The organism is Pseudonocardia yunnanensis (assembly GCF_039534065.1).
GTDB lineage: Bacteria > Actinomycetota > Actinomycetes > Mycobacteriales > Pseudonocardiaceae > Pseudonocardia > Pseudonocardia yunnanensis.
Window position 1 is genome coordinate 1 of the sequence record NZ_BAAAUS010000068.1, and the last position, 55821, is coordinate 55821.

A 55821-nucleotide genomic window follows, 5' to 3' on the forward strand; every position below is an offset into this window, starting at 1 on the left:
TCCCATTGATCACCCGACGGTCATCCACCCGCGGCCGACCCCTCGCCCCCGAGACCGGAAGCTACGGCTCGATCACCTGCCACTGCTCATCAGTGAGCTCGTGCCTACGCACCACAAGCCCAAGATCAAACCAGACCAGCCGCACCAACTTTGAGGACAGGCTCTAGGCCGCGTCACTCTCCACTCGGGGGAAGCGGGCCCGACCGGGCCACGCGAATCGGACACCAGTACCGGGGAAGAGAACGACCCCCGGTACCGTTCAGACCGGTAGTTGCAGAATCAACTTCCGGAGGCCCCACATGCCCGCCGTCACCGTCGCCGATGTCACGTTGCTCCCCCGTGTCCCCGAACCGGGGGCGGCTGCCCAGGACCGGCCCGTCCGCTCCGTCACCACCGCGCCGTCCGGGTTCGAGGGCGAGGGCTTCCCGGTGCGCCGCGCCTTCGCCGGGATCGACCTGCGCGACCTCGACCCGTTCCTGATGATGGACCAGATGGGCGAGGTCGAGTACGCGCCCGGCGAGCCGAAGGGCACGTCCTGGCACCCGCACCGGGGCTTCGAGACCGTCACCTACATCATGGACGGCACATTCGAGCACGCCGACTCGCACGGCGGCGGCGGAGTGATCACCAACGGCGACACCCAGTGGATGACCGCGGGCGGGGGGCTGCTGCACATCGAGCGCCCGCCGGAGTCGCTCGTCATGAGCGGCGGGCTCTTCCACGGCCTGCAGCTGTGGGTGAACCTGCCGAAGGCCGACAAGTGGCTCGAGCCGAAGTACCAGGACCTGCGGGCCGGCGAGTCGGCTCTGGTCACCACTCCGGACGGCGGGGCGCTGATCCGGGTGATCGCCGGTGAGCTCGCCGGGCACACCGGCCCGGGATCGACCCACACCCCGATGGCGATGATGCACGTCACCGTCGCGCCCGGCGCGACCGTCCGGCTGCCGTGGCGCCGCGACTTCAACGCGCTCGTCTACGTCCTCTCCGGGGCCGGATCGGTGGGCGCCGAGAAGCGCCCGGTGCGCACCGGACAGGCCGCCCTCTTCGGACCGGGCGACACGATCACCGTCTCGGGCAACGAGAAGCAGGAGTCGCGTCTCGCAGGGCTGGATGTGATCATCCTCGGGGGACAGCCGATCCAGGAGCCCGTCGCCTGGGCCGGTCCGTTCGTGATGAACACCCGGGCGGAGGTGCGGCAGGCGTTCGACGACTACCAGAAGGGCAAGCTGGGCGTCGTACCCGCCACGTACATCCCGCACGGGTCCGCAGGAGGAAACGCATGACCGAGCCGCAGGTTCTCGACGCCGCCGAGTCGTCCCGTTTCGAGATCCACGTCGACGGCAAGCTCGCAGGCTTCGCCGTCTACCGGCTCGGGCACGGTCGCATCAGCTTCATCCACACCGAGATCGACGACGCGTTCGCGGGACAGGGCCTGGGCGGCAAGCTCGTCCGGGCGGCGCTCGACGCCGCCCGGACCCGAGGCCTCGCGGTCATCCCCCTCTGCCCGTTCGTGCGGGGCTGGATCCAGAAGCACGAGGACTACCTGGATCTGGTGCCGGAGGCGGAGCGCTCGCACATCGGACTCTGATGAGCTGCCTGCGGGTCGGAGTCGCGCTGTCGGTCACCGGCCGGTTCGCACGCTTCGGCACGCAGGCCGCTGAAGGTCTCCGCTGCTGGCGTGAGCTGACCGACGGCGTCGACGTCGTCGTCGAGGACGACGAGAGCGATCCGCGGACAGTACGTGCTCGACTGCACGGGCTCGCCGCCCGATGCGATCTCCTGCTCGGGCCCTACTCCACACTGCTCGCACGCACCGCGGCAGAGGTGGCGTCCGCCGAGGACCTGCTGGTCTGGAACCACGGCGGCTCCGGCGACGACGTGCAGGCGGCGGCACCCGGCCACGTCGTCTCCGTCCTGTCGCCCACGAGCCGTTACGCCGAGCCGTTCGTCCGGCATCTCGCCGGCCACGAGGAGAAGGTTCCGCTGGTCCTGGCCCAGGGGCGCGGTCGCTTCGCGCGCCAGGTCATCGCCGGGGCGGAGCGGCACGCCGAGCGCATGGGCATCACGACCGTCCGCGCCGACGCACCGTTCACGCGCGACCAGCCGTGGGACCTCTTCACGGCAGGCACCTTCGAGGAAGACGTGGACACCGTCACGGCCGCCCGCACCGCGCCCGGCGGGCCGAGGATCATCGGGTCGGTCGCCGCCGGCGTACGGGAGTTCGCCGACGTGGTGCCGGACAGCAACGGAGTTCTGGGGGTCGCCCAGTGGTTCCCGGGCGGGCACCATCGGGCCGAGATCGGCCCGTCCGAGAACGACTTCCTGGCCACGTTCACCCGCCGGACCGGCACAACCCCCGACTACCCAGCCGTTCAGGCCGCCGCCGCAGCGGCCCTGGCCGTGCAGTGCGCGGAGACCGCCGGTGGTCGCGACCGACAGGGTTTGTGGGCAGCGGCCACCCACCTGCGGACCTCGACGATGTTCGGTGACTTCGCCGTCGCCGCCGAGAACGGCAGCCAGGTGGGCCACCGAATGACGCTGGTGCGCTGGGACGAGGGCCGCCTGGCCGCGCTGGAGAACCAACCCCCGGAACCCTGAGACCGAGCCGGAGCCGAACCGCGAGCTTGCACGACCGGCACGCTCACCCCGACCTAACGAACGAACGCGCCGCTCGCAGCCCCAAGGCCTGCGCTGCGACTCCCCGAACCCGGCAAGCCGAGACCCCAACACCCGCACGACCGGCACATTCATCCCGACCTATCGAACGAACGCGCCACTCGTAGCCCCGAGGCCTGCGCTGCGACTCCCCGAACCCGGCAAGCCGAGACCCCAACACCCGCACGACCGGCACATTCATCCCGACCTATCGGACGAACGCGCCACTCGTAGCCCGAAACCGGTGCCGAGGCCCCCCGAACCCGGCAAGCCCAGGCCCCCACTCCCGCACGATCGGCACATTCATCCTGATCTATCGGACGAACGCGCCGCTCGTTGCCCGAGCCCGCGGGGCCCCGAACCTGGCGAGCCCAAGCCCGACACCCGCACGACTGGCACGTTCATCCCGACCTAACGGACGAGAGCGCCGTTCGTTCACCTGGCCCGATCGACGGGCTCCCCGAACGCCCCGAGCCCTGGCCTCAACTCCCGAACGGCCGGCACGTTCATCCCGACCTGGCGGACGGGAGTGCCGTTCGTACGCCTGAGCCCGTTGGCTCGGCGTTCCCCGGGGCGCAGCCGCGGGTCGGGGTGTCGGGGGGCCTCCGTAGCCTTGACCTGTGCTTGCCGTCCACGCCGTCTGGTCGCCCGGCCGCGGTGTGCTGCTCTGGGCCGAGGACGGCGAGCGGCCCGCCACCTCCTCGAGCCGCTCGCTGCGGTCGGCCCGCCCCCACCCGTTCGCGGCCCCCGCGTCGACGCTCGTGGCGCTGCACCCCGGGAAGCCCGCCACTCTCACGCTGCTGCTGCCGTCCCGGCCGGGCGGCCCGCTCGCCTCACCGGAGCTGGTACGGGGCGGCGGGCGCGCCGCGCCGCCCCGGGGCGGGCCCACGCTGCGGCCGTGGTCGGTGCCGGCGCTGCTGGTCGACGTCGCCGAGCTCGACGACCCCGTCGACGAAGTGCGCTACGGCGCTTCGGTGGCCCACCTGCGCGCCGTGGCCGAGCTGGCGGCCGATCTCGCCGCCCGCGGCCGCGTGCTGCCCACCCTGGTCCGCAACGGTCCACTCGCATCCGCGCGGTGGCGCCCGATCGTCCAGGGCCTCGACGCCGTCACGTTCGACGCGCTGGTGGCCGCACTTCCGCCGGTCGGGCGGGCGGAGGCCGTGGGGCCCGCGCGTGGCCCGCAGGCCGGCGGCGACGCCCAGGAGCTGGTCACCGACGCGCTCGCCTGCCTCGCCGACGCCGCCGTCCGTGACCTGCTCGCCCGCGCGCCCGAGCCGGTCACCGTGCTCCCGCCGCGCACGGGCACGCCCCACAGGCTTGCGGCCACGGAGGCGTGGCTCGCCGCTCTGCTCACGCCCGACGGACGGATCGGGGGCGACTCCTCCGAACTGCCGGCCACCGAGCTGGCGGCTCTCGCCGACGCGGTGGCGCAGTGGGACGAGTTCGGCACGGCCCCCACCGGCGCGGGCCGTGCCTGCTTCCGGCTCTCCGAGATCAGCACCCTGCACGACCCCGCCGACCCGACCCCTGACGCTCTCGACCAGACCGGCGACGGCACGCGCTGGGTGCTGGAGTTCCTCCTGCAGTCCACCGCCGACCCGAGCCTGCTCGTCCCGGCGGAGCAGGTCTGGTCCGGCGGGGCGGCCCGGCTGATCGCGGAGCCGCAGGAGCTGCTGCTCGCCGAGCTCGGCCGCGCGTCGCTGGTGCTCCCGGCGCTCGCCCCGGCGCTGCGGCAGGCCCGCCCGTCCACGCTCGATCTCGACCTCGACGGCGCCCACCATTTCCTCACGGCGGGCGCGGCGCTGCTCGTCGAGGCCGGGTTCGGCGTGCAGTTGCCGTCCGGGTGGGACGGCGCGCGCCGCGTCGGGCTCGCCCTGAGCGCGCGCAGCACTCCGGCCGACCGCGTGCTCACCCGCAGTGGACTGGGCCGCGAGGAGCTGGCCGATTTCCGCTGGTCCATCGCGGTGGGCGACGAGGAGCTCTCCGAGGAGGAGCTCACCGACCTGGTCGCCACCAAGGCACCGCTGGTCCGGCTGCGGGGCCGGTGGGTCAGCGTCGACGCCGAGCGGTTGCAGAAAGGTCTGGAGTTCCTGCGCCGCGCCCGGCAGCGGCGTGCCGCGGGCGCCCCGACCGCCGCCGAGGTGCTCGCACTGGCCCACCGCCATCCCGACGACTGGGCGGCCGGCGGCGAGGAGGACGGTGTCCCGCTCCCCGTCACCGCGATCCACGCCGAGGGCTGGATCGGCCAGCTGCTCTCCGGCGAGGCCGAGCGCGCGATCACGCCGATCCCCCCGCCGCCGGGCTTCCAGGCGCAGCTTCGCCCCTACCAGGAGCGCGGCGTCTCATGGCTCGCTTTCCTCTCGGCGCTCGGGCTCGGCGCCTGCCTCGCCGACGACATGGGGCTGGGCAAGACGGTGCAGATGCTGGCCCTGGAGACACACGAGCGGGCCCAGCAGGAACAGGGCCCCACGCTGCTGATCTGCCCCATGTCGCTCGTGGGCACCTGGCAGCGGGAGGCCGCCCGCTTCGCTCCGCATCTGAAGGTGCTCGCGCACCACGGCCCCGGGCGGCTGCACGACGAGGAGCTCGCGGAGCGGGTCCGCGAGTCCGACCTCGTCGTCACCACCTACGCCACGGCCACGCGCGACGGCGACGAGCTGGCCCGGTTCGCGTGGCGCCGGCTCGTGCTCGACGAGGCACAGGCCGTGAAGAACAGCCGCGCCTCGCACGCGCGCGCCGTGCGCCGGTTCGACGCCGAGCACCGCGTGGCGCTCACCGGCACGCCCGTGGAGAACCGGCTCGCCGAGCTGTGGTCGATCATGGACGTGCTCAACCCCGGGCTGCTCGGCTCCGCCGACAGGTTCCGCGCCCGCTACGCCATCCCGGTTGAGCGGCACGGCAACACCGAGGCCGCCGCGCTGCTGCGCCGCGTCACGCGTCCGTACCTGCTGCGGCGGGTGAAGACGGATCCCACGATCATCGACGACCTGCCCGACAAGATCGAGATCACGCAGCACTACCGGCTCACCCGCGAGCAGGCCTCGCTCTACCGCACGGTCGTCGACGACATGATGGAGAAGATCGCCGACTCCCAGGGCATCGAGCGCCGCGGCAATGTGCTGGCCGCGATGGCCAAGCTCAAGCAGATCTGCAACCACCCGGCCCAGCTCCTGCACGACGGCTCACCGGTCGGCCGCCGCTCCGGCAAGATCCTCCGGCTCGAGGAGATCCTCGCCGAGATCCTCGACGAGGGCGACCGCGTGCTGTGCTTCACCCAGTTCGCCGAGTTCGGCCACATGCTCGTGCCGCACCTCTCGGCGCGCTTCGACACCGACGTCGCGTTCCTCCACGGGGGCACGCCCAAGAAACGCCGCGACGAGATGGTCACGCGCTTCCAGGCCGGTGAGGGGCCGCCGATCATGCTGCTCTCGCTCAAGGCGGGTGGCACCGGCCTCACGCTCACCGCCGCCAACCACGTGGTGCATCTCGACCGGTGGTGGAACCCCGCCGTCGAGAACCAGGCCACCGACCGGGCGTTCCGCATCGGGCAGCGGCGCAACGTCCAGGTGCGCAAGTTCGTGTGCCCGGGCACCGTCGAGGAGCGCATCGACGAGATGATCACCAAGAAGCGTGCGCTGTCGGAGATGGTGGTGGGCGACGGCGAGGGCTGGCTCACCGAACTGTCCACCGACTCCTTGCGCGAGCTGTTCACCCTGAGCTCGGAGGCCCTGGAGGAGACGGTCGAGGGGGGCGAGAATGCCTGATCCCGATCCCTTCTGGTGGCGCGACGCCGAGCCCGCGAAGGCGCGCAAGGTCGAGGGCGGCATCCAGATCAACAGCACCCGCGGCCCGGTGGCGCGGTCGTGGTGGTCACAGCGGTTCCTCTCGGTTCTGGAGTCGCTCGGCGTCGGCGGCCGGCTCTCGCGGGGGCGCAGCTACGCGCGTGCGGGCCAGATCGTCTCCCTCGATGTCGACGCCGGCGGCGCCGTCGCGCAGGTGCAGGGCTCGCGGCCGCAGCCGTACAAGGTGCGGATCGGCGTTCCGGCGTTCGGCAAGGCGGAGTGGGCCGCGGTAGCGCAGGCGCTGGTCGACGACGCCTCCTACGCCGCTGTGCTGCTCGGTGGCGAGATGCCGCGCGACATCGAGCGTGTCTTCGAGGCGGTCGGTCTGTCGCTCTTCCCGGCGAGCAACCGCGACCTCTCGATGGACTGCACCTGCCCCGACTTCGCCGTCCCGTGCAAGCACCTCGCCGCGGTGTTCTACGTGCTCGCCGAGTGGTTCGACGCCGATCCCTTCCAGATCCTCGCCCTGCGCGGCCGCGACCGCGAGACGCTCCTCGAGGACCTGCGCGCCCGCCGCACCGCGGCACTCCCGATCGACCCGACCCCGAGCAGCGGCGCCCTCGCCGACGTCATGGACACCTACTGGCACGCCGGCCCCGGTCTCCCCGAACGGCTGGCCGGCGCCCACACGCCGCCCGACGCGCTGCTCGACCAGGTGCCGCGCTTCGCGATCGACGTGCGGGGCGAGCAGGTCACCGACCTGCTGCGACCCGCCTACCGCGCCATGGCCGGAGAGGACACCGAGCTCGTCACCGGGCCCTGAGCTTCTCCAGCTGCCCGGCAAGGGCGAGCAACCGCGGCTCGCCACCGGGCGGAGCCACCAGCTGCACGCCGATCGGCACCCCCGAGGGATGCCGGCCGGCAGGCACGGAGAGAGCCGGATAGCCCGCGAGGTTCCACGGCGTGAGAAACCCGTTGGCTGGGGCCTGCGGCAGGTTGGCGAGCCACGACTTCCGGCTCCACAGCTGCGCCTTCGCCGGCAGCGCCGCTTGCGCGGGCGTGAGGAGCACGTCGTGTTCCGCGAAGAACTCGCCTGCGCGCGCGATCCACTCCCGCCGGGGGCCTTCACGCACCAGCCCGGCCCTGTTCACGAAACGCCCGATCCGCACATGGGTGCGCGTCCGCGGCTGGAGCCGGTCCGGGTCGAACTCCGCGGCGTGCTCCGCGGGCCCGGCGAACCAGCGCGCCGCGGCTCCGGTCAGAACGGCCGTTCCGTACCGGGGCGCGGCCACCGTGATGCTGTGCCCGGCGGCGCGAAGCTGCTTCGCGACCTGCGTGACCGCCGCCGTCATCGGCTTCGGCACCGATGCCCCCGTGACCGGCATACGAGTGGACACGGCCACCCGCAGCGGGCCCGGCTCGGTGATCCGGCCCAGGTCGGGCCGCTCGGCGAGCACAGCGAGCAGCAGGGCCGCGTCGGCTGCGGTCGTCGCGAGTGCACCGTGCCGGTAGAGCCCGCAGAACAGCCCGGAGTCGGACGCGGGGACGACGCCCGCGCCCGGCATGATGCCGAGCACCCCGCAGATCGCGGCGGGACCCCGGATCGAGCCGAGAGCGTCCGTGCCGTGGGCGAGCGGCACCATGCCCGCCGCCACCGCCGCCGCGCTCCCCCCGGACGATCCACCGGCCACGTACTCCGGCGCCGCCGGGTTGCGGGCGATCCCCTCGGCCGTGTCGGTCGACGGCCAGGCGCACAGCTCGGGCACCCGGCTCAGCCCGACCACCACGGCACCCGCCGCGCGCAGCCGGGCGACGATCTCGCCGTCGGCGCGGGCGACCTGCCGGGACCCCGCGCGCGATCCCCACTCCGCGAACTCTCCGGCGACCGCGACGACGTCCTTGACGGCGATCGGCACGCCGGCGAGCGGGAGATCAGCGAGGTCGGGCCGCGCGCCGATCGCTCGGGCCTCGGCCGGCGCCTCCTGCGCGCGGACCCGCCGGAACGCCCCGATCGTGTCGTCACGGGCCGAGATCCGGTCCAACGCCTCCTCGGTGATCCGCACCGGGTCCAGCGTTCCCGCCCGCACTCCCCCGGCCACCTCATCCGCCGTACGGATCATGAGTCGAAACGGTACGCGTGGGCGACCGGCCGCCGCCGCGTGGACGTCGACACGACAGGCTGATCCGCACCGCCCGTGGGGCCAGGTCTCCCCCGGACGTTCAGGGCGGGTACGAAGACGGGGTGCCCGACATCCCTCATCTCGCCACGCTCGCCGTTCACGCCGGCAACGCCGTCGACACGGGCAGCGGAGCGATCCGCCGCCCGCTCGTCATGGCGAACTCCTACGCGCTGCCCGACGACCCGTCCGAGCTCTCCTGGTCGGGCACCGACACCCCGCTCTACACCCGCAACGGCGGCGCCAACCAGGGATGGCTGGAGGACAAGCTCGCCGCGCTCGACGGGGGTACTGCGGCGGTGGCCCTCGCGAGCGGGATGGCCGCGCAGCACGCGGTGTTCTTCGCCGCTCTGCGCTCCGGCGACCACGTGGTCTGCTCCGACACCACCTACGTCGGCACCTATCGACTGCTCCACGACCTGCTCCCGGCGAAGTACGGGATCACCGCCACCCTCGTCGACTCCTCCGACCTCGACACCGTGGCCGCCGCCGTGCGCCCCGAGACCCGGCTGGTGCACATCGAGACGCCGGCCAACCCCACCACCCGGATCACCGACGTCGCCGCGGTCGCGGACATCGCGCACGGCGCAGGCGCGCTGCTGTCGGTCGATGCCACGTTCGCCACGCCCGTGCTGCAGCGCCCGCTCGACCTGGGCGCCGACGTCGTCGTGCACTCGCTCACGAAGTACATCAACGGCCACGGCGACGCGATGGGCGGCGCCGTGATCGGCGGCGGGGAGGCCGGCAGCGCACTCGTGGCCGACATCCGGCGCGAGGCGATGGTCAACGTGGGCGGCGTGATCAGCCCGTTCAACGCCTGGTTGATCATGCGCGGTTCGGTGACCCTGCCGATGCGGATGCGCGCCCACTGCGCCGGGGCGATGGCCGTGGCCCAGTTCCTCGAGGAGCACCCGCGGGTCGCCTACGTCGCCTACCCGGGCCTGCCCTCCCACCCGCAGCACGCGCTCGCCGGCCGCACGCTCGACGGCGGGTTCGGCGGGATGCTTGCGTTCGCCGTGGACGGCGACTCCGCTGCGCAGAACCGGTTCGTGGCAGCGCTGCGGCTGATCACCTCGGCGGTCTCGCTCGGGCACGACGAGTCGCTGATCGTGCACGTCTCCGGCGACGACGAGCGGGCCCGGTACTACCCCGAGAAGTTCCGCCGCTACGGCCACCTGCGGTTCTCCGTGGGCCTCGAGGACCCCCGAGATCTGATCGCCGACCTCTCCCGCGCCCTCGACGCCGTCGGTTCCTGAGGCCACACATCGGCAGCCGGACGAGCGGCCCACGGGGGTAGCGTCGAGGCGTGAAGGTTCGTATCGGTATCGGGTCAGTGCCTCTCGCCTCCGGTCCGGGCCCCGGGCCCGAGCTCGCAGAACTGATCGACGAACTCGAGGCCCGCCACATCGACTCGCTCTGGCTGGCCGACACGGCGTCGGCCCCGTCGATCGACCCCGTCGTCGGGATGGCGTTCGCCGCGGGCCGTACCCGTGAGCTGAAGCTCGGCACGGGCGTTCTGGTGCTCCCCGGCCGCAACCCCGCGCTCGTCGCCGCGCAGCTGGCGTCGCTGGCGGCGCTGGCTCCCCGGCGGATCCTGCCCGCGTTCGGGGTGCGGTCGGTCACGCCCGCCGAGCGCGATCTGTTCCCGGCACCCGACGGCGCGCGGGCCGCCCTGTTCGACGAGTCCCTCGTCGTGGTGCGTCGGTTGCTGTCCGAGCCGAGCGTCACCCACCACGGCCGGTTCTTCCACCTCGACGACGCATCGGTGGCGCCGCTACCTGCGCGGCCGCTCGATCTCTGGCTCGGTGGCCGCGCCCCGGCCGGGCTGCGGCGGATCGGGCGGCTGGCCGACGGCTGGCTCGGCAGTGCCGTCACCCCGGAGGAGGCCGGCGTGGCCAGGTCGCTCATCGAGGAGACGGCCAAGGACGCCGGCCGTGAGATCGAGCCCGACCACTACGGCACGAACATCGCCGTGATCCCGCCCGGCGCCACCATCACCGACGCCGCGATCGCCCGCATCGCGCGGCGCCGCCCGGATCTCGACCCGAAGCTGCTGGTGGCCCACGGATGGGACGCCGCGCGCGAGCAGGTGCGCCGCTTCGTCGACGTCGGGCTGACGAAGTTCGTCGTCCGCCCCGCCGGAACGGTCGCGTCGTGGCGCGGGTTCCTCGACCAGTTCACGGCCGAGATCGCCGGGCTGGAGGCCGAGCTCAGCAGCTGACCACGCCGTTCACGCCGCCTGATCGGCCGCCGCGGGAACACCGGAGAACAACCCGGTGCGCCGGGCACGGCGCTCGAACCACAACGTGGCGAGCGGCGGGATGCTGGCCACGAGTGCCACCACGGTCGTTCCGACGCTCCACCGGAAATCGCGCGCCACCAGCAGCGTGACGACGACGTAGATGATGAAGAGCACCCCGTGGATCGGCCCGAACACGGTGACGCCGATGTCGTTGCGCACCACGACGTACTTGAAGAACATCCCGATCAGCAGGCCGGCCCAGGAGCAGGCCTCAGCGATCGCGATGGTGCGGAACACCAGAGCACCCGTGGTCGGGGAGGGGAAGGCAGCCATGTGCGCCACTCTGCCCGACCATGGTTCCGTAGCTTCTACCGGGTGTCGAAAGTAACCGTCCTACGACAGCCGGCCCCGGAGATACCGGGGTGATGGCGGGGCCAGTGGCACCACCGGGGCGTCCCCGAGGATGTCGTTGGCCGCCTTGTAGAACGTTCGCGCCGGCGCCCCACCACCGAAGAGCGTTCCGCTCGAGCAGGTGCTGGGCGGCGACCCATCGCAGATCGGCCGCGGGTTCCGGGAGTCGTCGAACACGATCGCCGCTCCGGCGAGCTGCGGCGTGGCGCCCACGAAGGCCGCGGACTGGAAGATCTGCGTGGTTCCGGTCTTGGCCGAGGCGGGTCGTGACCAGCCCTGAGCGGCCGCCGCCGCCGCCGACGTACCACCCGGCTGGTCGTCCTCACTGAGGCCGTTGACCAAGCTGTCCGCCAGCGCGGGAGCGACCGCCTGCCGGCACGGGGTCTGGTTCACGGGCACCGGTTTGCCGGCCTGGTCGGTCACCGAGAGGATCGGCGTGGGCGGGCACCACATGCCGTGGCTCTGCAGCGTCGCGTCGACGTTGGCCAGCTCGAGGTCGCTCGTCGGGGTCACGCCGAGGGTGAAGGACGCCTGCCTCTCCGCCTTCACCGTGTCGGCGATCGACATGGCTCCCGGCTTGTCACTCACCGGGTTGGAGAGCGAGGTCATGCCGAGCCGCTGCGCCATGTCCACGATGGGCGGGATCCCGGTGCTCTCCTCGAGCTTCACGAAGGCGGTGTTCGGCGACTCGGCGAGCGCCTCGGTGAGGGTCAGCTGTGGCGCGAGGGTCTCCTCGGCGTTGTGCACCGGGATGTCGTGGCCCGAAGCGTCCTTGTAGATCGGGCTCAGGTACCCGCTCGGCGGCACGTCGATCACCGAGTCGATACCGATCAGGCCCTGCTCCATGGCCGTGGCGGCGGTGAAGATCTTGTACACCGAACCGGCACCGAGGTTCTCCGGCTGATAGGGCAGTCCGTAGCTGGACTGGCCCGGCTTGTTGCCGTACGTGCGGTTGGCCACCATCGCCGTGATCGGGTGCACGGTCTGGCCGGGCTGCACGAACGAGAGCACGTCAGCGACGTGCGGCGTCCTCGGGGGCACCTGACTGTCCACTGCGGACTTGGCCTTCTCCTGTGCGTCCGGGTCGAGCGTGGTACGGATCGTGTAGCCACCCGACAAGAGCTGCTCGCCGGTGAAGCCGGCCTGCTCCAGGTAGCGCACCACGTAGGCACAGAAGTAGCCGTCGTCCCCCGCACCCGTGCAGCCCTCGGGCGGTACGGACGTCTCGTCCACCACGCCCAGCGGCGCGGAGGTGGCGGTTGCGGCATCGTCGGGGTTGATCGAGCCGAGTTGGCGCAGCTGCGCGATCACCACGTCGCGGCGCGCCTTGGCGGCCTCGGGATGCTCGATCGGGTCGAACTGGGTGGGGCTCTGCACCATTCCGGCGAGCAGTGCCGCCTGCGGGACGGTCAGCGCGGAGGCGGTGGTGTTGAAGTAGACCCGCGCCGCGGCTGCCACGCCGTAGGCGCCGTGCCCGAAATAGACGATGTTGAGATAGCGGGTGAGGATGTCCTCCTTGCTGAGGTTGTGGTCGACCGTGACCGCCAGCTCGGCCTCGTGGATCTTGCGGGCGAGACTGGGCGCCACGGCCGCCTGGCGCTGCGCGTCGTTGGTGGCCGCCACATAGAGCTCGTAGTTCTTCACGTACTGCTGGGTCAGGGTCGAACCACCCTGCTGAGCGCCGCCGCCGGCGTCGTTGACCAGGGCGCGAATGGTGCCGACCGGGTCGACACCTCCGTGCTCGAAGAAGCGCCGGTCCTCGATGGCGACGATCGCCGCCTTCATCGCCGCCGAGATCTGACTGCTCGGGACGGGCGTCCGGAACTGGTCGTAGAGGAAGGCGATCGGTTTCCCGGTGGAGTCCGTCACAGTGGTGACGTCGGGGGTGTTCCCCGCGAGCAGGGAGGCCGGCGCGACATTGACCGCCCCGTTGCTGACCTGCCCGGCCAACGCTCCGATGCCACCGACCACCGGAAAGCTCATCACGGCCAGCACCACGGCTGCCACCAGCCCCAGCACCGCCAGACGCGCGCACTTACGGAGAACCACCACGCACCACATCTACCAGTGCGCCCATCCCCACGCAGAATCCGGATGATCTGTACACATATCGGAGAAAAGCGACCAGCCGGACGCACAGGATGGTTCGACAAAAGGGTGTGTAGAACATTCCCTGACTTCCCGACAGGGGCACACTCGAGAGGTCCCTCCAGTGCACCACAGGACGGCACTGCGGAAACAGCGTTGCGGAAAGGTGGAGAAATGGGCGAGCTCAGCCCCTGGCACTGGCTCATCGTGATCGGCGTGGTGGTTCTCCTGTTCGGAGCCAAGAAGCTCCCCGACGCGGCGCGCGGTCTCGGCCGGTCCGCCCGGATCCTGCAGGCGGAACTGCGGGCAGGCACCGCACCTGCGACGACCGACCCTGAGCCCGGTCGCCCGGCCGCCGACGAGGACAAGGCCTGAACGAGAAAGTAGCCTGACACTTACGTAAGTGATGGTCTACACTCCTCGAATGCAGGCCGTCCTCGAAGCCCTCGTCGAACCGCGACGGCGCGAGATCCTCCGGCTCGTGCGCGACGGGGAACTCCCGGCGGGCGCGATCGCCGAGCAGTTTCCCGACGTAGCCCGGCCCACCGTCTCGCAGCACCTGCGGGTGCTGCGCGGTGCCGGGCTGCTCGTCGAACGACGCGAAGGCACCCGGCGGTTCTACCGCGCCCGCCCGGATGCGCTCGCCGAGCTGCGCGCATTCGTCGAGGACTTCTGGGACGCCCGGCTGGCCGACATCCAGGCGATCGCCGAGGAGGATCAGTGATGTCGAACAACACGGCGACGTCGGGCACCCCCGCACCGTGGTGGACCGAGCTCAAGAGCATCACCTTGCACGTCGAGGGCGAGGCGCCCGGGCTCTGGCCCGCCGGCGCGAGCGAGGAGTACCGCCTGGCCCGCTCGGAGCTGCGCCGGGCCGAGGCCGAGCTGCGCGACCGGATCGAGACCGTGGCCGCGATGCGCCGCGCGCTGCCACTCGGGGCCACTGTGCAGAACCACCGGTTCGTCGAGGGCCCGGCCGACCTCGCCGCCGAGGGACCCGAGCGCCCCGTCACGCTCGAGGAGCTCTTCGGCGACCACGACGAGCTGGTCATCTATCACCTGATGCTGCATCCCGAGGACAACGCCGCCTGCGCGGCGTGCTCGATGTTCGTCGACGGCCTCAACGGGGTGGAGCGCCACATCGCCCAGCGCACCGCCTTCGCCGTGATGGCTCCCGCCCCACTCCCCGCCCTTCGCGGCTGGGCGCGCGTCCGGGGCTGGTCACGGGTGCGGCTGGTCTCCGCTGCCGGCACCACGTTCCTCGACGATCTCGGGGTGGCCGGCTCGCGTGGGGCACTGTTCCCGGCGTTCAGCGTGCATGTCCGCGACCGCGAGGCCGGTGCGGTGCGTCATGTCCTCACCCAGCCCGCCGATTTCCCCGACGGCACCCCGCGTGGCATGGACCTGCTCACGCCCGTGTGGAACCTGTTCGACCTGCTGCCGTCCGGCCGAGGCGACCGTGAGCCGGACAACACCTATCCCCTCGCACGAGCATCAGGTGGAGTATCTGCGTCATGACCCGGTGGTTTCCTGTGGTACTCGGCGCGCTCGGCGTGCTCCTGTTCGTCATCGGTGGGGTGTGGACTCTCCAGGGGGCCGACCTGCTGGGCGGCAGCTTCATGAGCGGGTCCCGCACCTGGCTCGTGATCGGGCTGCTGGTGCTGATCGGCGGGATCGCGCTCATCTCGAGCTCGGTGCGCAGCCGCGCCCGTCACTGAGTCTCCCGGCGAGGCGTTGCACCGTAGCTACGACGCCGCTCTGAGGACACTGCACCGTTCGGAGCACGCCGGGCGAGATCGACTCGCGAGCGTGTCCGGGTCGTCGCACCATTTCGTCATGAACAGGGTATGGCGCGAATCTCACGGGCCTCTGGACGCCGTGCACCGCGTCGGCGCGGTGCTGTTCGCTCTCGGGCTGTGGGTGTTCGGCATCCTCGGCCTCGTCAACCGGCTGGAACCGTTCACCACCAACGGCACCCCGGTGCTCGGGCTCTCGTCCAACGGTCTGCTCTCGGTGATCTCGCTGGTCGTGGGCGCGATCCTGATCGCGGCGGCCATGCGCGGCGGCCGCACGGCCTCCACGGTGACCGTCATCGTGGGGGTGGCGTTCATCCTCTCGGGCCTGGCCAACGTGCTCGTGCTGAACACCCCGATGAACCTGCTCGCGTTCCGGATGCCGAACGTGATCTTCAGCCTGATCGCAGGCGCGCTCCTGCTGTTCCTCGGCGCATACGGGAGGTACACGGGTGGGCTGCCCGACGACAACCCGTACCGCGTGGAACGCCATCCCGGCGGTGAGCCGGAGGTGCCCCTGCCCACCGTCTTCCGGGACGCGGCGGACGTGATCGCCGCCCGGGAACTCGCCGAGGCCGAGCGCGCCGTCGCCCAGCACGCCGCCTCACCGGAGCAGGCCGACCGTGTCGCTGCGGCGCGGGGTGCACGGCGCGCCGAGGACCGGGTGCGCTCCTGGCGTGCGGGCGCGTCCTGACCTCGACCGCCAGGCGGACCAGCGCCGACGGCTCCTGATCACCGGATCCACCGCCCGTACACCCTTCGGCCATCGCGCGGCCCACTGACCATCGGCTCTAGAGCACCGCTCCAAAACAGTTCTATCGCCGGGCCGCGGCCCGGGGCACGATGGCCCGGAGGGGACGAGCCGATCCCCTGGCGACGATGCGGAGGCGCGGACGATGGCGTGGGATTTCTCGACGGAACCCGAGTTCGAGGCACAGCTCGAATGGATGCGCGGCTTCGTCCGCGAGGAGATCGTCCCGTTGGAGACCCTCGACCTGGACCGCGAGACCTATGCGCGGATCACCGCACCGCTCAAGGAGCAGGTGAAGGAGCGCGGGCTGTGGGCGGCCCACCTGCCGCCCGAGCTCGGCGGCGGCGGGTTCGGACAGGTCAGGCTCGGGCTGATGCACGAGATCCTCGGCCAATGCCGCTACGCACCGGGGATCTTCGGCAACCAGGCGCCCGACTCCGGCAATGCGGAGCTGCTCGCCATCGGTGGGAGCCCCGAGCAGAAGGAGCGCTGGATGCACCCGCTGCTGCGCGGAGAGCTGCGCAGCTGCTTCTCGATGACCGAGCCCGGGGCCGGGGCCGACCCGACGCTGCTCTCGACGCGGGCGGTGCTCGACGGCGACGACTACGTGATCAACGGGCACAAGTGGTTCTCGTCGAACGCCTCGCACGCCGACTTCCTGATCGTCATGGCAGTGACCGACCCCGACGTGTCGGCCTACCAGGGTTCGTCGATGATCGTCGTGCCGGTCGAGACGCCGGGCGTGCAGATCGTCCGCGACATCCCGGTGATGGACCACCCCGCGGTCGGCGGCGACCTCTACGGAGGGCACGCCGAGATCATCTACACGGACGTGCGCGTGCCGAAGGAGAACCTGGTCGGCAACCCCGGCGACGGCTTCCGGCTCGCTCAGCAGCGCCTCGGCCCCGGCCGCATCCACCACGCGATGCGCTGGCTCGGTCAGTCGAAGCGGGCGTTCGACATGCTGTGCGAACGGGCGGTGAGCCGGTACACCCACGGCTCCGTGCTCGCCGAGAAGCAGATGGTGCAGGACTGGGTCGCCACGTCCGCGGCGGAGATGCAGGCCGCGCGCCTGATGACCTTGCACGCCGCGTGGACGATGGACCAGGTGGGCGCATCGAACGCCCGCGTCGAGATCGCCATGATCAAGTACTGGGGCGCGAAGGTGCTCCACGACGTGATCGACCGCGCGATCCAGGTACACGGCTCGCTGGGCTTCTCCGGCGACCTGCCGCTGGAAGGGATGTATCGCGCGGCCCGCGCCGCCCGGATCTACGACGGCCCTGACGAGGTGCACAAGAGCACGGTGGCGCGCCGGATCCTGCGCGGCTACACCCCCACCGAAGTGCCCACCGAGCACGTCCCCACCCGCGCCGAAGCGGCCCGGAAGAAGTTCGCCCAGTACCTCGAGGAAGCGACTGCAAACCTGTAGCGCAACCCGGCCGCCTGCGAAGGTCGGTCCTCGTCGTCGCAGGCGGCCGCAGACATTTTCCCGTCACCGAGCCCGGGCGCCGATCTACCAGCGGTCGTGGACGTGCGGGCGGATCAGGTCGTCGTAGACCTCGCGGATCGCCGTCCGCACCGGCTCGTCCAGCGGGGCGAGGTCGGCCGCGGCGGCGTTTCCGCGCGCCTGCTCCGCGTTCCGCGCGCCCGGGATCACGACGGTCACCTGCGGGAGATCGACGATCCAGCGCAGCGCGAACTGCGCCATCGTCGCGCCCACCGGCACCAGCGGCCGCAGCCGTTCGACGGCCTCCAGCCCGACCTCGTAGGGCACCCCCGCGAACGTCTCACCCACGTCGAACGCCTCGCCGCGACGGTTGAAGGTGCGGTGGTCGTCGGGACCGAACGTGGTGGCCGCGGTGTAGCGCCCCGAGAGCAGGCCCGACGCGAGCGGCACCCGGGCGATGACCGCGACACCGGCCTCGTCCGCCGCGGGAAGCACGTGATCCAGCGGCTTCTGCCGCAGCGCGTTCAGGATGATCTGCACGCTCGCCACGCCGGGTCGCGCGATGGCCGTGAGGGCCTCGTCCACCCTCTCGACGCTCACGCCGTACGCCGCGATCCGCTTGTCGGCCACGAGCTCGTCGAGCGCGTCGAAGACCTCGTCGCGCGAGTAGACGGGCGTGGGCGGGCAGTGCAGCTGCACCAGATCCAGCGTGTCGACACCGAGATTGGCCCGCGAACGGTCGTTCCACGCCCGGAAGTTCTCGCGCGTGTAGTTCTCCGGCACCTGCTCGACGCGCCGGCCCATCTTGGTGGCCACCACGAACCGCTCGTCGTTCCGCTCCCGGAGGAACCGGCCGACCAGCGTCTCGCTGCGACCGTCCCCGTAGACGTCGGCGGTGTCGAAGAAGCTGACGCCGGTGTCGGCCGCCGCATGCAGCACCGCGAGGGCATCGGCCTCGTCCACCCGGCCCCAGTCCGCGCCGAGCTGCCAGCAACCGAGCCCGACGATGCCGACCTCACGACCGAGTCGTCGCGCGTTCCTCTTCTCCATGGTCGGAGCGTACGTCGGCAGCCGCGGCCACTCGCTCGTGCAGCCGGGACCTGATCTCCTCCGGCGAGTAGGACCGCCGGCGCCGCTCAGCCCGCACCGTGACCACCCCGGTGGCCGCAACCCCTGCGAGCCCGGCCAGGCCCAGCCACTTCCACCACCGCATCCGGATAACCTACCGGCCGTGCCGGCCAGCGTGATCACTCTCGACCAGGCGTGCGAGCTGGCACGGACCGGGGACGTCTGGATCTTCCGGGGCAGCAGTCCGGCCGACCGCGCCATCCGAGGGCTGACGAATGCGCCGGTCAACCACGTGGGCATGGCCATCGTCGTCGACGATCTGCCGCCGCTGATGTGGCACGCCGAGCTCGGCCGTTCGCTGCCGGACCTGTGGTCGGGCACGCACCAGCGCGGGGTACAGCTGCACGACCTTCGTGACGCGGTGCTGGTCTGGGGCCACCGCTACGGCCAGCGCGCCTGGTTGCGGCAGCTCGACGGCCCGCTGACCCGCGAGATGGAAGATGCGGCGCTGCGCACGGTGGCACGGCTCGACGGCACACCGTTCCCCTCGATGGCACGTCTCGCCGGCCGCTGGTTGCGGGGCCGGGCACCGGACCTGCTCCGGCGACGCAACAGCCGGGACCCGTCGCCGGGCCTGGAGACGGCCTACTGCGCGGAGGTCGTGGCCGTCACGTACGAGGAGATGGGGCTTCTGGCCGAGCCGCGCAGCCCCAGTTGGTACGACCCCGGGCGCTTCTGGAGCGGTGACGAGCTGGACCTCGCACCCGGTTTCCGGCTCGGCGGGGAGATCGCGGTGACGCTGCCGCCCGCCCCGAGCGCCCCGGCCGAGGCCACCCGGCGACCGGCCCGCCGGCTCAGGCGACGCCGCCCACGGGCCTGAGGATCCGGCACTCCTCGCAACAACCTGAGCGTTCGACCAGGTTTCTGCTAACCTGGGCGCTCGGGTTTCTCGTGGAGGTGGTGGCGGTGCCGTGGCTGTTCCTCGCCGGCGCGATCCTCACAGAGGTCGCCGCCACCACGGCGCTCAAGCTCTCAGAGGGTTTCACACGCCTTGTGCCCTCGATCGTCGTGGTGATCGGCTACATCACGGCATTCGCCATGCTGTCCCAGGCACTCACCCGCGGCATGGGGATCGGCGTGGCGTACGGCGTCTGGGCGGCCGTGGGAGTCGCGCTCGTGGCGATCATCGGCGCTGTGTTCCTCGGTGAGAGCATGACGTGGGTGCAGGTTGCAGGCATCGCGCTCGTCATCGCCGGAGTACTCGCCCTCGAGCTCGGCGCCCACCATCCGGAAGCCCGGCAATGACCGTCGCGGAGCCCTCCGACGGTCGCCGGCGCAAGGGCGAGCGCAGGCGGCGGCTGCTCATCGACGCGACGATGCGGGTGATCGAGCGCGACGGGCTGGCGGCGGCGAGCCAGCGCGTGGTGGCGCAGGAGGCCGACGTACCGCCCAGCACCGTCACCTACTACTTCCCCGCCGTCGACGATCTGCTCGTCGCGGCGCTCACCGCCTCCAACGAGGATTACATACAGCGGCTCGAGGAGTGCGCCGCGGCCGAGGATCCTCTGGCACGGCTCGCCCACCTGATCTCCGAGAGCACCGGCTCGCGCCGCGCCCATGTCGCGGCCGAGTACGAACTGTTCCTCATGGCCGGGCGACGGCCGGCCCTCCAGCCGGAGGCGGTGCGGTGGACCGAGGGTCTGGATGCATTCCTGGCTCCGCACGTGGCAGATCCGGTCGAGCGTGCGGGGGTCGCCGCGGCTGTCGACGGGCTCTTCCTGCGTTGTTTCTGCGCACCCGATCCGCCGGAGGCGGACGAGGTGCATACCGTGCTTGCCCGGCTGATCAGACGGGAATGATCGCCGGAGGAGCACCTGCCGGGGGGTTCGAGCCTCAGGCTGGCACTCGAGAACCGGAACGCCCCGGGTCGTTCTGCAGTGTCGTTCCCCATTCCGTCCGCCGATAGCGACCGGGCGACGGGCATTCCGGCTCGACCCACTGCCGTGCCCGCTCTCGCATCCTTACTGTCTCGGCCCGGTCACCGTCCCGTAACGGTGACCGGTTGCCGGGGCCGCCCGGCATCTGCTCATCCGGGTCGGGGGGTTGTGAATCTCCTGTGACAAACGAGAGCGTGGCTCCCATTGACAGCCTCTACCACCCACCCGGTCCCGGGCCGGCAACAGGCTCGACACCTCACTCCGACACCACATCTCGCGACATCAGTTCTCGCGGTCGACGCGACAGCGGAGTCCCACGCACACCGTCTTGTCGGGACCGTCATCCCGCGATGGTCATCCTCCGACGGTCCCCATGCATCGACGCTGCGCCATCATCGGGCGCACTATTTGCATCAGTCCTCTCACCGCCCGTTCCAGCGGGGCGCGCGCTTCTCACGGAACGCGGCCACCCCTTCGTCGGCATCCTGCGACATGTTCACCATGATCTGGGCCCGTTCCGTGGCGGACCATCCGCGCGATTCCTCATCGGTCACCACCTCGGAGAGTGCACCGAGAGTGGCGCGCTGGGCGACGGGGGCGTTGGCGCACACCCGCTCCGCGAGCGCCAGCGCCGCGGCCTCCGCCTCACCGGGCTCGACCAGCGCGTTGACCAGCCCGAGCGACCACGCCCGCTCCGCGTCCAGCGGCTCGCCGGTCAGCAGCATCTCGTTGGCGATGTTGCGGGGCAGGGCCCGGGGCGTCCGGAACAACGCACCGCAGTTGGCCACGAGTCCGCGTGCGGTTTCCGGCAGCGCGAATCGTGCGGTCCGCGCGGCCACCACGAGGTCGCAGGCCAGAACGATCTCGAAACCGCCGCCGTAGGCGATGCCCTCCACCGCGGCGACCAGAGGGGTCGAACGATCACGGCGGACGACGCCGTAGTTGCCGCCCCGCGCAGTTGGGCCACCCGCACCGGCCACAAGATCAGTACCTGCAGAAAAAGCTTCCGGCGATCCGGCGAGCACACCGGCCCACAGCTCTGGATCGTCGTCGAGCTCGTTGAGCGCGGCGTCGAGTGCGGCCGTCATACCCGCGTCGATCGCGTTGCGCTTGGCCGCGCGCTCCATCCGTACCAGCAGGATTCGTGCTCGTCGCTCGACCGTCACAGCCACGCCACGAGCCTAGTCACGTCGACCCGCACCTCGGCAGTAGTGGCCCTGACCGGGCCTTTTCCGGCGTCCGGCGATCCCATTCGGCCGGAATGGCCCGGCGGCCGGGGCGCGGAAGGACCCGGTCGCCAAGGAACCTTCCTACCCCGATCGACAATGGGTACCTCACTCCTTTATTATCGTGCTCGCAATTGACGCCCACCCCTGTTCGGAACCGTGGAACCCTCGTAGGACATCGAGGGCACCTCGGTGTACCCGGAGCCCCCTGAAAGGCAGCGCACATGGCCAAGCAGACGACGGTCACGCTCGTCGACGACCTCGATGGCACCGAGGCCGAGGAGCAGATCGAGTTCGCGATGGATGGAAGGTCCTACGAGATCGACCTCTCGGCGGCCAATAGCGCCAGATTGCGTGAGGCGCTGGAGCCGTTCGTTTCCGCTGCCCGCCGCACCGGTGGCCGCCGTCGTTCGGCCGGCAGTGCAGCCCCGGCCCGCCCGAGCACCGACCGTGAGCAGAACCAGGCCATTCGGGAATGGGCCCAGGCGCAGGGCATGAAGATCTCGGAGCGGGGCCGCATCCCGTCCAACGTGCTCGAGGCCTACCACCAGAGCCACTGACACAGAAGCTGAACATCTGTTAGCGCCCTTCGGGCGCCGCGGTATGCCAGGCTGGCTCGGTGATCCAACCGGCAGCCGTGCACATGGTGCTGCCGGGAAACGATCCGTCGTGGACCACTACCGGCATCCATGTACATCGCGGCGACCGCGTCACGTTGCTCGGCTCGGGTCGCATCACGTGGTCGGCGGACCACTGGGGCGGCCCCAAGTATCACCTCCGGGGCCGTGTCCCGGGTGGAGACGTTTTCGGCTGCACCCAGGACACCACCACCGTTGTGGTCGACCACTCGGGGCCGCTGCAGCTCTGCGTCTACCTCGGCGCCTGGGCCGACCGGTCCGGCACACTCACCCCGATGACGCGTGCCGACGGTTGCGGCCCTCCTGGCTATGACCCGGGGTCGTTGACGGTCACGGTGCTGCACTGGCCGCGGGGTGTCGATCCGGTCGACGGCCTCGCTGCGCTCCCGCCCGGCATCGCCGATCCGTGGCTCGCCGGTGCGGAGCGGCGGCGGCTGCTCCACCCCGTCGTGCCACCGGCCGGCTGGTCCTACCTCCTGGCCACCGGACCGGCTGACATCTACCGGCATGCCCTCGCCGAGGGCAGGCCGGTGATCGAGGTCCTCTGTGACGACGACGCCGGGGTCATCGAGAAGGACGTCGACGTCGTCCTCCGCGACGACACGATCATCGAGTGGAGCTGGCGGGTCGAGGCACTGCCCGGCAGGGTCCCGGAGAACACGGCCTGCACCCACGACCTCCTCGGCATCGGCGCGGTCTTCGCCGTGGGGCCCGACGCGAACGGCCGGCCCGAACCGGGCATCAACTGGTTCTGGAGCGCCACCCTGCAGCCCGAGGACGACGCCTTCGACTGCGCCGTCCCCGGTTGGACCGCGACACATGTTCCCGTGCGCCGCGGTCCGGCAGGCCTCGGCCGGTGGCGACGGGAGTCGCGCGCGGTGCAGGTCGACCACGAAAGGTTCGTCGGTCCGGCCCCGGCCCGCATCCGGTCGCTGCGGCTCGTCGCGGTGAGCCACTTCGGTCACGGCACCGGGCGGGCCACATTCCGCGACATCGTCGTCCGCACCGGCGGAGAGCGAATTCAGGTGCTCTGACCGCGAGCATTACCTCCGAGGTGATCGACCGGCCCACCGTGGCCGGGCGAAGGTCTCCATGTCATGTTCGACCGTGAACACCGGAGGCTCCCGATGCCCGCCACCATTACTCCCGGCACCGATCTCGTCCAGGCCTACCTGGCCGCGTGGAACGAGACCGACCCGGCGGCCCGCAAGGCCGCGATCGATGCCGCATTCACGCCTGACGCACGCTATGTCGACCCGCTCGCCGACGTCAGCGGCGCCGACGGGCTCGACGCCCTGATCGCCGGCGCACAGCAACAATTCCCCGGGATGGAATTCCGGCAGATCGGGGATGTCGACTCGCACCACGATGTGTGCCGCTTTCAGTGGGGCCTCGGTCCGGCCGGGGCCGAGCCGCTCGTGATCGGCTTCGACGTCGTGGCCGTCGCGGCTGACGGCAGGATCACCACCGTGCACGGTTTTCTGGACCGCGTGCCCGCGTGATCGACCCGGACGGGCCGGCACTCCGCACAGGATGCCGGCCCGTTCCGAACGCCGGCCCGTTCCGGCCGGCACATGTCGTCGGTAATGCCCGCCTGTGGGAACCGCTGTCAGCGCGGGCCCATCCGGATCGCGCCGTCGAGCCGGATGACCTCGCCGTTGAGCATGGGGTTGGCGACGATGTGCGCCGCGAGTGCCCCGAACTCGGCCGGGTCGCCCAACCGGGACGGGTGCGGCACCTGCGCACCGAGCGACGCCCTGGCCTCCTCGGGAAGGCCTGCCATCAACGGCGTGTCGAACAGGCCCGGCGCGATGGTGACCACCCGGATGTACATCGAGGCGAGATCACGTGCGATCGGCAGGGTCATGCCCACCACCCCGCCCTTCGACGCGGAGTAGGCCGCCTGGCCGATCTGGCCGTCGAACGCGGCCGCCGATGCCGTGTTGATGACGACGCCGCGCTCCTCCCCGACAGGATCGTGAGCCACCATGCGTTCGGCGGCGAGCCGAAGCACGTTGAACGTGCCGATCAGGTTGATCTCGATGATCCGCGTGAAGTCGGCGAGCGGGAAGACACCCTTCTTCCCGATCACCCGGATCGCGTTGGCCGTGCCGGCGCAGTTGACGGCCACCCGCAGCGCGCCCAGGGCGTCGGCGACGTCGAGCGCCGCCGCCACCTCGCTCTCGCTGCGGACATCCGCGGGCGCGAACCGCACCGCGTCTCCGAGCTCCGCGGCCCGCTCCTTCCCGGGCGAGCCCGGCAGGTCGACGATCACGACCTTCGCTCCGGCGGCCACGAGCGCCTTCGTCGTGGCGAGCCCGAGGCCGGATGCGCCCCCGGTGACGACCGCGACGCTCTCGGAGATGTCCACAGATCCTGCTCCCGTCCGAACCGTCAGAGGTGACTGTTCATACCGGGAACCGTCATACCATCGCCTGATCGGGAGGCGCACAGGCGCCACACCACGTCGACGCCCGCCTCTCCCGCCGTGCGTTCCTCCTGCGGCGCCCGGCGGTCCACCTCCCGGAATCCCAGGCGCCGCGGGATCGCACCGCTCGCGACGTTGGCGAGGTCGTGGACGATCTCGACCCGGTCCGCGCCGATGCGGAACGCCTCCGACGTGAGTGCCGCGGCGGCCGCCGTCGCGTAGCCGAGCCCGAGGTGAGCGGGATGCAGCCAGTACCCGATCTCGAAGCCCCCGGGCCCGATCCGGCTCATCATCGAGCAGCTTCCGACCAACGCCGGGCCGGGGGCGACGATCGCGTAGTCGTAGTCGGTGCCCCACACCTCCTCGGTGCGGGCGATGTAGGCCACGGCGTCCGCGGTCGAGTAGCCATGTGCCGCCCACGCCATCCACGGCGCGAGGTGCTCGATCGACTCGCTCACGGCGCGGTAGAGGTCTCCGGCGTCCACGCGTCGCCACCTCCGCAGCACGACCGGCCCCCGACTGAGCTCGTCCGACGCCGTGTACACGCCTCGATTCTGCCTGGCACAACAAGTCGTGAGATAACGCGGCTGTCGATGAGAAGCAGCGATTCGCGCTCGGGAAACGGACGACTCGCGGGGTTGTCAGTCCGGGGTCGGGGTGGTGGCGCCTGTGTCCGACCGGTTGCTGCCCCGGGCTGCGCCGTAGCGGATGCGGGCTACTCCGGCCGCCACCGCGAGTGGCACCGCCACGCAGAGGGCCACCCGGAACAGCGTCCCGAAGGCGCCGGTGTCGGCCAGTGGGCCGGCCGCGGCGGTGCCGGCCGAGCTACCCAGGAAGAGCAGTGCGGCGAAGAGCGCCACGGCGGTGGCCCGCTCCGTCGGCACCACCTCGGTGGCCCACCCCTGCAACGTCGTGTGCAGGAACGCCCAGGAACCACCGAGCAACAAGCCCGCGACCGCGACGGTCGCGACGTTGACCGTGATCGCGGGGACGGACCAGCCGACGATCAGCAGCGCCCCGCCGATGCAGGCGAGCCCGCCGGGGGACGTCCGCCCGACCAGCATGCGCACCAGGCGCGACCAGCCGAGCGCCCCGACCCCGAACGAGGCGGCCACCAGGCCGGCGAGGGCTGCCGAGGACCCCAGCGCCTGCACGGCCGGCGCCAGGTAGGTGAGCACGCCGAGCACCGTCATGCCCTCGACGAACACCAGTGCGAAGACCACCAGGGCCCACCGCTCGCGCAGCACCCGCACGACCGACCGCAGCGGGTTGCCGGTGGCGGGGCTGCGGTCCGGCTCCGGCAGCCGGGCCAGGGCGACCCAGAGCAGGGCCGCGGCCACGGCCGTCACACCGGGGACCACGCGCCAGTGGATCAGGTCGGCGAGCAGACCCGCGCCCGCTGTCGCGACCGCGATGCCGAGCGACGACGCAGCCAGTACGTCCGCCAACGGACGCTGGCGCACTGCGGCAGGCCACATGTCACCGACGTAGACGAGCGTGGACGGGATGAGCGCGGCGAAACAGCCGCCCGCCACCGTGCGGCAGATCCCGAGGGCCAGCAGGTTCGGGGCGAGCACCGACCCGATCCCGGCGACCGCTGCGCCGAGTAGCGACAGGCGCATCACGCGGACGCGGCCGATACGGTCGCTGATCATCCCCCATACCGGCTGCATCAGGCCGTAGGCCAGGAAGTACGCGCTCGCCACACCTGCGACGGCCGACAGGGGTGCGTCCATGTCGAGACCGATCACCACGAGCAGAGGGGCGATCGCGAAGCGGTCGCAGGTACTGGTCAGGGCGGCCAGCTGCAGCAGCCGCAGCCTCCCTCGCTCCCCCACACTGGGGCGCACCTCCGTGGTCACCCGACGACCATCGTCCGTCACGGCCGCTCACGCTGCATCGAACCGGGGTGAGAACGGTCACTACCGACCTTCCGGCCGAGACACACGTAGGGGTGCGAACGACACCTCCGCGCCGGTCAAGGGCCCCAAAACCGACTCACTACGGTGTGCCAATGCGACGGACGATCTTCGGGCTCATCGCGCTGCTGCTCCTGAGCGCGTGCACTGGACCGGGAGCTGACACACCGCGGGATCTCAGCGGCGACTGGCACGGCAGCATCAACACCCCGGGGATCCCCCTGCAGATCGGCGTGCGCATCGCCGGCACCACCGGCACCTTCGACCTCCCGGCCCAGGGGCTTCGTGCGCTCGCGTTGAAGGACGTGCGCCTCGACGGCGACGCCGTCACGTTCCACCTGCCCGACGTCCCGGGCGGCGCCACCTTCGACGGCACCCTGAACCAGGACGGCACGATCGCCGGGAGCTACAGCCAAGGCGGGCAGACCGCCCCGTTCACGCTGACCGCAGGCGCGCTGCCCGATGTCGGGCGACCGCAGGAGCCGCAGCCGCCCTTCCCCTACCGCAGCGAGGACGTGACGTACCCGAGCGGTCCGCTGACCATGGCCGGGACGCTGACCGTCCCCGAGGGGGACGGACCGTTCCCCGCGGTCATGCTGATCACCGGCAGCGGCGCGCAGGACCGCGACGAGACCATCGCGGGGCACAAGCCGTTCCTGGTGCTCGCCGACACGCTCACGCGCACCGGCTACGCCGTGCTCCGCGTGGACGATCGCGGCGTCGGGGGCTCGAGCGGCGATCCCCAGCAGGCGAGCTACGACGACCTCACCAGCGACACTCTGGCCGGGCTCGCGTTCCTGAAGGGCCGCACCGAGATCGACCCCGCGAAGATCGGGCTGCTCGGCCACAGCGAGGGCGGCTACCTCGCGCCGCTCGTCGCCCAGAAGGCCGGCGCGGGCGGGGTAGCGTTCGTCGTGCTCATGGCTGCCCCGGCCGTCACCGGGGAGGAGGTGCTCGTCCTGCAGAACCGGTTGCTCTTCCAACAGGCCGGCGCGCCCCCGGAGCAGGTCCAGGCCCAGATCGACTACGTGCGCAAACTCAGTGGGCTGCTGCGGGCGGAGGACTACGACGCCGCCCGGCAGCTCTCCCGCGACCGCATCGCCCAGCAGACCTCGGCGCTGCCCGAGGATCAGCGTCCGAGCGCCGAGGAGCTCGAGGCCCAGCTGCCGGCAACCCCCGCGTACCGCGCTGTGCTCACCTACGACCCCGCGCCGGCCCTGCGGGCGCTGCAGGTGCCGGTGCTCGCCATCTTCGGCGCAAAGGACCTCCAGGTGCCACCGACCCAGAGTGAACCCGCGCTGCGCACGCTGCTCGCCGGCAAACCGGACGTGACGATCCGCACCTTCGCCGAGCTCAACCATCTGATGCAGCCCGCCACCACGGGCGCCATCACCGAGTACCCGACGATCGATACGACGATCGACCCCGAGGTGCTCAACCTGGTCACCAACTGGATGAGCGAGAGGTTCTGATGCCCGACGTCGACCCTGAGGAGTTCCGCAGGCTCGGTCACGCCGTCGTCGACTGGATCGCGGACTACCGTGCCGGCGTCGCCGGCCGGCCCGTGTTGCCCGACGTCCAGCCGGGGTGGGTGCGCGAGCAGCTGACGCCCACGCTGCTGTCCGCCGGCCTGCCCGAGGAGCCGCAGCCGCTCTCCAGCCTGCTCGACGAGATCGACCGGGTGGTCGTGCCGGCCACCACCCACTGGCAGCACCCCGGCTTCTTCGGCTACTTCCCGGCCAACGCCTCGCTGCACTCGCTGCTCGGCGACATGCTCTCCACCGGCCTCGGCGTGCAGGGGATGCTCTGGGCCACCTCGCCCGCAGCCACCGAGGTGGAGCAGGTGCTGCTCGACGCCATGGCGGGAGCGCTCGGGCTGGACCCTGTCTTCACGTTCGCGGGCGGCGGGGGCGGGTCGATCCAGGACTCCGCGTCCTCGGCGGCACTGGTGGCGCTGCTCGCGGCCCTGCACCGCAGCAACCCGGACTGGCGGGAGCGCGGCGTCGACGGCACGGAGCGCGTCTACACCACCGCCGAGACGCACTCCGCGCTCGCGAAGGCCGTGCGGGTCGTCGGGCTGGGCAAACAAGCGCTGCGGATCATCGAGCCGTCGCCGGGCTCGCTCGCGATGTCACCAGACGCCCTGGCCGCCGCGCTCCGGGCCGACTCCGAGGCGGGGCTGCGGCCGGTTCTGGTCTGCGCCACCATCGGCACGACGGGCACGGGCGCGATCGACCCGGTGCGGGAGATCGCGCATGCGGCGGCCGAGCACGGGGTCTGGGTGCACGTCGACGCCGCGTGGGCGGGCGTGGCAGCGCTGTGTCCGGAACTGCGCCACCTGCTCGACGGCGTCGAACTCGTCGACTCGTTCTGCACGAACGCCCACAAATGGCTGCTCACGGCGTTCGACGCGTCGCTGTTCTGGGTGCGGGACGCCACCGCACTCCCGGCCGCGCTCTCGATCACTCCCGAGTTCCTGCGCAACGCCGCCTCGGAGTCCGGGTTCGTCGTGGACTACCGCGACTGGCAGGTGCCGCTCGGTCGCCGCTTCCGTGCATTGAAGCTGTGGGCGGTCGTGCACGGCCACGGGCTGTCCGGGCTGCGGGCGCACATCCGCTCGCACATCGCACTCGCCGAGAAGCTCGCCGGCCGGGTGCGCGAGGATCCCGCGTTCGAGCTCGCGGCCGAGCCGGCGCTGGCACTGGTGTGCCTGCGCGTCGTCACGAGCCACGGGCCGGAGGCGGACGACCGCGCCACCCGCACCGTGCTCGAGCGCGTCAACGCCTCGGGCAGCGCATTCCTCACCCACACCACGGTCGGCGGCCGCTATGTCATCCGGGTCGCCATCGGATCGCTGCTCACGGAGTCCTCGCACGTCGACGCGTTGTGGGAGTCACTTCGCGAGGAGGCGGCGAAGGTCATCGCGAACGATCCCGACGATCGTCCCGATTTCGGCTCCTCCCGCTCGACGCACGTGTAGCGGGCCGCGTCCCCGTTGCCGCCACCCTCCCTGTGGTGGCGGCAACGGCCGCTTGACGATCGATCGAACGCCGACGTAGCGTCAGCGACAGGTCATGAGTGCCAGCACCAAGCCCCGGCTCGCTGGCCGGCAACCCTCCTCCGCGGTGGGGTGCTCCGGGTGACGACCAGGCCGCCGGGCGGGGTGCCCGGTGGCAAGCGCGGACCCGCCTGCGTTGCCGGGTCCCCTCATGAGGAGACCGTGTTGTCGCTCGTTCTTGCTCCATCCGATGTCTCGTCCGCCACGTCACGCGAGCTTCCCCCGGTGGTGGGCCACGACCTCCGGGTGCCACTGGTCACGGGTGGGAACGTGGCGTACGCCAACCTCGATCTCGCCGCCAGCGCGCCGGCTCTGCGCTCCGTGGCCGACCACGTCGCCGAGTTGCTGCCCTACTACGCGTCGGTCCACCGCGGCGCGGGCTACGCCTCCCAGGTCAGCACCGCCCTTCTGGAAGCCGCGCGCGCCACGGTCGGCGAGTTCGTCGGCGCCCGGCCCGAGGACGACGTGGTGGTGTTCACCCGCAACACCACCGACTCGCTGAACCTGCTCGCCGGGTGCGTGCCGGGCACCGTCCTGTGCCTGGACGTGGAGCACCACGCGAACCTGCTGCCGTGGCAGACCGGCGCCCACCAGGTGCTGGGGGCCGCCGACACCGTGGAGGAGACCCTCGCCGGCCTCGAGGCCGCCCTTGCATCGACTTCCGTGGCCCTGCTGGCGGTGACGGGCGCATCCAACGTCACCGGTGAGGTCTTGCCTCTGGGCCGGATCGTCGAGATCGCCCACCGGTGGGGCGCCCGGGTGGTGGTGGACGCCGCCCAGCTCGCGCCGCACCGCAGCATCGACATCGCGGCCACCGACATCGACTACGTGGCCCTGTCCGGCCACAAGCTCTACGCCCCCTACGGCGCGGGCGTGATCGTCGGCCGGCGTGACTGGCTCGACGTGGGCACGCCTTATCTCGCGGGTGGTGGCGCGGTGCGGGAGGTCGAGGTGGACCACACGATCTGGGCCGCCGCCCCGCACCGCCACGAGGGCGGCACGCCGAACGTGCTCGGCGCTGCGGCGCTCGCACAGGCCTGCCGCACGCTCGCCCCGGTGCTCGACGGCGCGGCGCTCGCGCACGAGCGCGCGCTCTCGGACCGGCTCGCGGCGGGTCTCGCCACCGTGCCGGACGTGCGGACGCTGCGGATCTGGTCGGACAGCACCGAACGCGTCGCCGTGCAGAGCTTCTCCCTCCCGGCGCAGCATCCGTCGGGACGGGTGGCCGCCTACCTCTCCGCCGAGCACGGGATCGGTGTCCGGGACGGCCGCTTCTGCGCCCATCCACTGCTGCTCAGGCTTTGTGGGGAGAACGGCGAGGCGCTGCGCGCGAGCATCGGGATCGGCACCACGGAGGAACACGTGGACCGGCTCGTGGAGGCGCTGCGACAGCTCGTCACGCAGGGCCCGCGCTGGACCTACGGACGTGTCGACGGGCGGTGGGTGCCGACCCCCGACCCGCGCGACCACGATCCCCTCGGGATCGTGGGCGACCTGGCTCTCGGCACAGGGGCCTCCGCCTGCAGTTCGGATTGATCATCCGGTCCGATTGATGTTGGACAGGCAAACCTAACAAGCAGCTATCCTCCTTTTCGATCACACATCGGGCGGGGAGGAGTGCTGCATGCGCGTCGTCGTGTTCGGCTACATGACGTGGGGCCATCGGACGTTGGACGCGGTACTCGCGGCCGGGCACGAGGTCCCCGTGGTCATCACACACCCGGAGAGCGACAACCCGTACGAGACGATCTTCAACGACTCAGTGGCCGAGCTCGCGGCCAAGCACGGCGTCCCCGTGCTGGTGCGCACCCGGGCCGACGACGCTGAGGTGGCGGAGCGGATACGCGCCGCTGCCGCCGACGTGATGGTCGTGGCGAACTGGCGCACGTGGCTGCCACCCGCCGTCTTCTCCCTCCCCCGGCTCGGCACGCTCAACGTGCACGACGCCCTGTTGCCCGCCTACGCGGGCTTCGCGCCGCTCAACTGGGCGGTGATCAACGGGGAGCCGGAGGTCGGGGTCACCGCCCACATGATGGACGGCGACTTCGACGCGGGCGACATCGTGCTGCAGCGCGCCACCCCGGTCGGCGACGAGGACACGATCGTCGAGCTGTTCGACCGCACTCTGGCCATGTTCGGGCCGATCACCGTGGACGCACTCGAACTCCTGGCCTCGGGTCGCACCGACTGGGAGCCGCAGGACCGCAGCCGGGCGAGCTACTTCCACCGGCGCAGCGAGGAGGACAACCGGATCGACTGGAGCTGGCCTGCCCGGGACATCGCCAACCTGGTGCGCGCGCAGGTCGACCCCTATCCCAACGCCTACTGCTTCCACGGCTCGACCAGGCTGCGGGTGCTCGCCGCCGGCGTCACCGACACGCCCTACGGCGGCACGCCCGGACGCATCTTCATCCGTGACGGCGCCGGTGGCGTGGTGGTCGTGGCCGGGGCCGACGCCCGCCGCGGCCGCAACGCGGGTCTCGTGATCCGCCGCGTCCGCACCGACGACGGCCGGGAGCACGCGGCCACGGAGTACTTCACGCGGATGGGCGGCTACCTCACCTCGCACCCCACCGCCTGACTCCCTGCGGCGGCGCCGGCCGCCCGGCCACCACCCCGCGAGGTGCGCGAACGCGGCTTCCGGATCGCCCTGGCCAGCTCGGGCAAACAGGAGCACGTCGAGCACTACCTCAGCCTCTTCAACGGCAAGGAGCTCGCCGACGCCTGGACCACCTCAGACGACGTGCGACGCACCAAGCCGGCGCCCGACCTGCTGGAGGCAGCTCTGCGAGCGGTCCACGGAACCGCTGGCGTGCTGGTCGGCGACTCGGTGTGGGACTTCCGTGCCGCGGCGGCGCTCGGCACACCGGGCTACGCCGTGCGCAGCGGCGGGTTCTCCGTGGAGGAGCTGTGCGCGGCCGGCGCCAAGGACGTGTTCGACTCGCCCGAGGACCTGCTGCAGCGTCTCGACGAGACGCTGCTCGCCGGACGGCGTCGCTAGCCGGGCTCGCCCCGGCGCTTGCGGTACAGCACCACACCCAGGTCGACGAGGGCGATCACAGCGATCACCACCATCACCCAGCCCAGTACCGGCAGCCCGGCGGCGAAGCCCAGCCACGCTGCACCCGCCGCGAACGCAACACCGAACGTGGCGAGCACCGCGCGCAGTGTCAGTGCACTGCGCGCGGGCGCGGCACCGCCGTACCCGGAGGTCGGGTCGTGGTACCCGGGCATCCCGCGTTCGTAGTCGGAACGCTTCCGGCGACCTGGATCCTCGCTGGCCATGCGCACGGGGTACCCCGCGCGCATGAGCGCCTCACGGACTGCCGTGCTCGGTTTCGTCCGGCAGCTGGTGCTTCGGTGACCCCGGATCGGCCTGTGCTGCGGCGCCCTGTCGTGCCGAGTCCTCCGGTGCGGCGATCCGGTGACGGAGCAGCACCCGGCTTCCGCGGCCGTCGAAATGGATGAGGACCGACTCCGACATCCTGCTCATCAGCGGGATGCCGTGGCCGCCATGTGTGGGCTCCTCCACGGGCGGGCGCCAACTGCCGTGATCGACCACCTCGATGCTGAGCGTGCCCGGCTCGGTCCAGAGGGTCAGCTCGACGGCGCCGGACTCCTCGGGCCCATAGGCGTGCCGCACCGCGTTGGCCGCCGCCTCGTCGACGGCGAGCACGACGTCGGCCACTTCGTCCTCGGTCAGCGCCAGCGGGGCAAGCCAACTCCCCAGCTCACGGCGGATCAGAACGAGCTGGTCCGGGTCGGCAGGCCAGCTCCGGTGCACGAACTCCACGTGCCCGGGGACGTCCTGATCCATGATCCTCGCTCTCCAGCTCCGCCTGCGTCCCGCAGCTCGCCTGCGGAGCGCCCGGCGGGGTTGGCCCGTTCTGCCGGCACAGATGACACGCTGACCGTATCGCCGTCGCGGCGATACCGCCCGCTCACCCGACGCGCAGAGCAGACCACTCGGCGTACACGCCCGCCGCCGCCGATAGCAATGTGCCCGATACGTCCTAATCGCCCGGAACCGTCCGGACGGACTGGCACCGCCGCGGCGCCGCCCAGGGTTCGGCGGACGGGCGTTAGGCCCGCTCCGTCTGCGGGTAGCCCGGTTCATGACCCCGCAGATTGTTGGGCAGGGCGGCAGCGAGGCCGGGTCCGGACACGCGCAGGGCACCCGGAGCGCCACTCACGCCACCGACCCCGCCGACGCGTCGACCAGCGAGCTCGTGAAACGGATGTCGACGCAGGTCTCCGAACTGGTCCGGGGCGAGCTGGAGCTCGCCCGCGCCGAGCTCACCGAGAAGGGCAAGCGCGCCGGGGCGGGCGCAGGCCTCGCCGGAGCCGGCGGGGTGGTGGCCCTCTACGGCATCGGCGCCCTCATCGCGGCCGCGATCGCTGCGCTGGACATCGTGCTGGCGCTGTGGCTGGCGGCGTTGGTGATCGGGGTGGTGCTGCTGATCGTGGCCGGCGTGCTCGCGCTCGTCGGCCGCAAGGAGCTACGCCAGGCCGCTCCGCCCGTCCCCAAAGATGTCGTCGACAGTGTCCAACAGGACGTGCAGACCGTGAGGCAGGCGGTGCAGCGATGACGGGCCCACACTCAGCCGACCCGCCGCGCCGGGCGACGTCCGGCGCCTCGCGCAGTCCGGACGAGCTGCGCCAGGACCTCGGCGCGTTGCGCGCCGAACTCGGTGACACCGTCGAAGAACTCGCGCACCGCGTCGACGTCCCTTCTCGGGTGCGCGCCAAGCGCGAAGAGACCACAGCCCGGGTGCAGGAACAGGTCACGCAGGCGAGGGCCGCGCTCGCACAGAAGGCGCCTACGGTGGACGCCGCGGTCCGCGACCAGCGGACGCTCATTGCCGCGATCACGCTCGTGTTGAGCTACCTGCTGGTCAGCCGGATGCGCCGGCGCAAGCAGCGGCGTAAGGCCGCACGCGCCGAAGCCGACATCCCAGTGATCGGGAGGGACGGAAATGGAACGCGGTAGCTCGAAGCACAGCCCACGAGAGGACGACGCGCTGGCCGAGGAGCTGGCCGGGCAGCTCGGTCCGGGCGGGTCCAACCGCGAGGAGTGGGTCGATCCGGAGCCCCCGGCCGACGACGACCCGCCGTCTCGCGTCGACCTCTCGTCGGACAGCGGATCACCCGAGGCCGGGGCCGTCCCGGACGACGAGGAGATGCGCCGGGCCCAGCACGACATGGCCGTCGCGAACGACTGGAAGCGGGAGGACATGCCCTGACCGGTCGGGTGCCTCGACGGCCGCAGACCGCGAGTACCCGGGACCACGGACGCAGGTCGAGGGACCAGGCGTGAGGTCCGCGCCCGCCCGTCGCCAACCATCGGTTCGCCTGGCAAGGTGGCGCCGGTGATCACTCTCCCCCCGATGACAGCTCGGCGTGCGGTGCAGGCCGTGCTGCGCGGGTCCGGGCTCATCGCGGTCGCCACCGGGACATGGGTGGTGGCCCGCGGCAGCACGGCCGTGCCCGACGGCGGCACCGTCTCCCCCAGCGCCGACAGCGTGCTGCGCTTCTACGCCACCTGGTGGGCCGGGTCGGGTGTTCTCATGTGGCGACTCGCGGCCGCGCCCGAACGGCATCCGGCCGCGGTGCGTGCAGTTGCCGCCGCGACGTTCGTGGGTGGCCTCGCCCGGCTCCTCGCCGCCAGGCACAGCGGCCCGCCGCACCCGCTCTTCCGGGCACTGACGGTGCTGGAGCTCGTGACAGCGCCGGCGTTGCTCGCCGCACAACGGCAGCTCGCGCCCGACCAGCAGGAGCCCTCGCACAACCGGTGACACCGCCGCGCCGCGCACACCCGGTTCAGGGCAGGCGGGCGTCCTCGGGGGTCTTGTCGGTGCGCAGCCCGCGCCATGCGGCGTGGCGCAGCCTGCCCTCGGCCGTGATCACCCGATAGACCACCTCGCCCACGAGCTGGGGGTGCACCCAGCGGGCCTTACGGGCCTCGCCGCGCGGCACCTCCTCGTCGAACGGGCTGGAGGGCCGTTCCCGCGGGCGCAGCTCCCCCAGGAGGTGCTGCAGCGCCGCCTCCGTGAACCCGGTGCCGACATGGCCGAGGTAGCGCAGCCTGCCGTCGTCGTCGTACGCGCCGAGCAGGAGCGCGCCGAGGCTGGCGCTGCGCCGCCCCTCCCCCGCCGTGTATCCGCCGATGACGACCTCCTGCGTGGTCAGGAGCGCGGTCTTGATCCACGCGGGCGACCGGCGGCCCTGCTCGTACTGCGCCGTGCGGCGTTTGCCGATCACGCCCTCGAGCCCGTGCGAGCGGGCCACCTCCAGGAGATGCTCGCCGTCGACCCCCGAGGTGGCCGGGGGCACCCGCACCCGCGCACCGGCGAGCCCCAGCTCCTCCAGGAGAGCGCGGCGCCGGTCGTAGCTCTCGCGCAGCAGCGTCCGCCCGTCGAGGTGCAAGAGGTCGAACACCACGTAGGACACCGGAATCCGCTCGACGAGCTCTGGTGCCGGTGAGCGGACGTGCATCCGGTGCTGCAACAGCCCGAAGTCCGGCTGTCCCGCGGCGTCGAGAGCGACGACCTCCCCGTCGAGCAACACCGGGCGGCCGTCGAGAAGCTCCGGGAGATCAGCGAGCTCCGGATAGGCGCCGGTGATCTCGTTGCCGCGGCGGCTGTGGGCGCGGACGCGGCTGCCCGCCACTGCGGTGACGGCGCGGACGCCATCCCATTTGAACTCGAAGGCCCAGCCCGGACCCGCGGGAGGTCGGCCCGGCGTGGCCAGCATCGGGGCCACGGGCTGCGGTAGCTCGGGTTGCGGTTCCGACCCGCTCATTCGCGAACGGTAGCGCGTTCGTGCTGGTCCGGCGGCCGCTTCTCGAGGGGTGGGGAAGCGGCCGCCGGGCGCGAGAGGCGGCTCGGGGTTCCGCCTCGTCTCCGCGCTACCCCACGGTAACCGTTGCGCCTGCAACCGTGGAGATCGGGATCGCCCGAGTCGTCGGATGTCGCCTTCGCCACACACTAAGGTCGTCTCGTGCCGGATGATCCGGATGAGACCACCGCGGCCGACGACGCCGCCGATGCCGATCTCGATGCCGTCGCCGAGAACCTGTACGGCGTCCTGCCCGACGACTTCATCGCCGAGCGCGACGCGGCCGCGGCCCGGGCCCGCGAACGGGGCGACCGCGAGCTCGCCAAGGCGATCGGTCGGTTGCGCAGGCCCACCCGGGCCGCGTGGCTGGCCAATCTGCTGGCGCGGCACCGCCGCGAGCAGCTCGACGGGTTGCTCGCGCTCGCCACCGGGCTCGCCGATGCGCAGCGCACGCTCGACGGCGCGGCGCTGCGCCGGCTGTCGAGCACGCGCCACCAGCTCGTCGCGGCCATGGCCCGGGAAGCCGGCAGGCTCGCGATGGAAGCGGGCGACCCGGCCGCCGAGAGCGTGCTGCGGGAGCTGCAAGGCATCCTCGACGCCGCGCTGGCCCGGCCCGAGATCGCGGAACAGGTGCGGTCCGGCAGGCTCACGCGCACCCTCAGCTACACAGGCTTCGGCCCCGAAGCCGATCCCGACGCCCGGCCCATGCCCGCTGTACGTGAGGTGCCCGCTCCCGCGACCACGTCCTCTCCGCAGGCTCCGGCGCTCGCTGTGGAGGCGGACCCTGCCGAGATCGAGCGCGCCGAACGGGAACGGGCCGAGCAGGCGCGCGCCGAGCGTGAGCGGCGGGAACGGGCGCTCGCCGAGGCCGAGGCCGAGGAGGACGCGGCGCGGGCTCAGCAGCACGCCGACGAAGACGCCCGCGACGCGGCCGTGGAGGCCCGCGACGCCGCCCGGGACCGGGTGGCCGAGCTGATCGCCGAGCTGGACACGGCGCGCGACCGGGAGCGCACCGCCACGGCGGCGGCGCGCGACGCGGAGACCGCCGCACGGGCCTCCGCCAGGGCCGCGGGCGCCGCCGCCACGCGGACCGCGCGGGCCCGGGCCCGGCTCGACGATCTCTGAGCGCAGGCGATCGGCCGATCACCGAATCCACCCGAGAGCGTGCTCACACGGTGGCGACGGGTGAGCACTCCGGCAGGCGGGCACCCCGGACATACCGCCCCGACTCCGAGAGGACTGATCGCCATCATGGCGAACACCAGCACCGCGACCGCCCCGAACGCGACCACCAAGAACATCGTGATCGACACGGTCATCATGCAGCTGCGCGCGCTCGAGCAGCTCACGAACACCGAGTCCCAGATCGCCAGGTTCCGCATCGCCCAGGCCCGCACCGACGCGGTCAGACGTGAGCTCCGGCAGAACGGGGACGACGCTGTGCGGCGCGCCCGCCGCATCGCCGACCAGCTGCGTGCGCTCGACGCCGTCCCCGACGTGGTGACCCCCGCCCTCGGCCGGGTGCTCGCGTTCATCAAGAGCACGATGGAGCAAGCCCAGCCGATCGACGAGGCGCTGCTCGGTGACCTCACCCTCGAACACCAGCTCCTCGACCGGGCCCGCTACCTGCGTGTGCTCGCCGACCGGGCCCAGCTGCCGGCCGTCGAGAAGCTCGCCGACGATCTGGTCGCCGCCCACACCGCCACCGTCGAGTGGCTGACCACCGTGCTCGCCGAGGAGGCACTCGGCGGCCCCGCCGCACTCACCCCGACACCGCTGCAGCGGGTGGCCGGAAGCATGGTCCACGTGGTCGGCATGCCGACGCGGTTCGCGATGGACCGGGTCAACCGCGCCGTCGACATCGCCTACCGCACGGGCGAGCAGGCACGCGATGTCGTCGGCGACATGGCCGAGAAGGTAGTACAGCTCGGCAGCGGCACCCGTGAGGTCGCCGCCGCAGGCCGCGACGCGGCCCTCCAGCGGGCCGAGCGTGTGGCGGCGCGCGAAGGCGCGGACGCGGTGGCAGGAGTGGTGCATGAGACGCGAGCGGAGCTGGGCGGTCTCAAGGCGTCCGAGCTGCCCATCCCGCACTACGAGGAGATGACGGCGCAGGCCGCGATCGCAGCGCTGCGCGAGCTGACCAGCTCGGCCGACGTCAACGTGATGATCGCGTTCGAGAAGGGCCACAAAAACCGTTCCGGCGTCATCGCGGCAGGGCAGACGCGCTACGCCGCGCTCGCGAAGGACGTGACAGGCGCGGGATGAGCCGCGTTTGGCATTCCCGCCAGCGGGCACAGATCGGACGTGATGCTGCTGAGGCCACCCGGGGTGTACCGGGCCGAGGGTGACACCCAACTGCTGACTGACGTCATGTGCCAGGGCGACTTCGCCGACGGTCGTCACGTACTGGACATCGGAACCGGAAGCGGGGCGTTGGCGGTGGCGGCGGCCCGCGCGGGCGCCGCCTCCGTCACCGCGGTCGATCTCTCGATGCGCTCGGTGATCGCGACCTGGCTCAACAGCAGGCTGCACGGAGCGCATGTCTCGGTCCACCGGGGTGACCTCTTCACCCCGGTGACCGGACGGCGTTTCGGCCTGGTCGTGGCCAACCCGCCCTACGTCCCCGCACCCACCGCCGCCCTGCCGCGCTACCGCAAGGCCCGCTGCTGGGACGCCGGGCGGGACGGGCGGGCGCTGCTCGACCGGATCTGCGCGGGCGTGCCCGACGTCCTCGCGTCAGACGGTCACGTGCTGATCGTCCACTCGTCGGTGTGCGACACCGACGCGACGGTCGAGGCGCTGCAGCGGGCGGGACTCTCGCCCGAACTGCTCGCCCGAGCCACCGTCCCGTTCGGCCCGGTCATGCGTTCCAGGGCTGCGCTCCTGGAGTCGCGCGGCCTGATCCGCCCGGGGCAGCGGTTCGAAGAGCTCGTGGTCGTCGGTGCGCGTCATGCGTGACACCGCACGAGAGATCGTGCTCACCGACGAGGGCCCGCTCCTCGTGTCCGGGCCCGTCGAGGTGGTGCTGCCGGACGGGCGGCGGGTGCGTTCCGATCGTCCGGTCACCGCGCTGTGCATGTGCCGGCGCAGCCGCCGCCAGCCGTTCTGCGACACCAGCCACCGCCGCAAGGCGCGCCACGACGAAGGGGAGGACCGTGCTCAGCAGGAGCCGACCGGCGCTCGTTGAGCCGCCCGCGCTGCCGGAGCCGCGCGGCCCACTGTCGGCGGCGGTGATCGGATCGCTGCGCCGCGGGCCGGAGATCCTGCCGCCCGTCGAGCAGGCCGACCCCTACGGCGAGGACCTGCAGCTCGCGTTGTACTGCCTCTACGAGCTGCACTACCGCGGTTTCGCGGGGGTGGAGGACGACCTCGAGTGGGACCCTGCGTTGCTCACGGTCCGGGCGGAGATGGAGCGGGTCTTCCTCGGCGCGTTGCGTGCGGACGTCGCCGCATCCGACGGCTCGATCGACGCGGTCGATGCCGAACTGGAGTCACTGCTCGTCGAGCCTGTGGACGCGCGCGGCGTCTCCCACCACCTGCGCCGCGACGGCGAGCCGTGGCAGGTGCGGGAGTACGTCGCCCACCGGTCGCTCTACCACCTGAAGGAGGCCGACCCACAGGCCTGGGTGATTCCCCGGCTGCACGGGCCGGTGAAGGCGGCGCTGGTGAGCGTCGAGCACGACGAGTACGGCGCGGGCGATCCGGACCGGATGCACGCGCACCTGTTCGCCGAGATGATGCGCGCACTCGAGCTCGACGCCTCGTACGGCGCGTACCTGGACGCGGCGCCTGCCCAGACGCTGGCCGAGGTGAACCTCATGTCGCTCTGCGGGCTGCACCGGGCGCTGCGCGGCGCGCTCGTCGGCCAGTTCGCCACAGTCGAGCTGACCTCCTCCCCCGGTTCCGACCGGCTCGTCCGCGCCATGCGCCGGCTCGGCCTACCGGACGCGGCGGTCGAGTTCTACGCCGAGCACGTCGAGGCCGACGCCGTGCACGAACAGACCGTGCGGCGCGGCGTGATCGCCCCGCTCCTGGCGGCCGAACCCTCGCTCGCCGCGGACATCGTCTTCGGAATCCGGGCCAGCACCCTCCTCGCCGACCGGTTCGGCAACCTGCTGCTGGAGCGCTGGGAACAGAACCGCTCTGCCCTGCTCCACCCCCTCCCCGACGCACCCGAGCTGGGCAGAGCGTCATGAGCACTCCGCGCCCCCGCCCCACAGAACGAGCGGCACATTGATGCGGACCTAGTGGACCAACGCGCCAACCGTCCGTCCCCAGCCCCGCCCACGGCGATCCCGGATCACGAAAGCCTGGGCAACGAGCGGCACATTGATGCGGATCTAGTGGACCGATGTGCCAACCGTCCAGCACCCGGCCCCGCCAGGGGAACCGCGCGCCGCGAACGAGCGGCACGTTCCCACGGATCAAACGCGCGTCCGTCCCAGCCCTGCCCCGGGGCCATGTGCGGCAACGAGCGGCACACCCGTCCAGACTTAGTGGACCGACGCGCCGACCGTTCGGCTCCCGGCCCGCCCCGGGCAACGTCCACTGCGAACGAGCGGCACTCCCGTGCGGGCCTAGTGGACCGATGTGCCGGTCGTTCGGCCACGGGCCCGTAGGGTCCGCAGCGGTCGGCGGCCCGCCCCGGCAGACTGACCGGGATGACCCTGCCGCTCGACCTTCCCGACCTGCCCGTCCGCGGCGTGCTCGACGAGGTCACGGCCACGCTGGCCGCGCACGGCAGCGCGGTGCTCGTGGCGCCGCCCGGCACAGGCAAGACCACGCTCGTGCCGCTGGCGCTCGTGGCGGGGGCGGAGGGGAAGGTCCTGGTCGCCGAACCGCGCAGGCTCGCGGCTCGGGCCGCCGCCGCCCGGATGGCGGCGCTGCTGGGCGAGCCGGTCGGCGAGACCGTCGGTTACGCGGTGCGCGGCGACGCACGCAGGTCGGCGGCAACGCGCATCGAGGTCGTCACATCGGGCCTGCTGCTGCGCCGGCTGCTCGGCGACCCGGAGCTCGCCGGGGTGGACGCGGTCGTGCTCGACGAGGCCCACGAACGGCACCTCGACGCCGACCTGCTGCTCGCCCTGCTCCTCGACGCCCGCGACGGACTGCGGCCCGACCTGCGTCTGCTCGCCACGTCGGCCACGGTCGCCACCGGCAGGCTGGCCGAACTGCTCGGCGCTTCCGGCGTGCCGGCCCCGGTGCTGGAGGTGCAGGCGCGGACCTTCCCCGTCGTGGTGCGGCACACGCCGCCGGTGCGTGGGGAGCGGATCGAGGCGTGCGTGGCTCGGGCGGTGCGCAGCGCGCTCGCCAGGGACGACGGCGATGTCCTCGTGTTCCTGCCCGGCGTCGCCGAGATCCGGCGCACGGCATCCGCTCTCTCCGATGTGGACGCCGATGTGCTGCCGCTGCACACGAGGATGCCGGTCGCCGACCAGGACGCGGCGCTGCGCCCCGGTCCCCGGCGCCGGGTGGTGCTCGCGACGGCCGTGGCCGAGTCCAGCCTGACGGTGCCCGGCGTCCGGGTCGTCGTGGACGCCGGGCAGGCCAGGGTGCCCCGCGTGGACCACCGCCGCGGCCTGGCGGGGCTCGTCACCGTGCGCGTGTCGGCCGCTGTGGCCGAGCAACGGGCGGGCCGGGCGGGCCGGGAGGCGCCCGGACGCGTGTATCGCTGCTGGCCCGAGGGGGAGCTGCTGGCGCGCTACCCCGAACCCGAGATCCGCACCGCCGACCTCAGCCGCCTCGCACTCGACCTGGCCTGCTGGGGCACCCCGGACGGCACCGCCCTCCGGTGGTGGGACGCCCCGCCGGAAGGTCCGCTGCTCGCAGGACAGAACGTGCTGCGTGCGCTCGGCGCCCTTGACGGAACGGGCGCCACCGAGCGCGGCCGCCGGATGGCGGAGCTGGGCCTGCACCCTCGCCTGGCCCGGGCCCTGCTCGACGGTGCCACGCTCGTCGGCGCACGCAACGCGGCCGAGGTGGTGGCCCTGCTCGACGACGACACTCTCGCAGCCGGGGCCGAGGTCGACGGCGAGCTGCGCCGTCTGCGCTCGGGCGAGGCGCCGGGCTCGCGGCGCTGGCGCGCCGAGGCGACGCGCCTGGCCCGCCTGCTGCCCGCCGTGACGAGCGGAATCGGTGGCGCTGATGACGGACCGCAGGAGCGCGCCCGTCGAGCCGCGCTCGTCGTGGCTCTCGCCCACCCGGAGCGGCTGGCCCGCCGACGGGCGGGGGCCTCGTCGCTCTACCTGATGGCCGGCGGCACCGGCGTCGAGTTGCCCGCCGGCAGCGGCCTCGACGGTCACGAGTGGCTCGCCGTCGCCGTCGCCGACCGCACGCCCGGCGCTCAGAACGGCCGGGTGCGCCTGGCCGCCCCCGCCGACCGCGAGCTCGCCGAGCTCGCCGCACCCGCGCTGCTCTCCGAGGCCGACGAGGTGGCCTGGCAGGCGTCCGGCCGGACGGGCGGCGACGTCGTGGCCCGTCACGCCCGTCGGCTCGGCGCGATCGTCCTGGACGAGCAGCGGGTGGCCCGTCCCGATCGGGCGGCCGTCCGCGAGGCACTGCTCGAGGGCCTGCGGGCCGAGGGCACCGGACTGCTCCGCTGGACCGACGCCGCCAAGCGGCTGCGCGACCGTCTCGACACCCTGCACCGCGTGCTGCCCGACGACTGGCCTGACGTATCGGACGGGGCGATTCTCTCCGACCCCGACCGGTGGTGGACCGGTCCGTTCACCACCGCGCGCAACCGCTCGGACCTCGGCCGAATCGATGCCGCAGCGATTCTGCGCGCCATGCTGGACTGGCGGCAGGCCGCCGTCCTCGACGAGCTCGCCCCCGAACGGATCACCGTGCCGTCCGGCTCCAGGATCGCGCTCGACTATTCCGGCGAGCGACCGGTACTGGCGGTGCGGGTGCAAGAGGCACTCGGCTGGACCGCCAGCCCGACCGTTGCCGCGGGGCGGCTGCCGGTGGTGCTGCACCTGCTCTCCCCCGCCGGTCGCCCGGCCGCGATCACCACCGACCTGGCCTCGTTCTGGGCCACCGGGTACCCCCAGGTCAGGGCCGAGCTGCGGGGCCGGTACCCGAAGCACGACTGGCCGGAGGACCCGCTGACCGCCACACCGACCCGCCGGCCCCGCCGGCACTGATTCCCCCACCACTATTACTGCTCTTTTCCTCTTTCCTTACTTTCGTGGACGTTCTGACAACTCACACGGATTTCACACGACCTCGGAAGAATGACCACGCCACACGGCACTGGGTGACCCCAGGGGAAAGGTGGACAATTCGAATGACTGCAGCGAATTTCGTGCCGGCTGCCTCCGGTATCGGCCGGCAGGGATTCGTCGCCGAGCATGGCCTGCACACTGCTGACCAGCGGGCCGCGGCCACTGCCGTGGCCGAGCAGATCGACCGGTTGGGAATCAAAACCATCCGGGCAGTCGTGGTGGATCAGCACGGGACGCCGCGGGCGAAGTTCCTGTCCCCCCATGCAGCGATCAGTGCACTGAGTAGCGGAGTGGACTTTTCGGGCGCGATCTACAGCATGGACACGGCGAACTTCGTCTACCCCGCGGCGTTCGCGGCCGGCGGCGGGCTGGGGATCGACGAACTCACCGGGTTTCCGGATGTGGTCATCGTCCCCGACCCCACGACGTTCCGGGTGCTGCCCTGGGCCGACAGCACAGCCTGGATGCTGTGCGACGCCTACTTCTCCACCGGGAGCCCCGTGCCGCTCGACCCGCGGCACGTCCTGCGCACGCAACTGAAGCGACTGGCCGAGCAGGGCCTGACCTACACCACCGGGCTGGAGGTCGAGTTCTACCTCACCCGCAGGCACTCCCCGGCGATCGGCATGCACGACACCACGCAGCCCCCCGCGGCGCTCGCGGTGGAACCGGTCCAGCTCGGCTACCAGTACCTCTCCGAGGTCCGTCTGGACTCCCTGCACGACCCGATCACCGCGCTGCGCGACGGGCTGGCCGCCGTCGGCCTGCCGCCCCGGGCGATCGAGGACGAGTGGGGACCAGGGCAACTCGAGATCAGCTTCAGCCCGATGACCGGTCTGGACTCCGCCGACGCCATGATCCTTTTCCGCTCCGCGGTGAAACAGATCAGCGCCCGGCAGGGGCTGCACGCCACCTTCATGTGCCGGCCGTTGCTGCCCAACTTCTTCTCGAGCGGGTGGCACCTGCACGCCTCGTTGACCGACGCCGCAGGCGACAACGTCTTCCGCTCCCCCGACGCCGTCCTGTCCCCGACGGGGCTGGCCTATCTGGCCGGACAGCTCGCCCACGCCCCCGCCATGGCCGCGTTCGCCATTCCCACCGTGAACGGCTACTCCCGGCTGGCCCCCTACTCGTTCGCTCCCGACCGGATCTCCTGGGGCGTGGAGAACCGCGGCGTCCTCGTGCGCGTCCAAGGCGCCCCCGACGATCCGGGCACGCACCTGGAGAACCGCCTCGCCGAACCGGCGGCGAACCCCTACTTCCTGCTCGCGGCCGACCTCGCCGCGGGCCGTGACGGCATCGCCCGAGGGCTGCAACCCCCACCGGCGGTCACCAGCGATCCCTACGCCAGCCCGGCCCCACCCCTGCCCGCCACCCTGCTCGACGCGATCGCCGAACTGGACAAGGACCCGCTCTACCGCGAGCAGTTCGGCCCCGAGGTCGTCGATTCCTACCTGCTGATGAAACGCGCCGAGTACGCCCGCTTCGAGTCGGCCCGCGACACCGCCGACGACCCCGACACAGCCGCCGCCCACTGGCAGCAGCGCGAGTATTTCGAGTTCTACTGATGAACAGCACGCAACGCGACCCGTTCATCCCGTCCCCGGGGCTCGCCACCGCCTCGCTCTCGACGAGGGACGTGATCGCGATCTCCGTGACGATCCTGGCGCCCGGGATGGCGATGCTGCTCAACGTCCCCGGCGTCGCGGTGATCGCCGGCGGCTCCACGCCACTGGCCTTCGTGCTCGGCGGTATCGCCTGCCTCGCCCTCGCCGCCGTGGTGATCGGCTTCACCCGCCGGATGGCCGCCGCCGGCTACGCCTACACCTACGTCAGCCGCAGCCTCGGCCCGACGATGGGCTTCATGGCCGGGTGGCTGTACACGTTCGGCCTGGTCTGTTTCGTACCGATGACGATGGCCGCGGTCGCCTACCTCACGTCGGATCTGCTGGGTCTGGGCCAGGTCTGGTGGTTCCCGATCTTCATGCTCGGAATGGCCCTACTGGTGGGACTGTCGGTCATCCGGATCGCGGTGACCAGCCGAGTGCAACTGGTGGTCGCGGCCATCACGATCATCGTGATCCTCGTCGTCGACATCACGGTCACGGCCAAGGGCGGTGCCCACGGCAACACAGCCGAGCCGTTCACATTCGCCCACACCGAGAAGGGCGGTTTTTCCGGGGTCTTCTACGGAATCATCCTCGGCATCACGTCCTACATCGGGTTCGAGAGCGCCGCCGATTTCGGCGAGGAAACAAGGAACCCGCGCCGTTCCATTCCGATCGCCGTCATCGCGGCGGTCGGCTTGGCCACCGTCTTCTACCTCTGGACGACGTACAGCATGTCCATCGGATTCGGCGTGGACAACGGAGCGGCGTTCGGCGAGGACTCGTTCGCGCTCAAGACGATCGCGGCCCGATTCGTGGGTGACACGCTGGCGTCTCTCGTGGAGATCGGCGCATTGCTGTCGGCCTTCTTCGTCTGCGTGGGGTGCGCCACCGCTGCCACCCGCACGCTCTATTCGATGGGACGCGAGGGCGCACTTCCCCCGTGGCTGGGGCGCACGCACTCCCGCTTCCAGACGCCCGCGAACGCTGCGCTCACCGTGGCCGCGGTGGCCACCGTGCTGGCCGCACTGGTCGGATTCGGGCTGGGCACGAAAGATCTCGGCGGCGAAGCCACCACCGTCTACTACTTCTTCGCGACGCTGGGCACGCTGTGCGTGATCCTCGTGTACATCGGGCTGTGCGTCGGCGGCGCGGTGTTCTTCCGGCGCTCCGTCGAGCGCTACTGCCTCTTCCGTCACCTCATGGTGCCTGCGGTCGGCGTGATCATCTTCGCCGCGGCGTTGTACGGCTCGATCTACCCGACGCCGCCCGAGCCGCTGGACATGACGCCGTACATCACCCTGGCCGCGATCGTCCTCGGCTTCCTCGCCCTGGGCCTTCTGCGCGTCAGCCGGCCCGAGGCGGTGGGCCGGATCGGGTCGATCCTCGGCGAGGAGGAGCCCACGTCCGCCGTCTCCCGCGCGGCGGGGTGACTGGGGGCCGGCCCCCTACGGCACGACGGTGACCGGCCAGCGCCCGCTGCGCACCGCACGCACGGCGACCGACCCGAACAGCTTGTGGGCCGCATGGGTGCTCGCGCCGACCAGGATCGCGTCGGCGCGGACCTCCTCGGCCACCTGCGTGAGCGCCAGCACCGGGTCGGCGGTGGCGACGACGAAGCGGACGTCCACGCCGTGCTCGCGTCCCAGCTTCTCGATGTCGGTGCGCAGCTCCTCGCGGAGCTCGTCGGCCGAATCCTCGGCGATCGGGAGGGCGAGCGCCCCGGCGCCGGCGAACGACGCCGCCGGGAAGCTCTCCGCGAACACGGCGACAACCCGTGCGCCCTGGCGGCGGGCCTGGCCGAGGGCGTAGTGAAAGGCGCGCCATCCGGTGTCCGAGCCGTCCACTCCCACGACCAGTGTCATCGGGCCGTCGCAGCCGAGCTCGAAGCGGTTCTTCATCGGATTGTTCCTCGCGGCCGATACGACCTGATCTCCACGGCACCAGGTTATATAGCTTTGCTAATCATTTGTACAGCGCGTGGGCAACCCCACCCCCCGGACATTTCGAACGGATGTTCTACGATCAACCTGGTTCGCCGCACTGTCACGAGAGGGAGCACGCCACACCGATGAGCACCCCCCAGGCCACAACCGCCTCCCGGCGATCCGCCGGTTCCAGCGCCCCGGAAACCGCATCCGCGGAGCCCACTGCGGGCCCGGCATCCGACGAGTCAGCACCCACGGAATCAGCACCGTCAGCGTCAGCAGCGGCCGCGTCAGCAGCGGCCGCGTCAGCGACGTCCGACGCCCCGGCAGCTCCGGAGCCCGCCGACGCCGACGCTGCGGGCGAGAAGCCCCGCCGCGGCCGCCCGAAGGGCTCCAGCGCGCGCACCACCCGCACGATCGAGCTCACCCTCACCGTCAGCGGCACCGCCGACGGCGACTGGCAGGCGGAGCTCAAGCAGGGCACCACGTGGCTCAGCCGCGGCCTGCCGGTCACCGCTGCGGCGGTCACCCGGGCCGCTCAGGAGCTGCACGAGGAGCTGGCCGGGCCCATCGAGGCCGTGATCGGCGCTGCCCGGGAGCAGCGTGCCGCCCGCGTCGCCGCTCTCGAGGCAGAGCTGGAGCAGGCACGCAAGGCACTGGCGGAGATCACCGACTGACCCCCGTACCCTTCGGGCGTGTCCGGTATCAACCCCGCCGACCTGCAGACCTGCCTCCGGGTGCTCGCCGAGGTCGACGAACTGCCTCCCGAGCATCCGGACGCGGTCCGCATCCGGCGGGCCACCGCCGGCATCTACAAGTCGGTTCGGCTTCGGCGCCGGGCGGCGAAGCGCGAAGCCGTCGCCGCCAACGACAACGCGGTCACCGCAGCCACGGCCACGGGCTCTCCGGGCCGGATCGACGACGAGACGCGCGGAATTCCGCTCGTCTCCTCCGCCCCCGACGCCACGGCGGGCACACTTCTCCGGTCCCGGGCCTGCTACACCTGCAAGAACCGCTACCACGTGGTCGATGCCTTCTACCACCAGCTCTGCCCGCCCTGCGCGGCGCTGAACCGGAGCAAGCGGGACGCCCGCACCGACCTCACGGGCCGCCGTGCCCTGCTCACCGGCGGCCGGGCGAAGATCGGCATGTACATCGCACTCCGGCTGCTGCGCGACGGGGCGCACACGACGATCACCACCCGGTTCCCGAACGACGCCGTGCGCCGGTTCACCGCAATGCCCGACAGCGCCGACTGGCTACACCGGCTGCGGGTCGTCGGCATCGACCTGCGCGACCCGGCCCAGGTCATCGGCCTCGCCGACACAGTGGCCGCCGAGGGATCGCTCGACATCCTGGTGAACAACGCCGCACAGACCGTGCGCCGCTCCCCCGGCTCCTACGCCGCACTGCTCGAGGCCGAGCAGATCGGCCCGGGTGCCACGGCCGACCTGGTCGAGGTCCTCACCTTCGACCACGTGCGCGGCGAGCGTCCGGCCGCCATCACCGGCGGGCTGCAGCGCACACCGACCGCCCTCACCGAACTAGCCCTCACCGCACGGAGCGCCTCGCCTGAGCGGATCGCGGCCGGCACCGCGATCGACGCCGGCGGACTGCTGCCGGACACCGCACCGGTGAACAGCTGGACCCAGCACGTGCAGGAGATCGATCCGCTCGAACTGCTCGAGGTGCAGCTGTGCAACCAGACGGCACCCTTCCTTCTGGTGAGCAGGTTGCGGCCGGCGTTGGCCGCCTCCACCGCGCGGCGCAAGTACGTGGTGAACGTCAGCGCGATGGAGGGCCAGTTCACCCGCGCCTACAAGGGCCCGGGCCATCCCCACACCAATATGGCCAAGGCCGCCCTCAACATGCTCACCCGCACGAGTGCGGGCGAGCTGCTCGCAACAGACGGCATCCTGATGACGGCCGTGGACACGGGCTGGATCACCGACGAGCGACCTCATCCGATGAAGCTGCGATTGGCCGATGAGGGCTTCCACGCACCACTCGACCTTGTCGACGGGGCGGCACGGGTGTACGACCCGATCGTGCGCGGCGAAGCCGGCGAAGATCTGCACGGCTGTTTCTTGAAGGATTATTTCCCGACGCATTGGTAATGTTTGACATTCCGGACAACGCACATGGATGCTATCCGGTAGCAACCCTCGCGGGATTACGTGTATGTTTTCTTAATGGTTCATGTGGCGTTCACGTACGGGTCCGTAGCGTGGTGCGCGTGGCCGTAACCCGAAGGGACCTGCGCATATGAACTACTCGGTCATCGTCGTGGTGGTGGTAATAACCGCCCTGGCGTTCGACTTCACGAACGGCTTCCACGACACGGCCAACGCCATGGCGACCTCGATCGCCACCCGCGCCCTTCCCCCGAAGATCGCGGTCCTGATCTCAGGAGTACTCAACGTCGTCGGCGCCTTCCTGTCCGTCGAGGTGGCCAAGACGATCTCCAATGGCCTGGTGGATGAGGCCCGCATCACACCTGTGGTGATTTTCGCCGGCCTCGTCGGCGCAATTCTCTGGAACTTGATCACCTGGCTGCTCAGCCTGCCGTCGAGCTCTTCGCACGCGCTGTTCGGCGGGCTGATCGGAGCGACGTGGGCGGCCGCCGGAACCGGCGCGATCAACTTCGGAGCGCTATTCAGCAAGGTGATCCTGCCTGCTATAGCGTCCCCGCTCGTCGCCGGGATCATCGCGCTGATCGCAACTTATCTCGCATATCGGATCACAGCGCGGGTTGACCAGAGCACCACCAGCGGCGGGTTCCGGGTCGGACAGATCGTGTCGGCGTCACTGGTCTCGCTCGCCCACGGCACGAGCGACGCACAGAAGACCATGGGCGTCATCACCCTCACGCTGATCACCGCGGGTGCACTGCCCTCCTCCGCCGGCCCGCCCCTGTGGGTCATCCTGGCCTGTGGCCTCGCCATCGGTCTCGGAACGTACTTCGGTGGCTGGCGGATCATCCAGACCCTCGGCAAGCGGGTGAGCGACATCCAGAGCCCGCAGGGCTTCGCCGCCGAGGTCAGCAGCGCCGCTGTCATCCTCACCTCGTCCCACATGGGGTTCGCTCTGTCCACCACCCACGTCGCCACAGGATCGATCTTCGGGGCCGGGGCGGGTCGTCGCCTCGCGTCGGTCCAGTGGGGTGTGGCCGGACAGATGGCAATCGCCTGGATCGTGACTCTGCCGGCCGCCGCTGTGGTCGGAGCGGTCGCGGCATGGGCCGTCAGCGACGGCGGCACTCTCGGCACCGTGGTCGTCGCGGTAGTGGGCGTCGGCGTCGCAGCCGGCATCTACGTCGCCTCGCGCCGCCGCCCGGTCAACGCCGACAACGTTAACGACGTACCGAGCGTTCCCGAGCCCGTTGCGGCTCGCGCCGCCTGACGGTCTTTACGAAGGAGTAACGGACGTGAACATCGACTGGGGATCCCTGCTGCTGGTGGCGATCGTGTCGCTGGCCGCGGCGGTCGCCGTGGTGGTGCTGGTGGCGCTTGCACTCGTCGGCGTATCCGCCGCGCGCAGCGACGTTGCGCGTCCACAGGGCGGCGCGAGCGCGATCAGTCCCGCCGTGGGCATGACGATGGCCTGCGTGTGCGTGCTGGGGTCGCTGGCGATCGTCGCCTACGGCATCTACCTGGTGGCGAAGTGACCCGCATGACGTAGCGGGTGTCGTGAGCTAGGCAGCGGCCCGGCCGTCCCGAGATCCCGGGACGGCCGGGTCCGTCGTTCGCCTGGTGGTCAGCCGGCCTGGCTCATGGCGCCGACGCCGACCCCGGACCACGATGGGGGTGTGACGACCGCTACTCCTGCCCATACGTTGATCCAGCTCACCGACCTGCATCTCGTGGCCGAAGGCGACGAGTTCCCCGGTGGGGTCGACACCGCCGCTCTCCTCGAACGTGCGCTGCGGACCGTCCTCGACGTCGGAGCCGCGGTCGGTGCGCTCGTGGTCACCGGCGACCTCGCCGAGCACGGACGTCCCGAGGAGTACCGGCGGGTGCGCGAGATCGTGGAGCCGGTCGCCGACCGTCTCGGGGTACCGGTGGTCTACGCCGCCGGCAACCACGACGACCGCGCGGCGCTCCGCGCGCATCTCCTGAGCGAGGCGCCGTCCCGGGAACCGCTCGACCAGGTCGTCCGCGTGGGAACACTGCGGATCATCGTGCTCGACAGCACCGTGCCCGGCCAGGCCCACGGTTCCCTGCGCCCGGGTCAGCTGGCCTGGCTGCGCGCCGAGCTGGCCGCATCTGCTCCCGCAGGCACGGTGCTCGCGCTGCACCACCCGCCCCTGCCGAGCGCCGCTCCGCTCGCCGCGTCGATCCCCCTGCTGCAGCGCGAGGAGCTCGGGGAGGCGATCGCCGGCACCGATGTCCGCGTGGTCCTCGCCGGCCACACGCACGTCGCCAGCGCGGGCACGCTCCGCGGAATCCCCGTCTGGACCGGCGGGCCGATCGCCACCACCATCGACGTCTCCACGCCCGGCACCGCGCTCCGCACGGTCACGGCGCCGTCGGTGAGCCGGATCGACCTGTTCGCCGACGGCCTGCTGACCACGTCCGTTCCGGTGGGGGCCGAGGTCATGGCGGAGATACCGGACGAGCAGATGGAACCGAAGCTCGCGCGACTGCGCGCTGCGGCCGGTCTGGAGTGACAGGCCGGCGCTGACTCCGGCTCACTCGTCCAGCCAGCGCAGGATCGCCGCCGTGTGCTCGCCCACCTCCGGGATCGGCTCCATACGGGGAGGGCGGCCGGGCAGGGTGATCGGTGGCAGGAGCGTGCGAAGCGTACCGACCGGAGAGCCGACCTCGGTCCAGCGCTCGCGTGCGGCGAGCTGGGGGTGTTCCAGCACCTCTGTCACCTCGCGACGACGGGCATGGGCGATCCGGGCCTCGGTGAGCCGTTGGGTCACCTCGGCACCGGTGAGTCGGGCGAACACGGCGTCGATCTCGGCGTGCAGCGCCGGGCGATGCTCCACTCGCAGCGAGCCGCTGCGGAACCGCTCGTCGGTGGCCAGCTCCGGACGCTGCAGCACGACCCCGCAGAACGCCGCCCACTCCCGCTCGTTCTGGATCCCGAGCACGACCTCCGTGCCGTCGCCCACCGCGAACGTGCCATAGGGCGCGATCGCGGAGTGGCTGGTGCCGGCCCGCCGTGGCGGTGTGCCGCTGCCGGCCGTGTACTGCAGCGGAAACCCCATCCACTCGACCAGCGCGTCGAACAGGCTGATCTCCAGATGCGTGCCCACGCCCGTGCGCTCACGGTCGTAGAGGGCCGCGAGGATTCCGGAGAACGCGTACATGCCCGCCCCGATGTCCGCGGCGGGAATCCCGCTCTTCGCGGGGTCCTCGGGCGTGCCGGTGACGGAGACGAGACCCGCCTCGGACTGGATCAGCAGGTCGTAGGCCTTCGCGTCACGGTACGGGCCGGACGGGCCGTACCCGGAGATCGAGCACGTGATCAGCCGGGGGAACCTCGCCCGCAGCTCCTCGTGCCCCAGCCCGAGCCGCTCCGCCGCGCCGGGCGCGAAGTTCTGCACGAAGACGTCCGCGCGGGCGAGCAGCCGGGGCAATACGGCGTCCGCACCAGCGCCAGCGTCGGCCTTCAGGTCGAGCGCCAGGCTCTCCTTCGACCGGTTGAGCCAGACGAAGTGACTGGAGAGGCCGCGCACCGTGGTGTCGTAGGCACGGGCGAAGTCGCCGTCGCCCGGGCGTTCGACCTTGATCACGCGGGCTCCGAGCTCGGCGAGCTGGCGGGTGGCGAACGGCGCGGCCACGGCCTGCTCGCAGGACACGACGAGAATTCCGTCCAGGGGCAGCACACGCGCATCATCCCTCGTCGCCCCAGCCGGCGGCCTGCTGCCGGGCCACGCACATGGTCGATGTCACGCTCCGGCGCACCCGTCGACGTTGGCCGAGGCGCCGCGAGCCGGCCACACGCGCGACACGCCTGTGCAAGGTCATCGGCATACCTCTTGTCGTGGGACTTCCGCGCCGACAGACGGGGGATGCAGCCGCAATGCGTGTCGTCACGTACAACATTCAGTTCGGGAGAGGCCGCGACGGCCGCTACGACATCGACCGCACTGCGCAGGCGCTGGAAGGTGCCGACATCGTCGCCCTCCAGGAGGCCGAGGCCTATTGGGACAGATCGGGCAACATCCACCAGGTCGAGCACATCGCCGCCGCTCTCGGTGACTACCATTTCGTGTACGGCGCCACCATCGACATCCACAAGACGGTGGCCGGAGTGCATCGTCGTCGTCAGTTCGGGAATGCGGTCCTGTCGCGGTGGCCGATCCTCACGACCCGCACATTCCTCTTCCCGAAGCTCAGCCCGCTCAACGCCCATTCCATTCAGCGTGGGCTCACCGAGGCGACGATCGAGACGCCACTGGGTGTCGTACGCGTCTACACCAGCCATTTCTCGCACCTGTGCACCGAAGAACGCATACAGCACGCCCAGCTCTCACTCGAGATCCATCGGCGCGCTGCGGCCGACGGAGCCGTGAGCTCCGGTACGGCGATCACGGACAACGCCCGGATCGACCCGTCGTGGAACGAATCCGCGCTGCCCGCCGTGCCTCCGAGCGCGATCCTGATGGGCGACCTCAACTTCACCCCTGCCGACCCCCCGTACTCGCTCCTGGCCGGACCGCGGAGCTCGGGATACGGGCGGCTCGCTGCGCCCGATGCGTTCGTGGACACCTGGACCGCGGCGGGCAACCGCGAAGAGGACGGGCCCACTCTCTACCGCGACATGAGTACCAAGAGCGGCATTCGGATCGACTACATCCTCGCCACGCCCGACCTCGCGGAACGCGTCAAGAGCGCTGAGGTCCTCACCGACACCGAGGCATCGGACCATCAGCCCGTGGCCACGACCTTCGCCGAGTAGGCCCGGCCCACCCTCCGTCCGGCGTCCGTCAGCCTGCCAGCGCCACCACCTCGTCGAGGCCGGCCCGAAGCCCGGCCATCAGCACGGCGGGCTCCGTGATCGCCGCCGGGTCGAGATTGACGCCGATGCAGCACGTCCCGACGTGCGAGAGCAGGGTGATCGTCGCCGCCACGCCCGGCAGCGGGCCGAACGGGTACATGTGCGTGATCCGGGAGCCGGCGATGTACACCGGGTGGCTCACCCCGGGAAGGTTGCTGACCTGCACGTCGTTGGCCGAGGTCAGGCGGGCCGATGCGGGGCCGAGCACGGCTCCGGGCAGCCACGGGAGCGCGGGGGCGAGCAGGCCCACCACGTCCACGCCGGAGCCCGACCGTGCGGTGAGCACGAACTCCCGCACCGCCCGGATCCGGGCAACGGGGTCGGGCTCGTCGAGCGGCCCGGGAAGGCGGGCGCCGGTGAACCGGTTGCCGCCCTGCGGGTCGTCCTGCGTGCGGAGGCTGATCGGGATGCCGATCGGAATGGTGCCCAGCTCGGCGCCGAAGTGCTGGTGGTAGTGGCGCAAGGCGCCGAGCACCGCGGCCAGGTACCCGTCGTTGAGCGACCCGCCTGCGGCCTTCGCCCCCGCTTTCAGCTCGTCGAGCCCCACGTCGATCACCTCGAAGTGCCACTGACCGCTGCGCTCCGCGAGCAGCGGGGAGTGGCCCGTCGTCGGGGGCGCGACGGTCTTGCCGAGGGAACGGACGGTCTCGACGGCCCGCGTGGCGACCGCCTCCGGCCTGGCCAGCGCGCCGAGCACCCCGGCACCGCGGCGCACCACCTCGCCCGGCACCCCGCGGGCTGCCCGTCCCACCTGCTCGGTCAGCAGCTCGACCGGGGACACAGGCGGCTCGGGGTGCGGCTCCGGCGGCTCGGGCCGGTGCGGGTCGTGCTCCGGTGAGCGGCTGTGCAACATGCCCATGAGCTGCACGGCACCGAGGCCGTCGGTCGCGCTGTGGTGCGTGGTCACGACGTAGGCGGCGCGACCGCCCTGGAGGCCCTCCACCAGCAACGCCCGCCACAGCGGCCGGTCGCGGTCGAACGGGGCCGCAGCGAACTCCTGCACCACGTCGAGCAGCTGGCGCGTCGAACCCGGGCGCCGCAGCCGCACCCGGGACAGATGGTGGACGAGGTCGAGGTGGTCGACCGACTCCCAGGTCGGCGTGCCGATCCCCAGCGCGGGCTCCACCACCCGCTGACGCATCCGGGGCACCATCCGCGAGGCCCACTCGTGCGACGCGACGAGCCGTTCCCAGTCCGGCGCCGGGTCGAGCAGCTCCAGCAGCGTCACGTTGGAGCGCAGCCGCGGGTCCCCCGCCTCGCCCCGCCACATGGCCGTCTCAAGCGCGTTCATCTCGCGCGCGGTGCCCCACCGGAGCGGGCGCGCGTCGAGCGGCGCGCCCACGGGACCGGCCGGGCCCGCCGTCACGGCGACCTCCCCGTTCGGCACGCGGGACGGACCGCTGCGGCCGTCCCAGTGCGCGAGGGTGTCGATGTACCGGTCGCGGACCTCCGCGATGTGGCGGTCCAGCTCCTCCACCGTCCACCCGTCGGTCGGGATCGGGGGCAGCACGGTGACCTGCACCGTGCCCTCCCGCAGCGTCGACGCTCCGCGCCACATCAGCTCGCCTGCGTTGCGGATGACGATGGGC

Annotated in this window: 57 protein-coding genes and 1 riboswitch (1 of these 58 only partly in view); of the genes, 42 read left to right on the plus strand and 15 right to left on the minus strand. The window is 71.6% G+C overall.

Annotated features, from left to right (window positions below; translation table 11 throughout):
• Positions 1-299 precede the first annotated feature (299 nt).
• The 5 genes from ABD743_RS43675 to ABD743_RS43695 all read left to right on the plus strand — a co-directional run bounded on the left by ABD743_RS43675 (position 300) and on the right by ABD743_RS43695 (position 7260).
• On the plus strand, positions 300-1283 hold the full coding sequence (locus tag ABD743_RS43675) for a pirin family protein (protein WP_344730479.1): 984 nt from the start codon (positions 300-302) through the stop codon (positions 1281-1283).
• Positions 1280-1588 (plus strand): GNAT family N-acetyltransferase, encoded by a 309-nt coding sequence (locus ABD743_RS43680; RefSeq protein ID WP_344730481.1) that lies wholly within the window; start codon positions 1280-1282, stop codon positions 1586-1588. The genes ABD743_RS43675 and ABD743_RS43680 overlap by 4 nt, the downstream gene beginning before the upstream one ends.
• Positions 1588-2598 carry an ABC transporter substrate-binding protein gene (locus tag ABD743_RS43685; RefSeq protein ID WP_344730483.1) on the plus strand — a complete coding sequence of 337 codons (1011 nt, stop codon included), beginning with the start codon at positions 1588-1590 and terminating at the stop codon, positions 2596-2598. Before ABD743_RS43680 ends, ABD743_RS43685 begins: the two co-directional genes overlap by 1 nt.
• A 677-nt stretch (positions 2599-3275) precedes the next feature.
• Complete coding sequence (locus tag ABD743_RS43690) at positions 3276-6419, plus strand: SNF2-related protein (RefSeq protein ID WP_344730485.1); 3144 nt, start codon at positions 3276-3278, stop codon at positions 6417-6419.
• Positions 6412-7260, plus strand: a complete 849-nt coding sequence (locus ABD743_RS43695; protein WP_344730487.1) for an SWIM zinc finger family protein — start codon at positions 6412-6414, stop codon at positions 7258-7260. The genes ABD743_RS43690 and ABD743_RS43695 overlap by 8 nt, the downstream gene beginning before the upstream one ends.
• Here ABD743_RS43695 and ABD743_RS43700 read toward each other — a convergent pair.
• Entirely contained in the window at positions 7247-8557 is a 1311-nt protein-coding gene (locus tag ABD743_RS43700) for an amidase (protein WP_344730489.1), read from the minus strand. The two genes, ABD743_RS43695 and ABD743_RS43700, sit on opposite strands and share 14 nt — an antisense overlap.
• Positions 8558-8679: 122 nt before the next feature.
• On the opposite strand from ABD743_RS43700, the gene ABD743_RS43705 reads away from it, so the two are divergent.
• Together ABD743_RS43705 and ABD743_RS43710 are read left to right on the plus strand one after the other, a co-directional pair.
• A complete protein-coding gene (locus ABD743_RS43705; protein WP_344730491.1) occupies positions 8680-9870 on the plus strand; it encodes a trans-sulfuration enzyme family protein in 1191 nt (396 codons plus the stop codon).
• Between the two features lie 50 nt (positions 9871-9920).
• Positions 9921-10835: a TIGR03854 family LLM class F420-dependent oxidoreductase gene (locus ABD743_RS43710; protein ID WP_344730493.1), complete on the plus strand. Its 915-nt coding sequence runs from the start codon at positions 9921-9923 to the stop codon at positions 10833-10835.
• Positions 10836-10844: 9 nt separating this feature from the next.
• Here the strand turns inward: ABD743_RS43710 and ABD743_RS43715 are convergent, their stop codons facing one another.
• On the minus strand, positions 10845-11189 hold the full coding sequence (locus ABD743_RS43715; protein ID WP_344730495.1) for a DUF3817 domain-containing protein: 345 nt from the start codon (positions 11187-11189) through the stop codon (positions 10845-10847).
• A 60-nt stretch (positions 11190-11249) separates the two neighbouring features.
• Positions 11250-13316 (minus strand): transglycosylase domain-containing protein, encoded by a 2067-nt coding sequence (locus ABD743_RS43720; RefSeq protein ID WP_344730497.1) that lies wholly within the window; start codon positions 13314-13316, stop codon positions 11250-11252.
• 213 nt (positions 13317-13529) lie between these two features.
• On the opposite strand from ABD743_RS43720, the gene tatA reads away from it, so the two are divergent.
• The 6 genes from tatA (at position 13530) to ABD743_RS43750 (ending at position 17331) form a co-directional block, all read left to right on the plus strand.
• On the plus strand, positions 13530-13730 hold the full coding sequence (gene tatA, locus ABD743_RS43725; RefSeq protein ID WP_344730498.1) for a Sec-independent protein translocase subunit TatA: 201 nt from the start codon (positions 13530-13532) through the stop codon (positions 13728-13730).
• A gap of 49 nt (positions 13731-13779) precedes the next feature.
• Positions 13780-14079: an ArsR/SmtB family transcription factor gene (locus ABD743_RS43730; RefSeq protein WP_344730500.1), complete on the plus strand. Its 300-nt coding sequence runs from the start codon at positions 13780-13782 to the stop codon at positions 14077-14079.
• Positions 14079-14873 carry a DUF899 family protein gene (locus ABD743_RS43735; protein ID WP_344730502.1) on the plus strand — a complete coding sequence of 265 codons (795 nt, stop codon included), beginning with the start codon at positions 14079-14081 and terminating at the stop codon, positions 14871-14873. The genes ABD743_RS43730 and ABD743_RS43735 overlap by 1 nt, the downstream gene beginning before the upstream one ends.
• Entirely contained in the window at positions 14870-15073 is a 204-nt protein-coding gene (locus tag ABD743_RS43740; protein ID WP_344730504.1) for a hypothetical protein, read from the plus strand. Before ABD743_RS43735 ends, ABD743_RS43740 begins: the two co-directional genes overlap by 4 nt.
• Before the next feature lie 118 nt (positions 15074-15191).
• A complete protein-coding gene (locus ABD743_RS43745) occupies positions 15192-15842 on the plus strand; it encodes a DUF4383 domain-containing protein (protein ID WP_344730506.1) in 651 nt (216 codons plus the stop codon).
• A 202-nt stretch (positions 15843-16044) separates the two neighbouring features.
• Positions 16045-17331: an acyl-CoA dehydrogenase family protein gene (locus tag ABD743_RS43750; RefSeq protein ID WP_344730508.1), complete on the plus strand. Its 1287-nt coding sequence runs from the start codon at positions 16045-16047 to the stop codon at positions 17329-17331.
• A gap of 84 nt (positions 17332-17415) precedes the next feature.
• On the opposite strand, the gene ABD743_RS43755 is transcribed toward ABD743_RS43750, so the two are convergent.
• The gene (locus ABD743_RS43755; RefSeq protein WP_344730510.1) at positions 17416-18399 is read right to left on the minus strand and encodes an aldo/keto reductase; all 984 of its coding nucleotides are present in this window, start codon (positions 18397-18399) and stop codon (positions 17416-17418) included.
• Entirely contained in the window at positions 18365-18562 is a 198-nt protein-coding gene (locus tag ABD743_RS43760; RefSeq protein WP_344730512.1) for a hypothetical protein, read from the minus strand. Before ABD743_RS43760 ends, ABD743_RS43755 begins: the two co-directional genes overlap by 35 nt.
• Positions 18563-18580: 18 nt before the next feature.
• Between ABD743_RS43760 and ABD743_RS43765 the strand changes: the two genes are divergently transcribed.
• From ABD743_RS43765 to ABD743_RS43775, 3 genes are all read left to right on the plus strand, one after another.
• Positions 18581-19297 carry a hypothetical protein gene (locus ABD743_RS43765; RefSeq protein WP_344730514.1) on the plus strand — a complete coding sequence of 239 codons (717 nt, stop codon included), beginning with the start codon at positions 18581-18583 and terminating at the stop codon, positions 19295-19297.
• 86 nt (positions 19298-19383) lie between these two features.
• Positions 19384-19722 (plus strand): DMT family transporter, encoded by a 339-nt coding sequence (locus tag ABD743_RS43770; RefSeq protein WP_344730516.1) that lies wholly within the window; start codon positions 19384-19386, stop codon positions 19720-19722.
• Entirely contained in the window at positions 19719-20276 is a 558-nt protein-coding gene (locus tag ABD743_RS43775; RefSeq protein ID WP_344730518.1) for a TetR/AcrR family transcriptional regulator, read from the plus strand. The genes ABD743_RS43770 and ABD743_RS43775 overlap by 4 nt, the downstream gene beginning before the upstream one ends.
• Before the next feature lie 500 nt (positions 20277-20776).
• Here the strand turns inward: ABD743_RS43775 and ABD743_RS43780 are convergent, their stop codons facing one another.
• Positions 20777-21526: an enoyl-CoA hydratase-related protein gene (locus ABD743_RS43780; protein ID WP_344730521.1), complete on the minus strand. Its 750-nt coding sequence runs from the start codon at positions 21524-21526 to the stop codon at positions 20777-20779.
• 278 nt (positions 21527-21804) lie between these two features.
• Between ABD743_RS43780 and ABD743_RS43785 the strand changes: the two genes are divergently transcribed.
• From ABD743_RS43785 to ABD743_RS43795, 3 genes are all read left to right on the plus strand, one after another.
• On the plus strand, positions 21805-22140 hold the full coding sequence (locus ABD743_RS43785) for a histone-like nucleoid-structuring protein Lsr2 (protein WP_344730523.1): 336 nt from the start codon (positions 21805-21807) through the stop codon (positions 22138-22140).
• A 59-nt stretch (positions 22141-22199) separates the two neighbouring features.
• Positions 22200-23252: a DUF3047 domain-containing protein gene (locus tag ABD743_RS43790; protein WP_344730525.1), complete on the plus strand. Its 1053-nt coding sequence runs from the start codon at positions 22200-22202 to the stop codon at positions 23250-23252.
• A gap of 93 nt (positions 23253-23345) precedes the next feature.
• Complete coding sequence (locus ABD743_RS43795; protein WP_344730527.1) at positions 23346-23720, plus strand: nuclear transport factor 2 family protein; 375 nt, start codon at positions 23346-23348, stop codon at positions 23718-23720.
• Between the two features lie 107 nt (positions 23721-23827).
• Here the strand turns inward: ABD743_RS43795 and ABD743_RS43800 are convergent, their stop codons facing one another.
• The 3 genes from ABD743_RS43800 to ABD743_RS43810 form a co-directional block, all read right to left on the minus strand.
• Positions 23828-24589: a 3-hydroxyacyl-CoA dehydrogenase gene (locus ABD743_RS43800; RefSeq protein WP_344730529.1), complete on the minus strand. Its 762-nt coding sequence runs from the start codon at positions 24587-24589 to the stop codon at positions 23828-23830.
• 23 nt (positions 24590-24612) lie between these two features.
• Positions 24613-25191 carry a GNAT family N-acetyltransferase gene (locus ABD743_RS43805; RefSeq protein ID WP_344730531.1) on the minus strand — a complete coding sequence of 193 codons (579 nt, stop codon included), beginning with the start codon at positions 25189-25191 and terminating at the stop codon, positions 24613-24615.
• 96 nt (positions 25192-25287) lie between these two features.
• Positions 25288-26508, minus strand: coding sequence for an MFS transporter (locus tag ABD743_RS43810; protein WP_344730533.1), 1221 nt, complete (start codon positions 26506-26508; stop codon positions 25288-25290).
• Positions 26509-26660: 152 nt separating this feature from the next.
• Here ABD743_RS43810 and ABD743_RS43815 point away from each other — a divergent pair, with 152 nt between their 5' ends.
• The 5 genes from ABD743_RS43815 to ABD743_RS43835 all read left to right on the plus strand — a co-directional run bounded on the left by ABD743_RS43815 (position 26661) and on the right by ABD743_RS43835 (position 32624).
• Positions 26661-28037, plus strand: coding sequence for an alpha/beta hydrolase family protein (locus ABD743_RS43815; RefSeq protein ID WP_344730535.1), 1377 nt, complete (start codon positions 26661-26663; stop codon positions 28035-28037).
• On the plus strand, positions 28037-29545 hold the full coding sequence (locus ABD743_RS43820) for an aminotransferase class V-fold PLP-dependent enzyme (RefSeq protein ID WP_344730537.1): 1509 nt from the start codon (positions 28037-28039) through the stop codon (positions 29543-29545). The genes ABD743_RS43815 and ABD743_RS43820 overlap by 1 nt, the downstream gene beginning before the upstream one ends.
• Before the next feature lie 90 nt (positions 29546-29635).
• Positions 29636-29751: riboswitch (SAM riboswitch) on the plus strand.
• A gap of 34 nt (positions 29752-29785) precedes the next feature.
• Positions 29786-31159 (plus strand): aminotransferase class V-fold PLP-dependent enzyme, encoded by a 1374-nt coding sequence (locus ABD743_RS43825; RefSeq protein WP_379659245.1) that lies wholly within the window; start codon positions 29786-29788, stop codon positions 31157-31159.
• A gap of 88 nt (positions 31160-31247) precedes the next feature.
• A complete protein-coding gene (locus ABD743_RS43830) occupies positions 31248-32204 on the plus strand; it encodes a methionyl-tRNA formyltransferase (protein WP_344730541.1) in 957 nt (318 codons plus the stop codon).
• Between the two features lie 42 nt (positions 32205-32246).
• Entirely contained in the window at positions 32247-32624 is a 378-nt protein-coding gene (locus ABD743_RS43835; protein WP_344730543.1) for an HAD family hydrolase, read from the plus strand.
• On the opposite strand, the gene ABD743_RS43840 is transcribed toward ABD743_RS43835, so the two are convergent.
• Together ABD743_RS43840 and ABD743_RS43845 are read right to left on the minus strand one after the other, a co-directional pair.
• On the minus strand, positions 32621-32908 hold the full coding sequence (locus ABD743_RS43840) for a DUF6343 family protein (protein ID WP_344730545.1): 288 nt from the start codon (positions 32906-32908) through the stop codon (positions 32621-32623). The genes ABD743_RS43835 and ABD743_RS43840 overlap by 4 nt on opposite strands.
• Before the next feature lie 31 nt (positions 32909-32939).
• Positions 32940-33440 carry an ATP-binding protein gene (locus tag ABD743_RS43845; protein ID WP_344730547.1) on the minus strand — a complete coding sequence of 167 codons (501 nt, stop codon included), beginning with the start codon at positions 33438-33440 and terminating at the stop codon, positions 32940-32942.
• Positions 33441-33738: 298 nt separating this feature from the next.
• Between ABD743_RS43845 and ABD743_RS43850 the strand changes: the two genes are divergently transcribed.
• The 4 genes from ABD743_RS43850 (at position 33739) to ABD743_RS43865 (ending at position 35418) form a co-directional block, all read left to right on the plus strand.
• Positions 33739-34212: a phage holin family protein gene (locus ABD743_RS43850; protein ID WP_344730549.1), complete on the plus strand. Its 474-nt coding sequence runs from the start codon at positions 33739-33741 to the stop codon at positions 34210-34212.
• Positions 34209-34613: a DUF3618 domain-containing protein gene (locus ABD743_RS43855; RefSeq protein ID WP_344730551.1), complete on the plus strand. Its 405-nt coding sequence runs from the start codon at positions 34209-34211 to the stop codon at positions 34611-34613. The genes ABD743_RS43850 and ABD743_RS43855 overlap by 4 nt, the downstream gene beginning before the upstream one ends.
• Positions 34600-34866, plus strand: a complete 267-nt coding sequence (locus tag ABD743_RS43860; protein WP_344730645.1) for a hypothetical protein — start codon at positions 34600-34602, stop codon at positions 34864-34866. The genes ABD743_RS43855 and ABD743_RS43860 overlap by 14 nt, the downstream gene beginning before the upstream one ends.
• A 144-nt stretch (positions 34867-35010) precedes the next feature.
• Positions 35011-35418 (plus strand): DUF4345 domain-containing protein, encoded by a 408-nt coding sequence (locus ABD743_RS43865; RefSeq protein ID WP_344730553.1) that lies wholly within the window; start codon positions 35011-35013, stop codon positions 35416-35418.
• A 25-nt stretch (positions 35419-35443) separates the two neighbouring features.
• Here ABD743_RS43865 and ligD read toward each other — a convergent pair whose 3' ends face one another.
• A complete protein-coding gene (gene ligD / locus ABD743_RS43870) occupies positions 35444-36424 on the minus strand; it encodes a non-homologous end-joining DNA ligase (protein WP_344730555.1) in 981 nt (326 codons plus the stop codon).
• Between the two features lie 198 nt (positions 36425-36622).
• On the opposite strand from ligD, the gene ABD743_RS43875 reads away from it, so the two are divergent.
• The 8 genes from ABD743_RS43875 to ABD743_RS43910 all read left to right on the plus strand — a co-directional run bounded on the left by ABD743_RS43875 (position 36623) and on the right by ABD743_RS43910 (position 46726).
• Complete coding sequence (locus tag ABD743_RS43875; RefSeq protein ID WP_344730557.1) at positions 36623-37585, plus strand: serine/threonine-protein kinase; 963 nt, start codon at positions 36623-36625, stop codon at positions 37583-37585.
• Positions 37586-37711: 126 nt separating this feature from the next.
• On the plus strand, positions 37712-38725 hold the full coding sequence (locus ABD743_RS43880; protein ID WP_344730559.1) for a ferritin-like domain-containing protein: 1014 nt from the start codon (positions 37712-37714) through the stop codon (positions 38723-38725).
• 42 nt (positions 38726-38767) lie between these two features.
• On the plus strand, positions 38768-39418 hold the full coding sequence (locus ABD743_RS43885; RefSeq protein ID WP_344730641.1) for a HemK2/MTQ2 family protein methyltransferase: 651 nt from the start codon (positions 38768-38770) through the stop codon (positions 39416-39418).
• Positions 39411-39647 (plus strand): CDGSH iron-sulfur domain-containing protein, encoded by a 237-nt coding sequence (locus ABD743_RS43890; protein ID WP_344730561.1) that lies wholly within the window; start codon positions 39411-39413, stop codon positions 39645-39647. Before ABD743_RS43885 ends, ABD743_RS43890 begins: the two co-directional genes overlap by 8 nt.
• Positions 39616-40656 (plus strand): iron-containing redox enzyme family protein, encoded by a 1041-nt coding sequence (locus ABD743_RS43895; protein WP_344730563.1) that lies wholly within the window; start codon positions 39616-39618, stop codon positions 40654-40656. The genes ABD743_RS43890 and ABD743_RS43895 overlap by 32 nt, the downstream gene beginning before the upstream one ends.
• Before the next feature lie 465 nt (positions 40657-41121).
• Positions 41122-43605, plus strand: coding sequence for an ATP-dependent helicase HrpB (gene hrpB, locus ABD743_RS43900; protein ID WP_344730565.1), 2484 nt, complete (start codon positions 41122-41124; stop codon positions 43603-43605).
• A 143-nt stretch (positions 43606-43748) separates the two neighbouring features.
• A complete protein-coding gene (locus ABD743_RS43905) occupies positions 43749-45254 on the plus strand; it encodes a glutamine synthetase family protein (RefSeq protein WP_344730567.1) in 1506 nt (501 codons plus the stop codon).
• Complete coding sequence (locus ABD743_RS43910; protein WP_344730569.1) at positions 45254-46726, plus strand: APC family permease; 1473 nt, start codon at positions 45254-45256, stop codon at positions 46724-46726. The genes ABD743_RS43905 and ABD743_RS43910 overlap by 1 nt, the downstream gene beginning before the upstream one ends.
• Before the next feature lie 15 nt (positions 46727-46741).
• Here the strand turns inward: ABD743_RS43910 and ABD743_RS43915 are convergent, their stop codons facing one another.
• Positions 46742-47194, minus strand: a complete 453-nt coding sequence (locus tag ABD743_RS43915) for a universal stress protein (RefSeq protein WP_241039107.1) — start codon at positions 47192-47194, stop codon at positions 46742-46744.
• A gap of 170 nt (positions 47195-47364) precedes the next feature.
• Here ABD743_RS43915 and ABD743_RS43920 point away from each other — a divergent pair, with 170 nt between their 5' ends.
• From ABD743_RS43920 to ABD743_RS43940, 5 genes are all read left to right on the plus strand, one after another.
• A complete protein-coding gene (locus ABD743_RS43920) occupies positions 47365-47898 on the plus strand; it encodes a DUF6319 family protein (protein WP_344730572.1) in 534 nt (177 codons plus the stop codon).
• 18 nt (positions 47899-47916) lie between these two features.
• Positions 47917-49338 carry an SDR family NAD(P)-dependent oxidoreductase gene (locus ABD743_RS43925; RefSeq protein ID WP_344730574.1) on the plus strand — a complete coding sequence of 474 codons (1422 nt, stop codon included), beginning with the start codon at positions 47917-47919 and terminating at the stop codon, positions 49336-49338.
• A gap of 148 nt (positions 49339-49486) precedes the next feature.
• Positions 49487-50623 (plus strand): inorganic phosphate transporter, encoded by a 1137-nt coding sequence (locus ABD743_RS43930; RefSeq protein ID WP_344730576.1) that lies wholly within the window; start codon positions 49487-49489, stop codon positions 50621-50623.
• A 25-nt stretch (positions 50624-50648) separates the two neighbouring features.
• Positions 50649-50888 (plus strand): hypothetical protein, encoded by a 240-nt coding sequence (locus tag ABD743_RS43935; RefSeq protein ID WP_344730578.1) that lies wholly within the window; start codon positions 50649-50651, stop codon positions 50886-50888.
• A 141-nt stretch (positions 50889-51029) separates the two neighbouring features.
• Positions 51030-51890: a metallophosphoesterase gene (locus tag ABD743_RS43940; protein ID WP_344730580.1), complete on the plus strand. Its 861-nt coding sequence runs from the start codon at positions 51030-51032 to the stop codon at positions 51888-51890.
• Positions 51891-51911: 21 nt separating this feature from the next.
• Here ABD743_RS43940 and ABD743_RS43945 read toward each other — a convergent pair whose 3' ends face one another.
• Positions 51912-53057 (minus strand): CaiB/BaiF CoA transferase family protein, encoded by a 1146-nt coding sequence (locus tag ABD743_RS43945; RefSeq protein WP_344730582.1) that lies wholly within the window; start codon positions 53055-53057, stop codon positions 51912-51914.
• A 197-nt stretch (positions 53058-53254) separates the two neighbouring features.
• Here ABD743_RS43945 and ABD743_RS43950 point away from each other — a divergent pair, with 197 nt between their 5' ends.
• On the plus strand, positions 53255-54133 hold the full coding sequence (locus ABD743_RS43950) for an endonuclease/exonuclease/phosphatase family protein (protein WP_344730584.1): 879 nt from the start codon (positions 53255-53257) through the stop codon (positions 54131-54133).
• A gap of 28 nt (positions 54134-54161) precedes the next feature.
• On the opposite strand, the gene ABD743_RS43955 is transcribed toward ABD743_RS43950, so the two are convergent.
• Positions 54162-55821, minus strand: partial view of an HAD-IB family hydrolase gene (locus tag ABD743_RS43955; protein WP_344730586.1) — the 3' portion only. It continues 1301 nt past the right edge of the window; the window shows 1660 of its 2961 coding nt (coding positions 1302-2961); the start codon falls outside the window, past its right edge — the gene reads right to left on this strand; its stop codon occupies positions 54162-54164.

Excerpts from the sequence above, each read along its gene's own strand:
- ABD743_RS43675 (WP_344730479.1), top strand. The coding sequence starts at position 300 with ATGCCCGCCGTCACCGTCGCCGATGTCACGTTGCTCCCCCGTGTCCCC.
- ABD743_RS43680 (WP_344730481.1), top strand. The coding sequence starts at position 1,280 with ATGACCGAGCCGCAGGTTCTCGACGCCGCCGAGTCGTCCCGTTTCGAG.
- ABD743_RS43685 (WP_344730483.1), top strand. The coding sequence starts at position 1,588 with ATGAGCTGCCTGCGGGTCGGAGTCGCGCTGTCGGTCACCGGCCGGTTC.
- ABD743_RS43695 (WP_344730487.1), top strand. The coding sequence starts at position 6,412 with ATGCCTGATCCCGATCCCTTCTGGTGGCGCGACGCCGAGCCCGCGAAG.
- ABD743_RS43700 (WP_344730489.1), bottom strand. The coding sequence starts at position 8,557 with ATGATCCGTACGGCGGATGAGGTGGCCGGGGGAGTGCGGGCGGGAACG.
- ABD743_RS43715 (WP_344730495.1), bottom strand. The coding sequence starts at position 11,189 with ATGGCTGCCTTCCCCTCCCCGACCACGGGTGCTCTGGTGTTCCGCACC.
- tatA (WP_344730498.1), top strand. The coding sequence starts at position 13,530 with ATGGGCGAGCTCAGCCCCTGGCACTGGCTCATCGTGATCGGCGTGGTG.
- ABD743_RS43730 (WP_344730500.1), top strand. The coding sequence starts at position 13,780 with ATGCAGGCCGTCCTCGAAGCCCTCGTCGAACCGCGACGGCGCGAGATC.
- ABD743_RS43735 (WP_344730502.1), top strand. The coding sequence starts at position 14,079 with ATGTCGAACAACACGGCGACGTCGGGCACCCCCGCACCGTGGTGGACC.
- ABD743_RS43740 (WP_344730504.1), top strand. The coding sequence starts at position 14,870 with ATGACCCGGTGGTTTCCTGTGGTACTCGGCGCGCTCGGCGTGCTCCTG.
- ABD743_RS43745 (WP_344730506.1), top strand. The coding sequence starts at position 15,192 with ATGAACAGGGTATGGCGCGAATCTCACGGGCCTCTGGACGCCGTGCAC.
- ABD743_RS43750 (WP_344730508.1), top strand. The coding sequence starts at position 16,045 with ATGGCGTGGGATTTCTCGACGGAACCCGAGTTCGAGGCACAGCTCGAA.
- ABD743_RS43755 (WP_344730510.1), bottom strand. The coding sequence starts at position 18,399 with ATGGAGAAGAGGAACGCGCGACGACTCGGTCGTGAGGTCGGCATCGTC.
- ABD743_RS43760 (WP_344730512.1), bottom strand. The coding sequence starts at position 18,562 with ATGCGGTGGTGGAAGTGGCTGGGCCTGGCCGGGCTCGCAGGGGTTGCG.
- ABD743_RS43775 (WP_344730518.1), top strand. The coding sequence starts at position 19,719 with ATGACCGTCGCGGAGCCCTCCGACGGTCGCCGGCGCAAGGGCGAGCGC.
- ABD743_RS43785 (WP_344730523.1), top strand. The coding sequence starts at position 21,805 with ATGGCCAAGCAGACGACGGTCACGCTCGTCGACGACCTCGATGGCACC.
- ABD743_RS43795 (WP_344730527.1), top strand. The coding sequence starts at position 23,346 with ATGCCCGCCACCATTACTCCCGGCACCGATCTCGTCCAGGCCTACCTG.
- ABD743_RS43815 (WP_344730535.1), top strand. The coding sequence starts at position 26,661 with ATGCGACGGACGATCTTCGGGCTCATCGCGCTGCTGCTCCTGAGCGCG.
- ABD743_RS43820 (WP_344730537.1), top strand. The coding sequence starts at position 28,037 with ATGCCCGACGTCGACCCTGAGGAGTTCCGCAGGCTCGGTCACGCCGTC.
- ABD743_RS43830 (WP_344730541.1), top strand. The coding sequence starts at position 31,248 with ATGCGCGTCGTCGTGTTCGGCTACATGACGTGGGGCCATCGGACGTTG.
- ABD743_RS43840 (WP_344730545.1), bottom strand. The coding sequence starts at position 32,908 with ATGGCCAGCGAGGATCCAGGTCGCCGGAAGCGTTCCGACTACGAACGC.
- ABD743_RS43845 (WP_344730547.1), bottom strand. The coding sequence starts at position 33,440 with ATGGATCAGGACGTCCCCGGGCACGTGGAGTTCGTGCACCGGAGCTGG.
- ABD743_RS43850 (WP_344730549.1), top strand. The coding sequence starts at position 33,739 with ATGACCCCGCAGATTGTTGGGCAGGGCGGCAGCGAGGCCGGGTCCGGA.
- ABD743_RS43855 (WP_344730551.1), top strand. The coding sequence starts at position 34,209 with ATGACGGGCCCACACTCAGCCGACCCGCCGCGCCGGGCGACGTCCGGC.
- ABD743_RS43860 (WP_344730645.1), top strand. The coding sequence starts at position 34,600 with ATGGAACGCGGTAGCTCGAAGCACAGCCCACGAGAGGACGACGCGCTG.
- ABD743_RS43865 (WP_344730553.1), top strand. The coding sequence starts at position 35,011 with ATGACAGCTCGGCGTGCGGTGCAGGCCGTGCTGCGCGGGTCCGGGCTC.
- ligD (WP_344730555.1), bottom strand. The coding sequence starts at position 36,424 with ATGAGCGGGTCGGAACCGCAACCCGAGCTACCGCAGCCCGTGGCCCCG.
- ABD743_RS43880 (WP_344730559.1), top strand. The coding sequence starts at position 37,712 with ATGGCGAACACCAGCACCGCGACCGCCCCGAACGCGACCACCAAGAAC.
- ABD743_RS43885 (WP_344730641.1), top strand. The coding sequence starts at position 38,768 with ATGCTGCTGAGGCCACCCGGGGTGTACCGGGCCGAGGGTGACACCCAA.
- ABD743_RS43890 (WP_344730561.1), top strand. The coding sequence starts at position 39,411 with ATGCGTGACACCGCACGAGAGATCGTGCTCACCGACGAGGGCCCGCTC.
- hrpB (WP_344730565.1), top strand. The coding sequence starts at position 41,122 with ATGACCCTGCCGCTCGACCTTCCCGACCTGCCCGTCCGCGGCGTGCTC.
- ABD743_RS43905 (WP_344730567.1), top strand. The coding sequence starts at position 43,749 with ATGACTGCAGCGAATTTCGTGCCGGCTGCCTCCGGTATCGGCCGGCAG.
- ABD743_RS43910 (WP_344730569.1), top strand. The coding sequence starts at position 45,254 with ATGAACAGCACGCAACGCGACCCGTTCATCCCGTCCCCGGGGCTCGCC.
- ABD743_RS43915 (WP_241039107.1), bottom strand. The coding sequence starts at position 47,194 with ATGAAGAACCGCTTCGAGCTCGGCTGCGACGGCCCGATGACACTGGTC.
- ABD743_RS43920 (WP_344730572.1), top strand. The coding sequence starts at position 47,365 with ATGAGCACCCCCCAGGCCACAACCGCCTCCCGGCGATCCGCCGGTTCC.
- ABD743_RS43930 (WP_344730576.1), top strand. The coding sequence starts at position 49,487 with ATGAACTACTCGGTCATCGTCGTGGTGGTGGTAATAACCGCCCTGGCG.
- ABD743_RS43950 (WP_344730584.1), top strand. The coding sequence starts at position 53,255 with ATGCGTGTCGTCACGTACAACATTCAGTTCGGGAGAGGCCGCGACGGC.